Below are 45,791 nucleotides of genomic sequence, written 5' to 3'. Positions count from 1 at the left end.
TTCGGCCTATGAGCAACAGGTGATCATGGCACGCAAGGCGCTGAGCGATGCGGTGGTTGTAGCGCCGATCGATGGCGTGATTGCCGACCGTATGGTGAATCCCGGCGAACGCGCGCCGGTGGATGGCCGGCTGTTTGCCATTGCCGATCTCGGCATCATGGAAATGGAAGCCCTGGTGCCGGCCCGCGATGTGCCGCGTCTGAAACTGGGCCAGAAAGTGTCGCTGCGCGTGGAAGGCTTCGGCGAGCGCGAATTCCAGGGGCGGATCGAACGCATCAATCCCACGGTGCAAAGCGGCTCGCGCTCCATCCCGGTCTATATCCGCCTGGCCAATCCCGATTTCAGCCTGCGCGGCGGCATGTTCGGCAGCGGTGAGGCGATCCTGGCCGAGGCCCGCCATGCCGTGGCCGTGCCTTACGAAGCCTTGCGGACAGACGCCAAGGGCCCGCATGTTTTCGTGCTGGTCCAGAATGGCGGCACGCTTGAAAAGATTGAGCGCCGCGCCGTTACTCCGGGCTTGACCGAAACCATCCAGGGCAAGGTGGAAATCCTGCAAGGCCTGCGCGATGGCGAAACCGTGGTGGCCACGCCCGGCCTGCGCTTGAGCGACGGCACGCCGGCCCGCGTGGCCGGCCGCTGATCGGCCCGGGAGGCACGCGCCATGTGGCTTACCCGCGTTTCCATCAATAATCCGGTTTTCGCCAGCATGATGATGCTGTCGCTGCTGGTTGTCGGCCTGTTTTCCTACGCCAAGCTGAGCGTGGACCAGTTTCCCGATGTGGAATTCCCTATCGTGCTGGTGAATACCAGCTATCCCGGCGCCACACCCGAATCGGTGGAAAGCGAAGTTACCCGCCCGATCGAAGAAGCCGTCAACACCATCTCCGGCCTGCGCGCGCTCACTTCACGCTCGCTGGAAGGCCGCTCAAGCGTGATCATCGAATTCGAATTGACCGTGGACCCGGTGCGCGCCGTGCAGGATGTGCGCGAGAAGATCGCCCAGGTTACCCCGCGTTTCCGCCGCGAGATCGAAGACCCTGAAATCAGCCGCTTCAGCCCCGACAACCAGCCGATCGCCTCGCTGGCGGTGCGGTCCGACATACGCAATCTGCGCGACCTCAGCACGCTGACCGACCAGGTGATCCTCAAGCGCCTGCAGATCGCCCGTGGCGTGGGCCAAGCCTATATCGTGGGCGGCGTGAAGCGCCGCATCAATGTGTATCCAGATCCGGAAAAGATGCTGGCGCAAGGCATCGGCATGGATCAGCTGATGAACGCCTTGAAGGCCGAGAACCAGCAGATTCCGGTGGGTACCCTCACCCGCTCGGCACAGGAATTCGTGGTGCAGATCGAGGGCCGGGTGCAGGATCCGCGCAAATTCGCCGAATTGATCGTGGCGCGCCGTGGCGGCGCCTCGGTTACCCTGGGCGATATCGCCCGGGTGGAGGATGGCGAGGAGGAAGACAGCTCGATAGCCATGCTGGATGGCGAACGCATGCTGGCCATCGACTTCCTGAAGGTTCAGGGCGCCAACACCATCGAGGTGATCAACAACCTGAAGGTTCTGGTGAAGGAAGTGCAGGCCAGCCTGCCGCCGGATATCAAGCTGGAATTCGTGAAGGATACCTCGCGCGGCATCCAGGTTTCGGTGGATGGCGTGCGCCGCACCCTGATCGAGGGCGGCATCCTCACCGTGGTGATCGTGTTCCTGTTCCTGAATTCGTGGCGCAGCACGGTGATTACCGGCCTTACCCTGCCGATTGCCGTGATCGGCACATTGGCCGCCGTCTATGCCGCCGGCTTCACGCTCAACAAACTTACGCTGATGGCGCTGTCGCTGGCCATCGGCATCCTGATCGACGACGCCATCGTGGTGCGCGAAAATATCACCCGCCATGTCGGCATGGGCAAAAGCCATCGCCGCGCCGCGATGGAAGGCACTCAGGAAATCGGCCTGGCCGTGCTGGCCACCACGTTTTCCATCGTGGCGGTATTTCTGCCGGTGGCCTTCATGGGCGGGATCATCGGGCGATTCTTCCTGCAATTCGGCATCACCGTTGTAGTGGCGGTGCTGATCTCGCTATTCGTCAGCTTCAGTCTCGATCCGATGCTATCCAGCGTATGGCACGATCCGGATTCCCAGCCCAATGCCAAGCGCGGGCCGATCGGCCGCCTGGTCGGCCTGGTGGATATCGGCATGGAAAAACTCGGTCGGGTCTATAGCCGCCTGCTGGGCTGGAGCCTGCGCTGGCGCTGGTTGGTGATCGTGGTGGCGCTGGCCAGCTTCGGCGGTTCCTGCACATTGGCCACCCGCATCGGCACCGAGTTCGTGCCCGATGCCGATCTATCGGAAATCCTGGTGGAAGTCACCACCCAGCCGGGCTCGTCGCTGGATTATACCGAAGCCAAGCTGCGTCAGGTGCAGGATGCCCTGAAAGAGTTTCCGGAGGTGCGCTACACCTATGCCACCGCCAATGCCGGCCTGATGGCCCGGCGCAATGTGGGCACGCTGTATGTGCGCTTCGTGGACCTGAAGGACCGCACCCGCACGCCGATGGAACTGGCTCAGCCGATCCGCGAGCGACTGAGCCATATCGCAGGCATCGACAATGTGAATATCGGCTTGCCCAATATCGGCGGCGGCCTGAACAAGACCATCCAAATCAGCCTGCAAGGCCGCGAAATCGAAGAACTGGACCGCATCTCGCAGGAAGCCCTCAAACTGATCCGCACCGTGCCTGGCGTGGTGGACCTGGAATCCAGCCTGAAGGCCAACAAACCCACCGTGGCCCTCACGCTCGACCGCCAATTGGCCGCCGATCTCGGCGTGGGCATCAACCAGTTGGCCAGCACGTTGCGCCCGTTATTGGCCGGCGACGAGGCCGGCACCTGGAAGGCGCCGGATGGCGAGGATTACGATGTGTTCGTGCGTCTGCCGCGCACCGACCGTTCCGGCCTGCCCGATCTCGACCGCGTCTATGTCGCCTCCACCCAGGCCAACAGCGATGGCTCGCCGCGCATGGTGGCGCTCTCCCAGGTAGCCGATATCGCGCCCGCCACCGGATCCAACCAGATCAATCGCCGCGACCTGAGCCGCGAGGTGCTGCTTTCAGCCTCCGCCTTCGGCCGTCCGGTGGGCGAGGTAAGCCGCGAGATCGAAACCAAGCTGAAAACCCTGCAATTGCCACCGGGCTACCGTTTCTGGTTCGGCGGTTCCTCAAAGGACATGAACGAGAGCGCGGTTTATGCAGCCGGCGCGCTGCTGCTGGCGATCATTTTCATCTATCTGATCCTGGCCTCGCAATTCGCCAGCTTCCTGCAGCCTTTCGCCATCATGAGTTCGCTGCCGCTGTCGCTGATCGGTGTGGTGGTGGGCCTGTATTTCTGGGGCTCCACCTTCAACATCTTTTCCACCATCGGCTTCATCATGCTGATGGGTCTGGTGACCAAGAACGCCATCCTGCTGATCGATTTCGCCAACCAGGCGCGCGCCCATGGCGCCGACCGCACCGCCGCGCTGAAGGAAGCCGGCGAAATCCGCCTGCGCCCCATCGTGATGACCACCTTAGCGATGATCTTCGGCATGGTGCCGCTGGCCCTGGCGCTTGGCGAGGGTGCCAAACAAAGCTCGGCGATGGCGCATGCCGTAATCGGCGGCTTGATCAGTTCCACGCTGCTCACCTTGCTGGTGGTGCCGGTGATCTACACCTATCTGGATGATTTCGGCAGCTTCGTGAAACGTTTTCTGCCGCGCGCGCCGGATGAGCATGATGAGCCGCACGCAACGCCGGCCAAGCATCAGCCGGCGGAATAGGAAAGCTTAAAAGCTTTTGTCCAGGGCGCGTTCGCGCGACTGACGCTCTTTCATATCCAGATATTTCTGGTAAGCGGCATTGGCGCGTTCGGCCAGATCGGCCTGGCCGTTATTCGCCGCGTCCTGCGTCACACCAGCCTGGGTACCGGCCTGGGAATACGTGACGCCACGTGCAGTGCCGGATTTCGTGGCCGCATTCTGCGGACCCACCGGCTGGGCGCCAACGCTGCGCACAGCAACGCCGCCCTGTTGCGGGAAGGCCGGAAACCACTGGCGGCCGTCATTGCTTGCGGCGGGCTCGGCCGCCTGAGAAGACGCCTGAGCAGACGCCTGAACTTGTGCCGCCGCCGGTGCAGGTGTTGCCAGTGCAGGTGTTACTGGTGCAGGTGTTACCGGTGCAGGCGTGGCATTGGCTTGCGGCAGATCCAGGCGCGTGGCGCGGATCGGCGGGGTGGCGGCCGGATTATGATTGGAGGCGACCGGATTGGCCCAGGCGCGCTGAGCCAGATCGGACAAGGCACCGATGGGAATTTCGCGCGCCCGCAGCAATTCGGTCTGCTGTGCGTTCTGCGACAGCGGCTGCTGAGCGGCTTCAGCAAGCATCTGTTTCTCAGATGCCACGAAACGCGGCGCATTCCAGACGATATCGTCCAATCCGCCGCGGCCGGAGGCCAGTATTGCTTCAAGGGAGGAGCCGTTTTGGCTTTGAGGCGCATTCTGCGCGTTGGTGTTTGTTGGCGCATTCTGCGCAGGATTAGCTTCTGCTAAGCCGGTCTTTGCCGGAGACGTGGCCTTCTGGCCACCGAAATCGATACCGGCCATGGCGAGCACATGATCGCCCACATCCTTGCCGGTGCTTTCCTCGATCATGCCGTTGATGGCCGAGACGATGAAGCCGATCGGCCCACCGAACAGGGCGCCGCCAAGCATGCGCGATCCATTCTCGATCGTGTCTCCGGTCACCGCACGATAGATCGTGCCAACCACCGGGATATGCTGCAGCGGGTTGATGATGTCGAGGAAGGCGGAAAAACTGAAACCCTCCGGCCCGAACAGGCCCCGGCGCGGCTTCTCCGCTGCCGGCTGATCAGCCGCAGCCTGCCGATCCGTGGGCTTCACGGTTATCGTCGGCATCTGCAGGGGCGTATCGATCAGGCTGGTGACCATGGGTTCCTCTTTCGCCCATGGTTAAAGCAAGCGTGATGCCAACTCGATTTATCGCCATAAATCGCTATATTTCAACAAGTTACAATATTCCGACGGCAATTCCGGCAGCCCCCTGGCCCGGCATTTTTTGCCTCAATCGATAAGCTTTGTCGTTATCGCCGGGCCCATATTGCCGAGCTTCAATATGTTATATTATAACATATCAAATACAGATTTCCGTCAGCCGAGGCCCCATGCAAACCCAATCGATGCCGGTATCCCCAAACCGCCTGCCAGTCACCGTTCTGTCCGGCTTTCTCGGCGCCGGCAAAACCAGCTTGCTGAACCACCTGCTGCATAACCGCGAGGGCATGCGGGTGGCAGTGATCGTGAACGATATGAGCGAGGTGAATATCGATGCCCAGCTGGTGCGCGATGGCGGCGCCGATCTGAGCCGCACCGATGAGAAGCTGGTGGAGATGAGCAATGGCTGCATCTGCTGCACCTTGCGCGATGATCTGCTGGCCGAGGTGCGCCGCCTGGCCGAGGCCGGGCGGTTCGACTATCTGCTGATCGAAAGCACAGGTATTGCCGAGCCAATGCCTGTGGCCGCTACTTTCGAGTTCCGCGACGAAGCCGGCGCAAGCCTGGCGGACATCGCGCAGCTAGACACCATGGTGACGGTGGTGGATGCCTATAATTTCGTGCGCGATTACGCGTCCAGCGATTTTCTGAAACAACGTGGCTCGGCGGCCGGGCCGGAGGATGACCGCACCGTAGTGGACCTGCTGCTGGAACAGATCGAATTCGCCGATGTGATCCTGCTGAACAAAACCGATCTGGTGCAGGAAAGCGACCTCGGCTTTCTGGAAGGTCTGATCCATCGCTTCAATCCCGATGCCCGCATCATCCGCAGCATTTTCGGCAAGGTGGCGCCGCGCCAGGTGTTGGGCACGGGATTGTTCGATGCAAGCAACGCCCAACGCCTGCCGGGATGGCAGCAAGCCCTACTCGGCATCCACAATCCGGAAACCGAGGAATACGGCATCCGCAGCTTTGTCTATCGCTCGCGCCGGCCGTTCCATCCGCAACGCCTGTTTCGCTGGCTGGGTAGCGAATGGCCCAATGTATGGCGGTCGAAAGGGTTCTTCTGGCTGGCCAGCCGCATGGCTTATGTGGGTTCCTGGTCGCAGGCCGGCGCGGTATCGCGCCATGAAAAAGGCGGCCTGTGGTGGGCGGCGGTGCCGAAAGAGCATTGGCCAGACCATCCCGAATGGCGCCAGGGCATGGAACAGGTCTGGCATCCGGATTTCGGCGATCGCCGGCAGGAAATCGTGCTGATCGGCGCCGCAATGGATGAAGCGGCGCTGCGGCGCGGTTTCGATGCCTGCCTGCTCACCGATGCCGAAATGGCCATGGGTCGCAAAGCGTGGCAGCGGTTCAACGATCCCTTCCCGCTCTGGCATGATCCCAATGTGGGGCATGACCCGACACAGGACGCGGCATGAGCGCGCAGCAGCCGCAGCATGCGGCAATCGGCGATGATATCGCCGCATTGGCATTGATCGCCCGGCCCGCCTTGAATATCGCTGTCTGGCGCCGCCTTCTGCCGCTTTGCCTGCGCCATTTTGCCCAGGCAATGGCGGAACAGGCCGAACAGGATGTGTGTTTCTGGCTGGATGCGAAACAGGATGCCGGGCCAGCCGCGCGGCATGCCTTCGCGGCGGCGGGTTGGCCCGCCGGTATCGGCAGCCAGGCCATGGCCGCCGATATCGCGCAATTGACCAAGGCCATGCGCAAGGCCGGCAGCGGCAAGCACCTGCATGTGGATTTGCGCTGCGTGCAAACCAATGCCTGCCGGTATTACCATACCGACCGCCTGCATCTGCGCCTGTTATGCAGCTATGTCGGCCCAGGCACGGAATGGATTCCCGACGATGCCGCCGACCGCAGCATGCTGGGCAAGGGCATGAATGCCGCCGTGCTGCGTGATCCGGCGCGGTTACAGCATCTGCAAACCGGCTGGGCGGCGCTGTTGAAAGGCGATGGCGATCATGGCCGGCGGGGCATCGTGCATCGCTCGCCGCCGTTGCAGCCGGGCCAACGCCGCCTGGTGCTCACCATCGACGAACCGGGGCCGCATCTGCCGGATTGAACCAGCCTACAGGTAATGCCCCGAACGCTTCTTCTTGGTGGCGAGATAGGCTTCGTTATGGCTGTTGGCCGGGAATTTATGCGGCACGCGTTCGGCCACGCGGATGCCGGCGGCTTCCAGGCCGGTCACCTTCTCGGGATTGTTGGTCAATAGCCGCACCGCATCGAAGCCCAGCAGCTTCAGCATGCGCGCCGCCGGCAGGAACCAGCGTTCATCGGCGCCGAAACCGATGCGCTGATTGGCCTCGATGGTATCGAAACCCTGATCCTGCAATTGATAGGCGCGCAGCTTGTTGACCAGGCCGATGCCGCGGCCTTCCTGCGCCATATAAAGCAACACGCCGCCGCCGGCCTCGTTGATCGCCCGCACCGCGCCGCGCAATTGTTCGCCGCAATCGCAGCGCATGCTGCCCAGCAGGTCGCCGGTGAAACATTCCGAATGCAGCCGCGCCAGCACCGGCTGTGCCGGATCTGGCCGGCCGATCACCAGGGCGAAATGCTCCGGCCCGCCATCGGCTGGGCGAAAGGCATAAAGCCGCGCATCTTCGGCATCGGCCACCGGCAACCGCGCCTGGCTGATCGGCACCAGACTTTCGGCGGCCGCACGGTCATAATCCATCGCCATGCCGGTGGGCAGCGTCACCAGCAATTCCGGCAGCAGGGCATCGGCACGCACCGGCACATGCAGGGCAGCCGGCAGCAGATAGGCAATCTTGGCCAGCTTGATGGCCGCCGCTGCCGTGGCCGGCGGCGCGGCGCGCTTCACCGCCTCGAACGGCCCCCGCAAAGGCTTGCCGAGATCGCGGCTGGCATCGGCCAGATCGCGGATGAAGGCGGCCTGTTCGGCCTCCGCCACCGGCAACCGGGCCAGTGGCAGCAAAATCGTGTCATGCCCGGCAGAGGGGATATGCAGCACGGCGCCACGCCCCGCCGTGATCGCCAGCGCCGCATTTTCATCGCCCAGGGCACGCAATTGCGCCAGCAAAGGCTCGGTCAAGGTTTCCGCCGAGGCCACCAGAACGCCTCGATCCACCAGTTGGCCCTGATCGGCGGCGCGCAGCAGCACGGCCCGGCCCCGGCGCAATTCATGCGCGGCACGGTCCACCAGCAGCGAGACGGTCTCGGCTTCGTTTGCCATGGCAAGGGTTTACGCCGCCAGCCAAACGACCGCAAGCCGCCCCCAGACATGGCCCTGTAACTTACCGGTGCGATACTATGGCAGCATGAAACCTGTCTCACCCGCCCCGGCATTGCCCAGCCTGCAGGCCCGGCTGATTGCACGCGGCCTGCGCCGCCTGATCAAGCCGCGCCGCCTGCAACCGGCCGACATTCCGATGCTGCGCAGCCTCACCCTGGCGCTCACCCGCGCCGGCATTCCGCGTAATCTGCGCCTGGAGCGCATCAACAGCCCCCGTGGCGAATGGCTGTGGCCGGAAAATCCGCGCCAGCCTGCCAGACGAGGCCGGGCGCTGCTTTATCTGCATGGCGGCGGCTATATCTGCGGCGCGCCACGCAGCCATCGTGCCCTCACCACCCGGCTGGCCCAAACCCTCAATATCCCGGTTTTTGCATTGGATTACCGGCTGGCGCCCGAACATCCGTTTCCGGCGGCGCTGGACGATGCCGAGGCAGCCTGGCAATGGCTGCTGCATCGGCATGCCCTGCGGGCCGACCGCATCTATCTGGCCGGCGATTCCGCCGGTGGCGGATTGGCGCTGGCGCTGCTGTTGCGGCTGAAACAGAAGGCCCTGCCGATGCCTGCGGCGGCTGCGTTGTTTTCGCCCTGGGCCGATCTTGCCATGAGCGGCGCCAGCTATCGGGAGAATATTCAGCATTGCGCCTGGTTCATGCCGGCGCAGGTGCGGCTGGCTGCCCGGCTTTATGCCGGCGCAATGGCCATGAGCGATCCCTTCCTGTCGCCTCTGCATGGCGACCTGCATGGCCTGCCGCCGTTGATCCTGCATGTGAGCGACAGCGAATTGCTGCGCGACGATACCCTGGCGCTGGCCGACAAGGCGCGTCAGGCCGGCGTGATGGTGCAGTGCAAGGAATGGCATGGCCTGCCCCATGCCTGGCCGAATTTCGTAGGCCTGATGCCCGAGGCCGATCTCTGCCTGGCGGAAACCTGCAAGGCACTGGCCACAATCTAGCCGGACTCCCTTGAGTGACGCGGCCATTGGGCGCAAAGTTGCCCGTGATTCGCCAGCAGAATGCTCGAATAAGCATTCAGGAGAGGAAAACCGTGCGGGAAAAGGAATTGCGCCTGGCACTGGTCTGCTTCGGCGGCGTGTCGCTGGCCATCTACATGCACGGCGTGTCGAAGGAGATCCTCAAGCTGGTGCGGGCCTCCAAGGCCTTCCATGCACAGCCCAAGGGCCCGCAACGCGATACCGCCAGCTTTGCCGATACACCGGAAGGCAAGGCGCATGAGCATGATTCGGAAGCGGTGTATTTCGAATTGCTGCGCAGCATGGCGCATGATGTGGAATTGCGGGTGATCGTGGATGTAATCGCCGGCGCTTCGGCCGGCGGCATGAACGGCATCATGCTGGCGCGCGCGCTGGCGCATGATCTGCGGCTGGGGCATTTCCGCGATCTCTGGCTGGGCGAGGCCGACGTGACCCGCCTGCTCGACCGCGAGAAACGCGCCGGGCGCTGGAGCAAATGGTTCATGCGGCCGCTGCTATGGCTGTTTTCGCGTTCGAAGCTGGGCCGCCTGCTGGCCGATCCCGAAATCCGCCAGAAGGTTTCGCTGTTCACCCGCTCGCGCTGGTTCGAACCGCCTTTCGACGGGCTGCATCTGGCGCGCGAATTGCTGAATGGCCTGGAAAGCATGGGCGAACCGCCCGAGCCCGGCGCCTCGCTGATGCCGGCCGGATTGCCGCTCGACCTGTTCGTGACGGTGACCGACTTCTACGGGTATCTGCAACATATTCCGATCCACGATCCGCCTTTTGTGCGCGACCGCGAACACCGCCATGTGCTGCGTTATCATTACCGCCGCTGGCAGAATGGCGAAGAGCATTCGGATTTCGAATTGAAGGATGCACCGGCCCTGGCCTTCGCCGGGCGCGCCACCTCGGCTTTTCCCGGCGCGTTTCCGCCGGCGCAGATCGGCGATATCGACAAGCTGCTGGCCGAAAGCGGGCGCGACTGGGATCGCAAACAGGATTTCATCAAGCAGAATTTCGGCGACTACCTCGCCGCCGGGCTAGACCCCACGCTCACCTCGTTTGTCGATGGCGGCGTGCTGAACAACAAGCCCTTCAACGCCGCCGTGAAGGCGATACGCGGCCGCCCGGCCTATCGCCAGGTGGATCGCCGGCTGGTCTATATCGATCCCGCGCCGATGCGCCCGCCGCCGCCGCCCACCGGCCGCGTGCCGGGCTTTTTCCGCACGTTGAAAGGCGCGCTGTCGGATATTCCGCGCAACGAGCCGATTTCCGATGAACTGGTCTGGGTCAGCCAGTTCAACGAACGGGTGCGTTACCTGCGCGAAATCATCGATGCCACCCAGCCGCAGATTGCCCGCCTGCTGAATGAACAGGCGCCGGAAGAGGTGCGCGAATCCAGCAGCAACCATATGCTGCGCGAAGAGCAGATTCGTGCCTGGCGACTGGCCGCGTCGTCGCGCGCCGCCCATGATGCCGGTTTCGCCTATGAAGGCTATATCCGCCTCAAGCTGGGTGCGGTGCAGGAATTCATCGCCAAGCAATTCATCGCCGTGTGCGAACATCGGCCGCGTTCGGTGGAGGCTACCTGGATCGGCCATGTAGTGGCGCGCTGGGCCAAGGTGCGCCAGGTCTGCCACACGGCGGCCAGCTTCACCCGCCCCACCCTGGAGCCGAGCCGCGACGGCCTGCCGCCCTGGGTGCGGTTCCTGCTGGATTTCGATGTCGCCTTCCGCCAGCGCCGCCTGCGCTTTTTGCTGCAACGGCTGAATCTGCTGTATGGCAAGGTTGGCGAACCCGACCATGCCGGCCTGCTGCCCAATGCGCTGGATGGCATGAAACGCGCGCTTTACAATGAATTGGAGCAATTGCGCCGCCATGATGGCTCCAGCAATCTCAGCCCGGAAACCGCCCGCGCGGTGGCTTCGCTGTTCTATCGCCGCATCGCGCCGCAGGATCCCGAACAATTGATCCGCGATGCCGCCGATTTCGCCGATGCCAATCTCGACCGTATCGATGCAGCGGTGGAAAGCCTGGGCAACGACCTGGCGTTGAACGCCGCCACCAACCGGCTGGATGCGCTGTTTGCCAGGATGAATCCAGCGCAATGGAGCCCGACAGGACGGCGCGAATTGCTGGATGCCTATATCGGTTTCGCCTTCTGGGATGTGTTGACCTTCACCATCACCAATTGGCGCGATCTGGGCGAATTCAACGAAATCCGCATCGACCGCATCAGCCCGGAAGATGCCGTGGCGATCCGCAGCGGCAACACCCTGAAAGGCATCAATTTCGGCCGCTTTGGCGCCTTTTTCAGCCGCCAGCATCGGGAAAACGATTATCTCTGGGGCCGGCTGCATGCCATCGACCGGCTGATCGACATCGTGTGCGATGCCGGCCTGGGCCCGGACGACGCTGCCAGGCATGAGCGTCCGAAATTGGATCGGCAGGGATTGAAATGCCGCGCCTTTGAAATCGTGCTGGAAGCGGAAAGCCGCAATCTGGCTGCATCGGGCGACCTGGTGGCCGAATTGCGCGGCGAAATCGCCCGGTTGCGGGCCCAGGCAGCCAACCATTCGGCAGGCCGGACGGCAACGAAAAGCTAACGCTGCCGGCTTGCTGCCAATAAGAAAAAGTCTATGCTGGCCGCCGTTTTCCCTCCCGCATGAAGAGACATCCCGTGTCCAACCGCTTCCGCCTTGCTGCCCTCGTCCTGGCCTCGCTGACCCTGCCGGCCGCTGCCCAGACCGTGTTTGCGCAACCCGCGCAGAAGGCGCCGGCTGCCAAGGCCGCGCCTGCCGCCAGCAACAGCCCCGTGGTGGCCCGCGTGAACGGTCAGCCGATCACCCGCGCCGATGTGGAAGCGGTGTATGCCACCCTGCCGCCGCAGATGCAGCAGATGCCGCTGGATGCGATCTTTCCGGCCCTGGTGAACGAGATGATCTCGCGCAAGCTGATCGGCGAAGCTGCCGAGAAGGCCAAGCTGGGCGACGACCCCAAGGTGCAGGCGCAATTGCGCATGGCCCGCGAGCAGGTGCTGCAGCAGGCTTTCCTGGAGCAGACCCTGGACAAGCAGATCACCGAAGCCCGCATCAAGGCGCGCTATGAAGAACTGCTGAAGAGCCAGCCGCCGCGCGACGAAGTGCATGCCCGCCATATCCTCACCGCCACCGAGGCCGATGCCCAGGCGGCGCTGGAGGAAGTGCGCAAAGGCGCCGATTTCGCCGAAGTATCGAAGAAGCGCTCCACCGGGCCCACGGCTGCCACCGGCGGCGATCTCGGCTTTTTCACCAAGGAACAGATGGTACCGGAATTCGCCGAAGCTGCCTTCGCGCTGCAGGCCGGCCAGGTCAGCCCCAAGCCGGTGAAGTCGCAATTCGGCTGGCATGTGATCAAGGTGGAAGCCCGCCGCGTGGCGCCGCCGCCGGCATTGGCCGAAGTGATCGACGACATCCGCGAGTTGCTGACCCGCGAGATCGTTGAAACGACCCTGGCAGATCTGCGCAAGACCGCCAAGATCGAACAGATCGAGCAGCCCAAGCCGGCCGGCCAGCTGCCCACCATCGCCCCGAAGAAATAACCATCACGGAGTAGCCGCCATGGCCGCTCATGCCATCTCGCCGCTTGCACCCAAGGAAACCCCGAAGCTGCCCGCCATTGCCGGCGCGCGGCTGGCCACCGGCCATTCCGGCATGCGCTATAAGAACCGCGACGATCTGCTGCTGATCGAATTCGCGCCCGGCACCCGGGTGGCCGGCCTGTTCACCCGATCCTCGATGCCCGGTGCGCCGGTGGATTGGTGCCGCAAGCAGCTTGCCGGCGGCGCGGCGCGTGGGCTTGTGGTGAATGCCGGCATCGCCAATGTGTTCACCGGCAAGGCCGGATCGGATGCCACCAAGGCCACGGCTGCCGGCGCCGCCAAGGCGCTGGGCGCCAAGCCGGGCGAAATCTTCCTGGCCTCCACCGGAGTGATCGGCCAGATTTTGCCGGCGGAAAAAATCGTGGCGCAATTGCCGGCGATGCAGAAGGCGCTGGCCGGCGATGCCAAGCCCAGCGACTCCCGGGCCAGCGATTCCTGGGCTGCTGCCGCCCGCGCCATCATGACCACCGACACGTTCCCCAAGCTGGCCAGTGCGCAATGCCGCATCGATGGCAAGCTTGTCACCATCAACGGCATCGCCAAGGGCTCGGGCATGATCGCGCCCGACATGGCAACGATGCTGGCCTTCCTGGCCACCGATGCCAAACTGCCGGCGGAAACCCTGCAGGCGATCCTGAAGGCCGCCAACAACCAGAGCTTCAACTGCCTCACGGTGGATGGCGATACCTCCACATCCGACACCGTGTTGCTGTTTGCCACCGGCAAGGCCGGCAACACGCCGCATGTGAAGGCCGCCGACAAACGGCTCGCGGATTTCCGCAAGGCGCTCACCGCCGTGATGGCCGATCTGGCGCAGCAGGTGGCCAGGGATGGCGAAGGCGCTCAGAAGTTCGTCACCGTCTCGGTCAGCGGCGCGCGCAGCGATGCCTCTGCCCGGGTAATCGCGCGGGCGATTGCCAATTCGCCGTTGGTGAAAACCGCGATTGCCGGCGCCGATGCCAATTGGGGCCGCATCGTGATGGCGGTGGGAAAATCCGGCGAGCCTGCCGACCGCGACAAGCTGGTGGTGAAACTAGGCGACCGCGCCGTCACCGCACGCGGCATGGTGCGCCCCGATCACGACGAAGCCGCCGCCACCGCGCATTTCAAATCCAACGATGTGCGCATCGGCGTGGATGTGGGCGTTGGCAAGGGCAAGGCCGTGGTTTGGACCTGCGATCTGACGCACGGCTATATCGACATCAATGCCGACTACCGCAGCTGACAGCGACCCACTCTGCCCCGGCGATGCCTCGGCCCTGCTGCAGCCCAAGCCGGTGTTGCTGGTGGTGGCTGTAGCGCTGGTGGATAACGATGGCCGCGTGCTGCTGACCCAGCGGCCCGAGGGCAAGGCGCTGGCCGGCATGTGGGAATTTCCCGGTGGCAAGGTCGAGCCGAACGAAACCCCGGAAGCCGCCCTCCTGCGCGAATTGCGCGAGGAACTCGACCTGGATATCAGCGCCGCCTGCCTGGCGCCCTATACGTTTGCCAGCCATTCCTACGAGCGCTTCCACCTGCTGATGCCGCTCTATGTCTGCCGGCGCTGGAACGGCCAGCCGCGCCCGCGCGAAGGCCAGGCGATGAAATGGGTGCGCCCGGTGAAAATGACCGAGTTGCCCATGCCACCCGCCGATATCCCGCTGGTGGCGATGCTGCGGGATCTGCTCTAAACGATCTTGTTCAGCGCCTCAGGCGCATACTGCGCGGCGAATTCCGCAGAGGGCGGGATCGGCTTGATCATATCCACCAGCACGCCACCGGGATCGGCAACGATGAAATGCCGCTGTCCGAACGCCTCGTCGCGCAGAGCTAGGCGGATATCCAGCCTGCAGGCCTGCGCCTGTTCATAGGCGGCATCCACATTTTCCACCTCGAAATTCAGCAACACACCCTGGGCCGGCTTGCGGAAGCCCTGGGGGATGGTTTCATGCCGGTGATCCAGGATCGCCAGATGCACGCGATCATCGTGGCGCGAGGTGAGATGCACATACCAATCCGACTCGAAGGCCGGCTCGAAATCGAAATACTGCTGATAAAACGCGCTGCTGGCGGCGAGATCGGCGGTGCAGATGACCGGATAATAGCTGTTGAGCTTCATGACGGTTTTCCTTCGCAAGACGGTTTTCTATGCTGCTGTTGGTGGCCATAGTCGAAGCATGGTCGCCATTGGGATTTCATTTAACATACAGGCTGTATGTATGCAAGAGAAAAAGCGCAGCAAAGCCGATCAGCATGCCGCCACCCGCACCGCCCTGTTGGCCACCTCGCGGCGGCTGTTTGCCGCCCAAGGCTATGCCGGTGCCGGCACCGAGGATGTGGTGCGCGAGGCCGGGGTGACGCGCGGGGCGCTGTATTACCATTTCAAGGACAAGCAGGCGCTGTTCGACGCCGTAGTGCAGGCGGAAGCCGCGCTGGTGCTGGATGCCATCGGTCAGGCTTCGGCCAAGGCGAAAACGCCGCTGGAGGCTTTGCTGCTGGGCATCGGCGGTTATCTCGATGCCTGCCAGCAGCCGGAAATCCGCCGCATCTATCTGCTGGATGCGCCCTCGGCACTGGGCTGGGCGCGCTGGCGTGCCATCGACAGCGAGAATGCCATGGGCGCCCTGCGCCAGGGCGTGACGGCCGCTACCGCCGCGCTGCCCGCCAAACGCCGGCTCTCCGCCGAGGCCCTGACCTATCTGCTTTCCGGCGCCCTCAACGAAGCCGCGCTGTGGCTTGCCGAAGCCGAGGACGAAGCCGCCGCCCGCAAGGCCTGCGACAAGGCGCTGAACCGCATGCTGGCCGATCTGTTCAGCGACGAATGATCATCCCTTGCCGACCTTATGCTCCACCGCGCCCAACGCATCGGCGAGCCGCAACTTGGCCTCGCCGGGGCGCAGCGGTTGTTGCTGGCTGGCATCGGGGCTCCAGCCGGTGAGCATCACCACTTCGAATGTTGCCGGGATGCGGCCATCGGGCAAACCGAAACGTTCGGCATAGATTTCTGCCATGCGCAGCAGGCTGGCGCGACGGGTGAAACCTTTGCGACGGCCCAGCACCGCATTGGCCTCGCCCATGCCGCGCAGATCGCGCATCAGCGCAAACGGGTCGCGGAAAGTGACGGTGATGCGTTCAGCATCGGCCACCGGCAGCGCAAAACCGGTGCGTTGCAACAAAGCCGCGCCATCATATGTGGCCACCATGGGCGAAACATGCGGCCCCGCGCCGCCTTCCAATTCGCTTTCCGCCGCCAGCCAGGATTGCCGCAGCTCGGTAAGCGTGTCGCCGCCAAACAACGCCGCCAGCAACAGCCCATCGGGCTTGAGCGCGCGCCGCAATTGCACCAGCGCACCCGGCAAATCGTTCACCCAATGCAGATTCAGCAGGCAGAGCGCCAGATCGAAGCGGCCTTCGGCCAGCGGCAGCAGATCTTCATCCGCCACCAATTGCTGGCCGGTTGGCGCCATATCCATGCCCACCAGGCGCTGGATACCGAACCGGCCCGCCAGCAGGGGCTGCAACCAATCCGGGCTTGCACCTTGCAACAGGGCGAGCGGGAATTCTCGGCGGATATCGGCCAGGCGATCCAGCAGCCGTTCGGCGATTTCGCGGTGCAGAAAATCATGCGCGGCAAAGCCATGGGCGGCACGGGCGCGATGAAGCCGCTTGGCGGCACGGTCAAAAATCAGCATAGTCTCGGTCATGCGCCCATTTATGCCATGGGCGGCGGGGGGAGTGCCATGGCGAAGCAGACCGCATCCAAAGAGAAAACACCGAAACAGAAAGCATCGAACCGCAAGCCGATCAATCTGGCCTTGCAGGGCGGCGGCAGCCATGGCGCTTTTGCCTGGGGCGTGCTGGACCGCCTGCTGGAAGCCGATTGCTTCGACATCGAGGGCATTGTGGGCACCTCGGCCGGCGCGATGAATGCAGCCGTGCTGGCCCATGGCCTGGCCGTGGGTGGCCCGGCCACTGCACGCGCCGAATTGCGCCGCTTCTGGGAAGGCGTTTCCGAAACCACCCGCTATTCGATGCTGAAACCAAGCTGGCTGGATCGCATGATCAAACCCGGCAGCATGGAATTCTCGCCCGGCTATCAGATGATGGATGCGCTCACCCGCATGCTGTCGCCTTACCAGCTCAACCCCAGCAACATAAATCCACTGCGCGATGTGCTGGCCTCGGTGGTGAAATGCGAGGATCTGCGCGGCTGCACCAGCGTGAAGCTGCATATCTGCGCCACCAACGTGATGAGCGGTAAGATCCGCGTGTTCCAGAACCAGGATGTCAGCATCGACGCCGTGCTGGCCTCGGCCTGCCTGCCCTTCCTGTTTCAGGCCGTGGAGGTGGATGGCGAGCATTACTGGGATGGCGGCTATATGGGCAATCCGCCGATCTATCCGCTGATTTACGATTGTGCGGCGCGCGATGTGCTGATCGTGCAGATCAATCCGATCCGGATCGAGGAATTGCCCACCACGGCGCATGCCATCCTCGATCGCATCAATACCCTCAGTTTCAATTCCAGCCTGATGCGCGAGATGCGCGCCATCCATTTCGTTACCAAGCTGATCGATAACGGCTTCAATGACGAAGGCCGGCTCAAGCGCATGCTGATCCACACCATCGACGCGGAAGAGCAATTGCGCGGCTTCGGCGCCTCATCCAAGCTGAATGCCGAGATGGAATTCCTGGAGCGGCTTTATACGCTGGGCCGCGAGCGCGCCGATGCATTCCTCACCGATCATTTCGACAAGGTGGGCGTGGAAAGCAGCACCGATATTACCGAAAAATTTCTGTAGCTGCGGCTACATCACCGCGGCACCAGGCTCTTGCGCGGTGACTACATCACCGCGCCAATGGACACCCCGCGCGGTGACTACATCACCGCGCCAATGGACCACGGCGCGAATTCCTCTTCGCCGAAGCCCAGCTTTTCGCTCTTGCTGGGCTGGCCGGATGCCGTGGCGAGGATGAGATCGAAAATCCGCCGGCCCAGTTGCTCCAGATTATCCTGGCCATCCACCACGCCGCCGCAATCGATATCCATGTCTTCCGTCATGCGGGCATAAAGTTCGGAATTGGTGGCAAGCTTGAGGCTTGGCGCCGGCCGGCAACCGAAGACCGAGCCGCGCCCGGTGGTGAAGCAGACCAGATTTGCGCCGCTGGCCACCTGGCCGGTGGCGGAAACCGGATCGTAGCCCGGGCTGTCCATGAACACGAAGCCGCGCGCCGTGGCGGCTTCCGCATAGCGATACACCTCCACCAGATTGGTGGACCCGGCCTTGGCCGCAGCCCCGAGCGACTTCTCCAAAATCGTAGTGATGCCGCCGGCTTTGTTGCCGGGCGATGGATTGTTATCCATCTCGCCGCCATTGCGCGCGGTGTAATCCGCCCACCAGGCCATCAGGTCCACCAGCTTCTGCCCCACTTGCGGCGCAACTGCACGCCGCGTGAGCAGATGCTCGGCGCCATAGGTTTCCGGGGTTTCCGACAGGATCACCGTGCCGCCATGGCGCACGATCAAATCGGATGCCACACCCAGAGCTGGGTTAGCCGAAATGCCGGAATAACCATCCGAGCCGCCGCATTGCAGCCCGATAGTGAGATGCGAAACCGGCAGTTTCTGGCGCTGCACGGCATTGGCCTCGGGCAACAGCTTTTGCACCATCGCCATGGCGGCACGCACGGTTTTTTCGGTGCCGCCGGTTTCCTGGATGGTAAGCGTATGCAGATGCGGGCCGCGCTGCAGGCCTTCCGCCTCCAGCAGGGCGTCGATCTGATTGCCCTCGCAGCCCAGGCCGATCACGATCACCGAATGGAAATTCGGATGCCGTGCATAGCCGGCAATCGTGCGGCGCAACACTTCGATCCCCTCGCCCTGCGTATTCAGCCCACAGCCCAGCTTGTGAGTGAGCGCCACCACGCCATCCACATTCGGGTAATCGGCCAGCGGATTGCTGCCAGTGAAGGGATTGGCGCGGAAGGCATCGGCAACGTATTTCGCCGCCGTGGCCGAGCAATTCACCGTGGTGAGAATGCCGATATAGTTGCGCGTGGCCACCCGCCCATCGGGGCGCAAAATACCCATGAAACTTGCCTGCGGCTGGATGTAATCCGTGGGCTTCACCGCACTGCCGAAGGCGTAATCGCGCTGGAAATCGCCCATGCCGCAATTATGGGTGTGCAGATGACGGCCTGGCGCGACCGGCTGGGTGGCAAAGCCGATGATCTGGCCGTAGCGCAGAACCGGATCGCCCGGCGCCAGCGCCCGCACCGCCAGTTTGTGGCCGGCCGGAATCGGTTCGGCCGTTATAAGATTTTCGCCGGCTATCGAAAGCCCCGCCGGCAAAGCGGCGCGGGCAATCACCACGTTATCGTCCGGATGCAACCGGATCACTTTATCAACAGCCATGGCGGCCTCCCTGAAATCGAAAACTCAATGATTGTTGCGCGGCACTCCGAAGCTTTCATCCACACGCTGATACCGCGTGGCAAAATCCAGGCAACCGCCGCTGGCCAATTGCCCCACATGGCTGCGGTGCAATTCCTGCCAAGGCGTATGATTGGGCAGTTCCGGCGCCACCCAGGCGGCGCGGCGCACGGCCAGTTCGGCCTCTGAAATCAACATGTCGGCGCGGCGCTTGTTCAGATCGATGCGCAGGCGATCGCCGGTCCGCAACAATGCCAGCCCGCCGCCCAAGGCCGCTTCCGGCGAGGCATTGAGAATGGAGGGGCTGGCCGATGTGCCGCTCTGGCGGCCATCGCCGATGCAGGGCAGCAGCGTAACGCCGCGTTTCACCAGCCGGTCCGGCGGCAGCATGTTCACCACTTCGGCGGAACCGGGATAGCCGATCGGCCCACAATAGCGGATCACCAGGATGCTGTTTTCATCCACCGGCAAAGCGGGATCGTTGATGCGATGGTGATAATCCTCCGGCCCGTCGAACACGATGGCGACGCCTTCGAAAGCGCCTTCGTCGCCCGCGCGCCCAAGATACTGCTTGCGGAATTCCGGCGATATCACCGAGGTTTTCATCACTGCCGCATCGAACAGATTGCCGCTCAACACGGCAAAGCCGGCCTGCTGCACCATCGGGGCTTCATAGGCACGGATCACCGCGCGGTCGGGTTCGGGCAGGCCGACAAGGTTTTCCGCCAGCGTCTTGCCATTCACGCAAAGCGCATCACCATGCAGCTTGCCGGCCTGCAGCAATTCGCGCAGCACCGCCGGCACGCCGCCGGCGCGATGGAAAGCCTCGCCAAGATAGCGGCCAGCCGGCATCACATCGCAGAGCAGCGGGATATCATAGCCGATGCGATCCCAATCGCGCAGATCCAGTTCCACGCCGATATGGCGCGCGATGGCGTTGATATGCGGCGGGCAATTGGTGGAGGCGCCCAGCGCACTGGCCACCACGATGGCATTCTCGAAGGCCTTGCGCGTCATGATGCGCGAGGGCCGCAGATCCTCACGCGCAATCTCGGCGGCACGGCGGCCGGTTTCATAAGCCATCTGGCCGCGTTCACGATAGGGCGCGGGAATCGCTGCGCAGCCAGGCAGCGACATACCCAGCGCTTCGGCGAGGCCATTCATCGACAACGCGGTGCCCATGGAATTGCAATGGCCAACGCTGGGTGCGGAAGAGGCCACCATCTCAAGAAATTCATCATAGCCGATACGGCCGGCGGCAAGCTCTTGCCGCGCATGCCAGATCACTGTGCCCGAACCGGCCAGTTGCCCCTTGTAATGCCCATCCAGCATCGGTCCGCCCGACAGCACGATGGCAGGGATATCCACCGTGGCCGCCGCCATCAGCATGGCCGGGGTGGTCTTGTCGCAGCCGGTGGTGAGCACCACGGCATCGATGGGATAGCCGTGCAGCAATTCCACCAGGCCAAGATAGGCCAGATTGCGATCCAGGGCCGCCGTGGGCCGGCGGCCGGTTTCCTGAATCGGATGGGTGGGAAATTCCAGCGGCAGGCCGCCGGCATCGCGTATGCCATCGCGCACCCGCCTGGCCAGATCGAGATGATGCCGGTTGCAGGGCGAAAGGTCGCTGCCCGATTGCGCGATGCCGACGATCGGCTTGTCGCCGCGCAATTCGGCGAGCGTGAATCCGTAATTCAGATAGCGTTCGAGATACAATGCGGTCATCCCGGGATCTTCGGGATTATCGAACCATTGCCGGCTGCGCAGGCGCTTGGCGGGCATCAGGCGGCCTCCGATTGTTTCTTGTTCTGCCGGTGTAAAACGAACAGCCCGCTGGCCACGATGATGGCAGCCCCGATCAGCATGCTGGTGCTGGGGATATCGGCGAAGAATATCCAGCCCAGCAGCATGGCCCAGAGCAGCGAGGTATATTGATACGGCACCACCAACGGCGCAGGCGCCAGTTTCAGCGCATGGTTGATGCAGATATGCGCAAGCGTTGCCACAACGCCGATCAGGCCCAGCAACGCCAGGGTGGTGGCATCTATCGCCGCCCAGCCCCATGGCAAGGTAAGCAAGCCGAACAGGCCGACGCCCAGGGTGTGCCAGGTGATCAGCACCAGATTACCGGCGCCATGGCGGATGCATTGCCGGGTAAGGATCACCAGCAGGGCATAGGCAACGGTGCCGCTCAGCGCGATCAGGCCCGGCACCAGGCTGGATGCCTCGCTGCCGAAAATATCTCCTGACGGTTTCAGCACCAGCAACACGCCGACGAAGCCGACCGCCACCGCCAGGCCGCGCCGCCACCCCACCCGCTCGCCCAGCATGGGAATCGCCAACAGGGTGACGATCAGCGGCGCCGCCTGATAGGCGCTCATCACATCGGCCAGGGGCAGATGCCGCACCGCCAGGTAAAAGCCAGCCACCTCGCCCATGATCAGCAAAACCCGCAGCACATGCAGACGCGGCCGCGTTACCAGCAAGGCGCTCCGCCAGCCGCTGCGCAGGATGAAAGGCAGCAGCATCAGCATCGCCGCCGCCGAGCGCACGAACAGCAATTGCCCCACCGCTACTTCAGTGATCAACCACTTGCCCAATGCATCGTTGAAGGTGAACAAGGCCACCCCCAGCAGCATGAAGCTGATGCCGCGGGTGAGCGTGGCCTGATCGATCAGGTCGGCATCGATACGCGCGGCTTCAGCCATGGCCGCTTTCCGAAAGCGCGCGGTAATCCCGCGAAGCAGCCCGGATATGGCCAGCCAGCAGCGCCAGCGCCTTCGCCTTCTCCTTGGCCTTCAGCAGCTTCACGATGTCCAGATGCTCGTCCAGCGAGGCTTCCAGGGTGCGGTCGCGCTGGATCACATGGGCGCGCAGGGCCTGGATCTTCATTTCCATCTGGGCATGGGCCAGGCTGAGAAAACGATTATCCGCACGCTGCAGGATTTCGCGGTGATAATCCGTATCGATACGGCGATAACCGGCCAGGTCGCCGTCTTCCAGCGCCTTCACCATCTTTTTCGCCCGTTGCTCCAGCGCCGCGATCAAACCAGCCTCGTCATTGGCCAGCGCGCTGCGCAAGGCAGAGGTTTCCAGGATGATGCGATAGTCGCAGAATTCCTCCATCTCGCGCGGATTCATGGTGAACACGAAGCTGCCGCGCTGCGGCTGAATATCCACCAGGCCTTCCAGCTTGAGCTGCAAAAGCGCCTCGCGCACCGGGGTTTTCGACAGGCCCAGCTGCGCCGCCAGCACATTTTCCGACAACGCCTCGCCCAGCCGCAATTCACCATCCACGATGCGGTCGCGGATTTGTTCCTTCACAAGTTCGGTCAACGATTTGGGGCGTTCGATAACGCTGCTGCGCGGCGCTTTGGCCCTGGCCATTGCGGCCTCCGATAACGACTGGATATGGGGCCGGACCCTAACAGCGGCCCTGCTCACCCACAAGTCATATCTGATATCTAAGAAACCATTGCCCGGTCTGTGGCGCTGCGCTAAAGCAAGGGCTGCGGGAGGCTGCGCATGGCGTTCGATCCAGTATGCCGACTTGATCTGCTTTGTTTGGGCGAAGCCATGGTCGAGTTCAACCAGACCGGTGGCCAGGGCAGCGACCAGTATCTGCGTGGCTTCGGCGGCGACACATCGAATTGCGCCATGGCCGCCGCACGCCAGGGCGCCAGGGTGGGTTATATCACCCAGGTGGGCAGCGATCCTTTCGGCGACCTGCTGTTGGCCTTATGGGCCGAGGAAGGCGTGGATACCGCCGGCGTTGGCCGCAGCCGCGAGGCCGCCACCGGCATCTATTTCGTCACCCACACCGCCGCAGGCCATGCCTTCACGTATTATCGCAAGAATTCGGCCGCCAGCCAGATGCGGCCCGGCGATCTGCCACGGCAATTGATCGAAAGCACGAGCATGCTGCAGCTTTCCGGCATCAGCCTGGCGGTATCGCAAAGCCTGCGCGACAGTTGCTTCGCCGCCATCGACATGGCGCGCAATGCCGGCCGACGCGTGGCTTTCGACACCAATCTGCGCCTCAAGTTGTGGGATCTGAACGAGGCCCGCACGCATATCCACCGCGCCGCCAGCCTCAGCCATATTCTGCTGCCAGGCCTGGAAGATGCACGCGCCTTAAGCGGCCTGAGGGAGCCGGAGGCGATTCTGGATTTCTACGCTGCGATGGATATTCCGCTGGTGGTTCTGAAATGCGGTGCCGAGGGCGTGTTGCTGGCCGAGGGCGGCAGGCGCTGGCGGGTGCCGGGCCATAGCGTGCCCAGCGTGGATGCCACGGGCGCGGGCGATTGCTTCGACGGCGCTTTCCTGGCCGAACTGGCGCGCGGCGTGGTGCCGCCGATTGCAGCGGCTTACGCTAATACCGCGGCGGCGCTGTCCACCATCGGCTATGGTGCGGTGGCGCCAATCCCGCGCCGCGCCGCAGTGGAAGCCTATTTCCGCTCGGTGGGCAGTCCGCAACCCGTAGAGTTCTAGGGCACCAGGAACTGGATGCCGAACCAGCGGAAGCGGCCGGCCTCGTCGGTGGGCAGCGTGCAACTGATGCGGCTGCGGCCCTTGGGAAACGCCGATGGCGGCTTGATCTCGAAGCGCCTGTCGTAGAGCCGCTTCGGCGGTATCGTGCCGCCCTGCGAGGGATAACAGGTCATGCGGTCGAGATACTTCACGCCCTCGGCGATAGTGAAGCGCAAGGCTGGCGGATTCTGCGCCGCATTGCGCAGCAGCACCTCAGCAGGCTCGATATCGCTCACCGGAAACGGCAGGGCATTCAGCGCCTGGCGCACGCGCTTGATGTCGCCATAGCTTTCGTTCATCGGAAAGCGCGGCAGCCAGAAGAAATCATGCTGGCCATGCACCACGCCGGAATGCTGGCCAAATGCCGCCTGATAGCCGGCATTGCCGATTTCCTTCAGGCTGGCGGCATTCCATTCGCCGAACGGATAGGCGAATAACGGCGGCACGCCGCCAAGCTCGGCCTTGAAACGCTCATGAGACTGCGCCAGATCGGCGCGCATCTTATCTAGCGGCAGCAGGCCGTAGCTTTCATGGCTATGGCCATGGGCGCCGATATCCAGCCCCTCGCTGCGCATCTGCCGTATCTGATCCCAACTCAGATAACCGCGCACCCGGCTATCCACCGGTTCGCTGGCGACAAACAGCGTGGCCGGCAGCCCGGCTTTCTTGAGGCGCGGCCAGCCCTCGGTGAAGGTCGAGAGATAGGCATCGTCGATGGTGATCGCCACCGCGCGGTCGGGCAGCGCCTCGCCCTTGCGCAGCTTGGCCACGATCTCGGCCAGCGGCAGCACGCGATAGGCACCCGAGGTCAGCTCCGCCAGATGGGCCTCGAACTGCTCCAGCCGGATATTGGTGGAGGGAATCCGGTCCTCGCCGAAGCGATGGTACATCAGGACCGAGGCATGATCGGCAGCCAGTGCCGGACCAGCCGAGAACAGGCCGAAAACGGCCATAAATGTGGATTTCAGGAGGAGTTTGCGCATGCCGGGGATGTAGCACCTTGTCGCCGGCCGCGCCATAAAGACTTGACGTAAAGATTATGTACATACAAATTAGTACGTACAGAAAGACGCTGCGTGAAATTCGCCTGGGATCCTGCGAAAGCCGCGAGCAACCGCCGGAAACACGGCGTTAGTTTCGAGTTGGCTTGCGAGGTGTTTGCCGATCCGCTGCATGCCTCGCGGCTGGATCGTGTGGTGGAAGGAGAGCAGCGATGGCAAACCCTCGGCATGGTGCGCGGCGTGGCGATCCTGCTAGTGGCGCATTTATGGAGTAACGATCATGGCGAAGAAACAATCCGCATCATCTCGGCCCGCCGCGCCTCCGCAGGCGAGCGCAGGGCCTATGAAACCGGGGATTTCTGATGCCTTACAGGAAGAAGCCGAAGCCTTGGCGGCGCTGGGCGATGCCACAATAGATTTTTCCGATCTGCCGGAAGTCGATTTCAACCAGCCCGGTGCCGATGGGCGGGCGACATCCCGCGGACGGTTCTACCGGCCGGTGAAGCGGCCGGTCACGATGCGGTTGGATGCCGATGTGATGGCGTTCTTCCAGGCCCAGGGCGAAGGCTACCAAACCCGTATCAACACCGTGCTGCGCAAATACATGGTCGCCGCGCTTTCCGGGCAGAAAAAGCCGGTTTCCGGCCATCACTGAAGTGATATTCGCCCTACGTTAGGGGCAGACGCGCGCCCTGGCATCTTGTATAAGCGCCCCAGCCCTTTTAAAGACCCGGCCAACCCATAAGATTCTGGCATGACCCGCATCGCACCCGTCTTCTGCGCCATCGACACGTCCGAACTGGCCTTCGCCGCCCGCTGCGCCCGCGCTGCCTCTGCTGCCGGCTTCGGCGTGAAGCTGGGCAAGGAGTTCTTCACGGCTTTCGGCCCCACCGAGGTGCGCGCCATCCTGCCCACCGGGGCGCCGCTGTTTCTGGACCTGAAATTCCACGACATCCCCAACACCGTGGGCGGCGCCATCCATTCGGCCGCTGCCGGCATGGGGCCGATGTTCGTGACCGTGCATGCTGCCGGCGGCCCGGCGATGATCCGCGCCGCCGTGGATGCCGCGCGCAACAGCCGGCAGAAGCCGATGATCCTGGCCGTGACCGTGCTCACCTCGATGGACAAGACCGATCTTGAAGCCATCGGGCTGGGCGGCGATGTGAGCCAGCATGTGGTGCGGCTGGCCAAGCTGTCGCAGGATGCCGGCGCCGACGGCGTGATCTGCGCCGCCACCGAAATCGAATTGCTGCGCAAGGCCTGCGGCCCGGATTTCAAACTCGTGGTGCCCGGCATCCGCCCGAAAGGTTCGGCGGCCGGCGACCAGAAGCGCGTGATGACGCCAAGCCAGGCCATGAAGCTGGGTGCCGACCATCTGGTTATCGGCCGCCCGATCACCGATGCCGCCGATCCGGAAGCCGCCGCCCTGGCGATTGCCGCCGAGCTTGCCGAGTAGGCCATGGGCTTGTTCACCAAGATTTGCGGCCTGAGCGAACCGGTGGGATTGCAAACCGCGCTGGATCATGGCGCCGATATGGTCGGCTTCGTGTTTTTCCAGGCCTCGCCGCGCAATGTGGGCGCCGAGGCGGCCGCGCAATTGCTGCAGCAGGTGCCCAGCGGTGTGGATCGTGTGGGTGTGTTCGTGGACCCCGAGAACGATTATCTCGATACAGTGCTGGGCAAGGCGCGGCTGGATCTGCTGCAACTGCATGGCGATGAAACGCCCGAACGCTGCCGTGCCATTGCGATCTATTTCGGCCTGCCGCTGATCAAGGCGATCAAGGTGAGCAGCCCCGCCGATATCGAAAAGGCGCGCGAATACGAGGATATCGTGGATTGGCTGATGTTCGATGCCAGCCCGCCGAAAGATGCCACCCGCCCCGGTGGCCATGGCCTCAGCTTCGACTGGACCATGCTGAAGGGCCAGAGCTTCAAACGCCCCTGGCTGCTGTCGGGCGGCCTGCATGCCGGCAATCTGGCCGAAGCAGCAAACAAATCCGGTGCCAATGCCGTAGACGTATCATCGGGGGTGGAATCCGCTCCAGGCCGCAAGGATCCCGAAAAGATCCGCGCCTTCCTGGCCGCCGCCCGCGATATCTGATTCTGTGATGGGAGCAAGCATGACCGCGCTGAATTCCTACCGTTCCGGCCCCGACGAACGCGGCCATTTCGGCAAGTTCGGCGGCCGCTTCGTGGCCGAAACCCTGATGCCGCTGATCCTGGATCTGGAAAAGCATTATACCGCCGCCAAGGCCGATCCGTCCTTCAAGGCGGAGATGGATTATTTCTTCAAGGATTATGTCGGCCGGCCCAGCCCGCTTTATTACGCCGAGCCGCTGAGCAAGCATCTGGGCGGCGCGAAAATCTACTTCAAGCGCGAAGAGCTGAACCATACCGGCGCCCATAAGATCAACAATTGCATCGGCCAGATCCTGCTGGCCAAGCGCATGGGCAAAACGCGCATCATCGCCGAAACCGGCGCCGGCCAGCATGGCGTGGCCACCGCCACAGTGGCCGCGCGCTTCGGCCTGCCCTGCGTGGTGTATATGGGCGAGGTGGATATCGCCCGCCAGCAGCCCAACGTGTTCCGCATGAAGCTGCTGGGCGCGGAAGTGCGTTCGGTGGTTTCCGGCTCGCGCACGCTGAAGGATGCGATGAACGAAGCCATGCGCGATTGGGTGACCAACGTGCATGACACGTTTTATATCATCGGCACCGTGGCCGGCCCGCATCCCTATCCGCAATTGGTGCGCGATTTCCAATCGGTGATCGGCGAGGAAACCCGCGCCCAGATCATGGAAAAGGAAGGCCGCCTGCCCGACAGCCTGGTGGCCTGCATCGGCGGCGGCTCGAATGCCATGGGCCTGTTCCACCCCTTCCTCGACGACAAGGATGTGGCGATCCAGGCGGTGGAAGCCGCCGGCGACGGCATCGACACCGACAAGCATGCGGCCTCGCTGGCGCGCGGCGTGCCGGGTGTGCTGCATGGCAATCGCACGTTTCTGTTGCAGGATGCCGATGGCCAGATCACCGAGGCGCATTCGATCTCGGCCGGCCTGGATTATCCCGGCATCGGCCCCGAACATGCCTGGCTGCATGATGTGGGCCGGGTGCAATATGTGTCGGCCACCGATAAGGAAGCTTTGGAAGCCTTTCAGCTCTGTTCGCGCCTTGAAGGCATCATCCCGGCGCTGGAAAGCGCCCATGCGCTGGCCCATGTGATGCGCGTGGCGCCCAAGCTGCCGAAAGACCATATCATGGTGGTCTGCCTGTCGGGCCGTGGCGACAAGGATATATACACCGTGGCCAATGCCCTCGGAGTGCAGCTGTGAGCCGTATCGAAAAACGCTTTGCCGATCTGAAAGCCGAAGGCCGTGCCGGCCTGGTAACCTTCATCACCGCCGGCGATCCCGACCATGAAACCTGCGCCCGCATTCTCTCCGGCCTGCCGGCGGCCGGCGCCGATGTGATCGAACTGGGCGTGCCCTTCACCGATCCGATGGCCGATGGGCCTTCGATCCAGGCCGCCAACCTGCGTGCACTTGGCAATGGCGCAAGCCTGCGCCGTACGCTGGATCTGGTGCGCGACTTCCGCAAGAGCGATAACGCCACGCCGATCGTGCTGATGGGCTATTTCAATCCGATCTCGGCCTACGCTTCGGCCTCCGGAGGCGTGGATGGCTTTCTGGCCGATGCCAAAACTGCCGGCGTGGATGGCCTGATCGTGGTGGACCTGCCGCCCGAGGAAGACGATGAACTTTGCCTGCCTGCCATCAAGGCAGGGGTGAATTTCATTCGGCTGGCCACACCGACCACAGACGATGCCCGCCTGCCGGCCGTGCTCGCCAATACCTCCGGCTTCCTCTACTATGTGTCGATTGCCGGCATCACCGGCGCGGCCGCGCCCGACAGCAATGCCGTGGCCGCCGCTGTGGCGCGCATCAAGCGCCATACCGATCTGCCCGTCGGCGTGGGCTTCGGCATCCGCGACGGCAAGCGTGCCGCCGAGATCGCCCGGGTGGCCGATGCCGCCGTGGTGGGTTCGGCCCTGGTGGAGCGCGTGGCCGAGGCCCAGGCCAAGGGGCTAGACCCCGCCGCCCATCTGCTGGCTTTGGTGCGCGAACTGGGCGACGCCGTGCGCGCCGCCCGCCGCTGATTGAGTTGAGCTGAGAGTTCGAGGAGAGAGCGATGAACTGGCTTACCCGCACGGTGCTGCCGCGTATCCGCGAATTGGCGCGCAAGAAAGACACGCCCGACAATCTGTGGAGCAAATGCCCCAATTGCGGCCAGATGATCTTCGCCAAGGAGCTGGAAGCGAACCAGAATGTCTGCCCGAAATGCGACCACCATCTGCGCATCGGCGCCAAGCAGCGTTTTGCCGCCCTGTTCGATAACGGCGAATATCAGACCATCGAATTGCCCGATGTGATTCAGGATCCGCTGGGGTTCCGCGATTCCAAACGCTATCCCGACCGCCTGAAGGATGCCCGCGCAAAAACCGGCCTGCGCGATGCCATCACCGTGGCCCATGGCGCATTGACCGGCCGCGATGTTGTGGTGGCGGTGCAGAATTTCGCCTTCATGGGCGGCTCGATGGGCATGGCGGCCGGCGAAGCGTTGATTGCCGCCGCCACCCTGGCGGTAAGCCAGCGCGCCGCATTGATCGTTTTTGCCGCTGCCGGCGGTGCGCGCATGCAGGAAGGCATCCTCAGCCTGATGCAGATGCCGCGCACGGTGATTGCCGTGCAGCGCCTGCGCGAGGCGCATCTGCCTTTCATCGTGGTGTTGACCGACCCCACCACCGGCGGCGTGACCGCCTCTTACGCCATGTTGGGCGACATCCAGATCGCCGAGCCGGGCGCGCTGATCGGCTTTGCCGGCCCGCGCGTGATCGAGCAGACCATCCGCGAAACCCTGCCGCAGGGTTTCCAGCGCTCGGAATATCTGCTGGAGCACGGCATGCTGGACATGGTAGTGCATCGCCACAGCTTGCGTGAAACCCTGGGCCGCATCGTGGGCCTGCTGGTGGACCCCACCCCGCGCGCCGATGTGGTGCACCTGCCGCGCCCCGGCATCGATGTACCGCCGACCGGCGAAATCCCGCACGGCGCACGGCGCTGAGCCAGGCATGAAGCCCGCCGCTATTTCAGCGGCAGGTTTATGTCTCGCCGCTATTTCAGCGGCAGGTTTATGTCTCGCCGCTATTTCAGCGGCAGGCAAATATCCGTCAGCAATTCGCTGGGCGGCACTTCGCGCGGATTGTTGAGGTAATCCTCAAAGACCGGGGCATCGGCGGGTTCGCGGCCCGAAGCCGGCAGCCATTCCCCGAACAGCCAATCATAAGCCGCTTTCATATCGGAATACGGCCCCTTATAGCGCAGCACGGCATAATCGCCGCCGCGCAGGCTTGCCCGTTGCAGCGGCGCCTCCACCGGAAAATCGCCCTCCGGAATCAGGATACCGGCCGCCGATTGCAAATCCGCTTCCGGCACGCTGCTGGGATCGGAGAAATACAACCCCTTCATGCACAGACCAGGACGCAGCAGATTGCGCGCCGCCAGCACGCCGAACAGCGTTTCGAAGGCACGGCCGATTTCCATATACGAACCGCGATGCGGAATCGTTGCCAACTCGGCCGGTGCGAGTTTGCGGATCGAAACGTCATGCATGATGGTCATTCCCTTTGGACTCTGTTGCGGAGTGAATTGCGTATGGCTGCCGCTTTTGCGGTATTCGGCCGGCGACAGACGGTAGGCATCCTTGAAGGCACGACTGAAGGCGGCCTGGCTGCCATAGCCGGCGCGCGGCCAGATTTCCTCCAGTGGGCGGGCGGTTTGCGCAAGATCGGCCGCTGCCCGCTGCAAACGCAGGCGACGCACCGTGCCCATCACGGTTTCGCCATACACCGCCTGCCAGATACGATGCCAATGCCAGGGCGAAAGCGCTGCCACTTCGGCCAGCCGGTCGAGATCGAGATCGGCATCCAGGTTGGCATAGATATATTCGGTCACCCGCGTGAAACGCCGCACATAGCTGGCTTGCGAAGCCGGATTGCCGGTTGAAAACGTCGTCATTCTTGCTAATCCACGCTGCTTGAGATGAAACAAAAGCTAGCATGGCCGGCTTTGATAAATCTTGCGGAGTTGCTATTGAAGCGGCCATGACTGCGCTAGATGCCATATTGCAGCGCCTGATGGCATTGCACCCGAAAGCGATCGACCTGTCGCTCGACCGCATCCGTCGGTTGCTGGCCGAATTGGGCGATCCGCATCTGGCGCTGCCGCCGGTCTTCCATGTGGCCGGCAGCAAGGGCAAGGGATCGACCACCGCCTTCCTGCGCGCGATGGCGGAAGCCGCCGGCTATCGCGTGCATGCCTATACCTCGCCGCATCTGGTGCGGTTCAACGAACGCATCCGGCTGGCCGGGCAGTTGATCGACGATGCGCGGCTGATTGCCCTGCTGGAACGCTGCGAGCGGGTGAATGCCGGCCGGCCGATCACGTTTTTCGAAATCACCACAGCGGCCGCCTATCTGGCCTTTGCCGAAACGCCGGCCGATCTGGTGCTGCTGGAAACCGGCCTGGGCGGCATCGCCGACACCACCAACGTTATTCCGCACCCCCGGCTGACCGCCCTCACCCCGATCGGCATCGATCATGTGGGCTTTCTCGGCGATACCGTGGCCAAGATCGCGGTATCCAAGGCCGGCATCATCAAGCCCGGCATACCTTGCATCGTGGGTCCGCAGCCAGACGACGCCATGGCGGTGATCATGGCCAAGGCTGCCGCATGCAGCGCCCCGCTGCTCTGCCAGGACCGCGACTGGAGCATCCAGCCCGGCAAGGATGGCGGCCTGCTCTGGCGCGAAGGCGAAAGCGTTTTGCACCTGCCGGCCCCGAGCCTGCTGGGCGCGCATCAGATCGTGAATGCCGGCATTGCGGTGACCTGCGCCAGGCATCTGGCCGGTTTCGAGATTCCGCCCGCCGCCATCGCCGCCGGCCTGCGCGGCATAGACTGGCCGGCCCGCATGCAGCGCCTCACCCAGGGGCCGATCGCTGCCGCCCTGCCGAAGCACACGGAAATCTGGCTGGATGGCGCCCATAACGCCATGGCGGGCGAAGCGCTGGCCGCCACGCTGGCCAGCCTGCCGCAAAAAAACACCTGGTTGCTGGCCGGGGTGCTGAACACCAAGGATGCCGCCGGCCTGTTGCGCCCGCTGGCCCCGCTGATCGCGGGCGGCTGCAGCATTGCCATACCCGGCGAGGCCAACAGCCTGAGCGCCGGGGATCTGGCCCAGGCCGCCGCCCAGGCCGGCATCGCCCTGGACCCGCAACCCGATATCGCCACCGCCATCGGGCATCTGGCAAAACAGCAGCCGGCCCGCCTGCTGATCACCGGTTCGCTCTATCTGGCCGGAAAAATCCTGACCGATAACAAATAGCCCGCACGCAACAAAAAAAGGCCGGGCACCCGTGGGCGACCGGCCTTGCTTGCAGTTATTTGGCTGAAACTCAGATTTCCGAGTTGATCCACTCGACCAGGCGGCTCTTGGGCATCGAGCCGACCTTGGTGGAAACCGGCTTGCCATCCTTGAACAGGATCAGGGTGGGGATGCCGCGCACACCCAGCCGCGAGGGCGTGGTGGGGTTCTCGTCGATATTCACCTTGGCGATGGTGAGCTTGCCTTCCATCTCGGTGGCGATCTCATCCAGGGCCGGGGCGATCTGACGGCAGGGGCCGCACCATTCGGCCCAGAAATCCACCAAAACCGGGCCCGAGGATTTCAGCACATCGGTTTCGAAGGAGGCGTCGGTAACTTTGGTGGTGTTGGACATGGCGGGTTTCCTACAACATGGCGCGGCTGAGTCGGGCCGGGCCTATCCGTGGGAATGAAGGTAGGGAGGCGCCCCGCCAGCGTCAAGCTCCCGGTATTCCGCCCCAAAGTTACCCACAAGTGCCTGAATGATTTCAGCAATCGGTTGGCTTAGGGAAATAAATAGGGTGACAAGCCCTCTCGGGTTTGTTACAAATAGTTACGCCGTGGCTGCGGAAGCTTGCCACGATCAGGGTAAACAAGGGCTTAACGGGGGAGTTAATGTTCGGGGGCAAGGCTGCGACGCTGCGACGCTACGGCCGCTTGACGGCTTTGGCTCTTGTCCTCGGTACCCTTCCGGTCTCGGTGCTTAGCCCTTGGGGCGCCGAGGCTCAACCTCGCACCAAGCAGCAGACCCAAAAGTCTGACAGCCAGGCGAGCAAATCCCAAAACGCCAAATCCCAGGCCGCCAAGCCGCGCGTGCAAAAGAACCCCGAGCCGGCCCGCCAGGCCGCCGAGGCGCGCGGCGACGGTTTCCGCATCGCCGACCGCTGGGTGCGGATGGATGTGGTGAAGGCCGACCCCAATCTGATGGGCAGCGATGGCAAGGCGCCTGCCGTGCTGATCCTGCATGGATCGCGCGGCCTGGGCGACGGCTCGCTATTCTACCCGCAGGCCCGCGCCCTGGCCGATCGCGGCATTTCCGCCTTCGTGGTGCATTATTTCGATGGCCTGAGCGAAGGCTCCAAAGCCGCGCCCGCCCTGCATGACCGCCGCGAGCGGATCATCTCGGAGGCGATCTCGCAGATTTCCAACCGCAAGGACGTGGATGCCGAGCGCATCGGCGTGTTCGGCCTGTCGCTGGGCGGCTTCCATGCACTCAGCCTGGGCAGCCGCGACGAGCGCGTGCAGGCGGTGGTGAATGTATTCGGCGCCATGCCGGCGGAAGTTGAACGCAAGGGCGTGGACCGCATGCCCCCCACCCTGGTGCTGCATGGCGACAAAGACCGCGTGGTGCCCGTGCGCAAGGCGCATGAGCTGGAAAGCCTGCTGAAGGAAGTGGGCGCCGAGCACGAGGTGAAGATCTATCAGGGCCAGGGCCATGTCTTCCGTGGCGATGCCAAGGAAGACAGCATCACCCGCACCACGGATTTCTTCGAACGCTATCTCGGCATCGATAAGATGCTGCTCGACAAGCCGATCCAGCTGGATTTCGTGCTGGCACCGGTGGTGCCGAAGAACGATCTGCTGCCGATCCGTCCGTATTATACCTTGGGCGACGAAGCATCTCTGACGGAACGGGCCGCACTGCCCGAACAGGCCTCGCCCGAACAGGTTGTCGAGCGTATGCCGGAAACCGTCAGCGAGCCGGAAGCTGCCGATCCGGCCAGTGCGCTTAACTAAAACACCATAACCGCCACAGCCCGCCCCTATCGGCAGGCGGCTGTTTCAATCCGATAAAACTGCATCAATCGATCAACGCCGGACACGCGATGTATCCGGCTTGACACCTGACTTGCCCGCCTGAGCGAAACAAAAAAGCCGATGGCGGGATCAACCCGCCACGGCCTCGTCGCGCTGTTCCGGCGTGGTCTCGAGCGCGGCTTCCAATTCCATTTCCAGGCTCGGCTGCGGCTCGTCTTCGCCATAAGGCTGATTCTGCGCCGCAGCGGCGGGCTGCGCCGGCTGAGGCTGGGTGCCGGGCTGGCCATTGCCGCCGTTATTGGCCTGCCGCTGGCCCGGCGTGATGCCCTGCGCCAGCATGATCCGATAGTAATGTTCGGCATGCTGGAGAAAATTCTCCGCGCCGACGCGGTCGCCCGAAGCATTGGCATCGCGGGCCAATTGGCAATACCGCTCGAAGATATGGCTGGCCGTGCCGCGGATTTTTACATCGGGGCCGTTGCTGTCGAAATTGCGATGGGCGTTGCCGCCACCACCGCCGCCGCCACCATTCATTCCGCCCCCGCTATGGGGGCGCCGGCCCTGCTGACGGCCGCCGCGTTGACGATTTTTATTCACGTGTCATCTCGCTCTGTAGAAAAAACTGCTCTGGGTAAAAAGAGCCTATTCGGCAAATGACGTGGCACCGCGCCGCGCAACCGGCGCGGACGCTATGAAACGGCCCCACGATGGATTCGGCATGCTCACGCATCCCGAGGATTCGATACCATGGCTGCAATGCGCCCGTTCGGTATGGTGTATCGATGAGGCGATGGCGCTGCCGAGCTTATGGCCCAGGCTCTTTCCCTGTTGCAGGTTATTCCCTGCCAGGGGCGTTGCGAGGGGCCGCGCCATCTCAAGCCAGGAAGATAAGCCCACAAACGGTCGCTGCCAATAGGCGATTTGGCTTTTTTTAGGCAGTGTTGCGCGCCTGCACCACGCGGGCCACGCCGCCCAGGTCGTGAATCCGGGCGATTCCGGCCGGGTTCACGCCGCCCAAAGAGGCAAGCAGACCAGCCACCGCATCGGCCTGGCCCTGCCCGACTTCCAACGCCAGAATGGCATTGCCGGCTACCAGCCGCGCCATATCCGGGATCAGGCGGCGATAGCAATCCAGGCCATCGGCGCCGCCATCCAACGCCGAAAGCGGCTCATGCTTGCGCACGTCATCGGCCAGGCCGGCAATCGCCGCGGTTTCTATATAAGGCGGATTGGAAATCAGGATATCGAACGGGCCGGCAAGCCCCGCGCCCCAATCGCCCAGCATAAAATTCGCGCGCTCGGCGAGGCCCAGCCGTGCCGCATTGTCGCGCGCCACATCCAGCGCAGCCTCCGACGCATCCACACCAAGCCCGGTTGCCTTGGGCAATTCATGCAGCAACGCCAGCAGCAGACAGCCGCTGCCGGTGCCGAAATCCACCAGCCGCAAGGCGGCCTTGCGATCCGGAACCGCGTCCAGCACGGCCTGCACCAGGGTTTCGCTATCCGGGCGCGGATCCAGCACGGCCGGCGAGACTTTGAAATCCAGGCCCCAGAATTCGCGCCGGCCCAGAATATGCGACACCGGCTCGCGGGCCGCACGCCGCACCAGCATGGCTGCAAAGCGCGCGGCAGCATCCGCATCCAGTTTCATATCCGGCGACAGCCGTACGCGGTCCGGTGTGATGCCCAGCGCCTGCGCCAGCAGCAACACGGCATCCAGGCGGGGCGTGTCGCAACCGGCCGCTTTCAGCCGCCCGGCAGCATCGCGCAGCGCAGCGGCAACATCAGTCATTCAAACTGGCCAGGCGCTCGGCCTGATCTTCCGAAATCAATGCGGCGATGATTTCATCCAGCGCCTGACCGGCCATCACCTCTTCGATCTTGTAGAGCGTGAGATTGATGCGGTGATCGGTGACGCGGCCTTGCGGAAAATTATAGGTGCGGATGCGTTCGGAGCGGTCGCCCGAACCCACCTGGCCCTTGCGCGAGGCTGCGCGTTCGCCATCCAACCGGTCGCGCTCCACCTCGAACAGCTTGGCGCGCAGCAGCTTCATGGCCTGGGCCTTGTTTTTATGCTGGCTGCGCTCGGTCTGCTGCGCCACCACGATGCCGGTGGGCATATGGGTGATACGCACCGCAGAATCCGTGGTGTTCACATGCTGGCCGCCAGCGCCCGACGACCGATAGACATCGATGCGCAGGTCGCTTTCGTTGATATGGATATCCACATCCTCGGCTTCCGGCAGCACGGCCACGGTGGCCGCCGAGGTATGGATACGGCCGGAGGCTTCAGTGGCCGGCACGCGCTGCACGCGATGCACGCCGGATTCAAACTTCAGCCGCGCGAACACGCCGCGCCCGTTGATCGCCGCCACGCCTTCGCGCAGGCCGCCCAATTCGGTTTCCGCCAGGCTCATCACCTCGAAACTCCAGCCATGCAAAGCCGCATAGGCGCGATACATGGCAAACAGCTCAGACGCGAACAAGGCCGCCTCGTCGCCGCCGGTGCCGGCGCGCACTTCCAGGATGGCGCTCTTTTCGTCCGCGGCATCTTTGGGCAGCAGCAACAGCTTCACCTGCCGCTCGGCTTCCGGCAAAGCCTCTTGCGCCGCTTTCCATTCTTCTTCCGCCAGTGCGCGCATTTCGGCATCAGCCGATGCGTCGTCCTTCATCGCAGCCAGATCGGCCAGCTCGGCACGTTTGCTGCGCCAATCGCGGATCGCGGCCACCACCGGCTCAAGCTCGGCATATTCCTTCGACAGCTTTACAAACGCTTCGCCCACGCTGCCCGAGGCCATCTGGGCCTGCAGCATGTCGAACCGCTCGATCACCTTGTCGAGCTTGACTTCGGGCAGTCCCGCAACATCCATCTCAGGCACGCGCCTTCAAATGCGCAACCAGGTCGCCACGCGCGATTTCGGCTTCCTGGCCGGAGGCGAAATCCTTCAGCTTAACCACGCCCTTGGCCATCTCATCGGCACCGAAGATCAGCGCGCCGAAACAGCCCAGCTTGTCGGCGCGCTTCATGCGCTTGCCTACATTGCCTTTATAGCCGAGTTCCACCGCGATATCGGCGCGGCGCAATTCGCCGGCCAGCGCGATTGCCTCGGCTTCCGCTGCCTCGCCCACCGGCACGATGGCCAGCATGGGTGCCGCCTGCGGCTTGGGATCGGAAAGCAACACCAGGCGTTCGATGCCGCCCGCCCAGCCGATGCCCGGCGTGGGATTGCCGCCCAATTGCTCGATCAAGCCATCGTAACGCCCGCCGGCAATCACCGCGCCCTGCGCGCCGAGATGCGTGGTTACGAACTCGAAAGCCGTGTGGGTGTAGTAATCCAGCCCGCGCACCAGGCGCGGATCGACCTGGAACGGCACGCCGGCCTGGGCAAGACCCGCCTTCACAGCGGCAAAGAAATCGCCTGCGGCCTGGGTCAGGTAATTGTCGATCAGCGGGGCGTCGGCCACCAGTTTGCGGTCGCCTTCATCCTTGGAATCGAGAATGCGCAGCGGATTCTTTTCCAGGCGCTTCAAGCTGTCTTCCGACAAGCTGGCCTTATGCGCCGAGAAATACTCCACCAAGGCCGCGCGATAGGCCACGCGGCTTTCGGGATCGCCCAACGTGTTCAGCAGCAACGTGCATTTATCCAGGATGCCCAGGCGGCGCAGGATATCGGCGGCCAGCGCGATCACTTCCACATCGGCCTGCGGCTCGGCGGCGCCGATCACTTCCACATCGATCTGATGGAATTGCCGCTGGCGGCCCTTCTGCGGCCGTTCGTAGCGGAACATCGGCCCCCAGGCAAACGCCTTGAACGGCACATGCTGCTGCAATCCGTTGGAAATGAAAGCACGGCAGATACCGGCGGTGTATTCCGGCCGCAAGGCCAGATGCTCGCCGCCCTTGTCGGTGAAGGCATACATCTCCTTCGACACCGCATCCGAGCTTTCGCCCATGGAGCGCGCGAATACATCCACCACTTCGAACATCGGCGTGGCCATCTCGCGATAGCCATGCAGCGAGGCGGCCAGGCGCGCGGTATCGATCACGCTGCGGAAGCGGGCGAAATCATCGGGTAGAATATCATGGGTGCCGCGCACGGGCTGGAACTGGGCCACGGGTCGCTCCTTTACAACGGATTGTTCAGCTAATCGGCGGCGTCAGCCGCGTGAGCGTGATGCTCGGCCTCGATCTGGCGGGCCTTGTCTTCCACCAGTTTCACCAGATGCGCCACGATGTCTTCGTTCTGCAGGCGATGCGCCGGTTGGCCTGCGATATAGACCTGATGCGAGCCCTTGCCGCCGCCGGTGAAACCGATATCGGTTTCGCGTGCCTCGCCGGGGCCGTTCACCACGCAGCCGATCACGCTCAAGGTCATCGGCGTGGTGATATGCGCCAGGCGCTGTTCCAGCACTTCCACGGTCTTGATCACATCGAATTGCTGGCGCGCACAGGACGGGCAGGAAATCACATTCACCCCGCGATGGCGCAGGTTGAGGGATTTCAGCAGGTCGAACCCCACCTTCACTTCCTCTTCCGGCGGCGCGGAAAGCGACACGCGGATGGTGTCGCCGATGCCGCCCCAGAGCAGCATGCCAAGCCCGACCGAGGATTTCACCGTGCCGATGCGTGTGCCGCCGGCTTCGGTGATGCCGATATGCAGCGGATAATCGCAGGCTTCCGCCAGGCCTTGATAGGCAGCCACGGCGAGGAAGACATCGGAGGCCTTCACGCTGATCTTGAAATCGCGGAAATCGTGGTCTTCCAGAATCCGGGCATGGTCCAGCGCGCTTTCCACCATCGCCTCGGGGCAGGGCTCGCCGTATTTTTCCAACAGATGCTTTTCCAGCGAGCCGGCATTCACGCCGATACGCATGGAGCAGCCATGATCCTTGGCGGCCTTCACCACCTCGCGCACGCGATCCGCGCTGCCGATATTGCCGGGATTGATCCGCAGGCAGGCAGCGCCGGCCTCGGCGGCCTCGATGGCGCGCTTGTAGTGAAAATGGATGTCGGCCACGATCGGCACCCGCACCTGGCGGATGATCTCCTTCAGCGCGGCGGTGGAAGCCTCATCCGGGCATGAGACGCGCACGATATCGGCGCCCACATCCTCGCAGCGCTTGATCTGCGCCACCGTGGCGGCCACATCGCTGGTCAGCGTGTTGGTCATGGTCTGCACGGTGATCGGCGCATCGCCGCCCACCGGCACCTTGCCGACATAGACTTGCCGCGACTTGCGCCGCTGGATATCGCGATAGGGCCGGATGCTCATGATGGGGCGTAACATGGAGCTTTTGCCCCATGCTGGCAAGTGGGGTCACTGAACCTTCAAGGCGGCCTGCAATTCGGCCGGATCGAGCGGCAGACCGCGCTTCACCTCGCCGGATTCACCGATCCGCGGCAAGGGCTTGCCCTGTAGGGAAAGCTGCAACCCGCCGGCATTGCCGGTGGCCAGGGTCAGGCCCGGGCGGTCTGGTACACGATAGCTTTCGCCGGGCGCCATCAGGCGGGTATAGAGCGGCTCGTTATTGGCCCCCCGCACCTGTATCCAGCTTTCGGTATCGGCGCGAATCTCCAGTTGCCCGGCAGCCAGGATCGGAGCCGGCAAAGCAGCGGGGGGAGATGGCTGGACTGGGGCCGGAACAGCGCTGGCCCCCGAGCTGGCCTGAACCGAGCTGGCCTGAGCCGGAGCGGCCTGCGCTGCGCTGGCCTGGGCCGGGGCCGGAACTGGCGCTGCGGCAACAACCGGTGCTGCCGCAGGTGCCGGCACGGTTGCCTGCATTAGCGAATTCTGGCCTGGCGAATTCTGGGCCGGCAAGTTCTGGGCTGGCTGCACAGCCTCGGCTTGCGCGGGCGCAGCCGCCTGCACCGGCGGTTCGATCACCGGCGGCGCAGCGGCACGGATCGGCGGCGGCGGCGGCGGCACCAGATCGGCCAGACGCGGCGGCAGCGGCTTCACCAGATCGGCACCGGAGCGGAAGGTTTCCTGATAGCGATACCAGATGAAATACGCGCCGCCGGCAATCAACAGGGCCAGCAGCACCAGCCAGATGCGCGGCGTGCGCTGTTCGGGCCGCGGCATCGGAAATACCAGCGCGCTGCGCTGACGCGCCACATCGCTTTCGGCCTGAAAGGCGGCCACCACCTTCTCGGGCTCCAGCCCCAGGAATTCGGCATAGCTGCGCAAAAAGCCGGTGACATAGACCGGCCCCGGCAACTCAATGAAGCGGCCATGTTCGATGGCTTCCAGATGCGGCTTGCGGATGCGGATACGCGACGACACATCGGCCAGCGAAAGGCCATGCCGCTCGCGCACCACTCTCAGACTATGACCGACGCCTTCGTAGTTTTCGGGCGTGGCGGGAGCCGCCGGCTTGTCGCCAGCCTCGGTAGCCATCAATCCTGCTTCCCCGTTAATGCGGCGCCGGCCCCAAAACATACCGGCCAAAAAACAAGCCCGCGACAAACATGCCGACCGAAAAAAATGCAGACCCTGTGATGATGCTGATCGGAAGATGTCTGCCGTGATCGCGGAGCGCCTTAAACAATCACCCCATTCTCGCGGGCATATTCTTCCAATCGTGCACGCAGGCTATGATCGGGCAAATGGTACAAGCCTTCCAAAAATTCCGCAAGCGAGAGAACATCCAGGCTACGCAGCATCTCCTTCACCGGGCCGATGGCATTGGCCGGCATCGACAGACGCTCGAAACCCAACCCCAGCAAAGCCATCGCTTCCAGCGGACGACCGCCCATCTCGCCGCACAGCGTGAGCGGCTTGTCATGCGCTTTGCACTGCTGCACCACCCAGCGCAGGAAAGCCAGCATGCTGGGCGCCAACGGATCGTAACGATCAACCATACGCGGGTTGCCGCGATCGGTGGCGAACAGGAATTGCATCAGGTCGTTGGATCCGACCGAAACGAAATCAACCAGCGGCAGTAAGGACGGCAATTGCCAGGCTAGTGCCGGCACTTCCAGCATGGTGCCCACCCGCACTTGGCGGGCCACCGGACGGCCCAGGCTTTTCAACCGTGCCACTTCGCGGTCCAGAACCTTGCGGGCGCGGATGAATTCATCCACCTCCGCCACCATGGGAAACATCACATGCAGCACGCGGCCCTCGGCTGCCTGCAACAGCGCGCGCAATTGCACCTTCAGCAAGGCCGGCCGATCCAGCGCGATGCGGATGGCGCGCCAGCCCATGGCGGGATTCTCCTCCGTCTGCTTTGCCAGATAAGGCAACACCTTGTCGCCGCCCACATCCAGGGTGCGGAACACCACCGGGCGGTCGCCGGCATGCTCCAGCACGCGCGCATAGATCGCGGTCTGCGCCTCTGCCTTGGGCATGGTGGGGCGCACCAGGAATTGCAGCTCGGTACGATACAGGCCGATGCCTTCGGCGCCGGTCTCGTCGAGATGCGCCAGATCGATCAGCAGGCCGGCATTGATCAGCAACGCCACGCGCTTGCCATCGCGGGTGATCGGCGGATCGTCGCGCTGGGCTGCGTATTTCGCCAGTCGTGCCTTGCGCAAACCCAAACTCTGCTGGAAGGCCGAAACCACATCGGCCACAGGGCGCACGAAAATCTGCGCATGATCGCCATCCACGATCACCTGATCGCCCGGCTCCACGCGCTCAATGGCGCGGCCCACCGAGCCCACCACGGGGATCGACAGCGCACGCGCCACAATGGCCACATGGCTGACGCTGGAACCTTCCTCCAGCACCAGGCCTTGCAGCTTACGGCGGTCGTAATCCAGCAATTCCGCCGGGCCCATGGCGCGGGCGAACAGGATGGCGTTTTCCGGCAAAGCTTCGGCCGCCGAGGTAACGCCCTTGCCGGTCAGATGCAGCAGCAGGCGATTGGCCAGATCGTCCAGATCCGCCAGGCGTTCGCGCAAATACGGATCGGTGATCGCCTGCATGCGATGGCGCGTATCGCCCTGCACGCGCAGCACGGCGGCCTCGGCGGTGAGGCCGGATTCCACCGCCTGATGCAGCTTATGCAGCCAGCCGCTGTCATGGGCGAACATCTTGTAGGTTTCCAGCACGTCCCGGCTCTCGCCGACGATCTCGTCGTCGGGCGCTTCCAGCATGCGGTTGACCTGGTCGCGCATCGAGGCGACGGCGGCATCCAGCCGGCGCTTCTCATGCGGGATATCGTCGGCAATCGTGCGTTCCACATGCACGCGCGGTTCGTGCAGCACCGCCTGACCGATGGCCAGGCCTTCCGACAGCGTGCGGCCATCGGCACGGAACGGCAGCGACGGTGCGCGGCTGACCGCCACATTGTCTTCCGGGCTGGTAAGCTGGCCGGATGCCACCATCTCGGCCAGCACCATGGCGATGGTTTCCAGCACCTCCACTTCGTCTTCGGCATATTGGCGGCGCGTCTTGTTCTGCACCACGAGCACGCCGATCACGCGATTGTCGCGCTGCAACGGCACGCCGAGCAGCGAGTGGAAGATTTCTTCGCCGGTTTCCGGCTTATAGGCGAATTGCGGATGGCCCTGCGCATCGGCCAGGGCCAGCGGCCGCGCATTGGCGGCGATATCGCCCACCAGGCCCTCGCCCACTTTCAGGCGGGTCTTGTGCACGGCTTCGGGATTAAGGCCTTCGGTGGCGTAGAGTTCCAGTTCGTCGTTGCGCAGCAGATAGACCGAGCAGACTTCCGAAACCATGTTGGCGGCGATGGAGCGCACCACCTGCGACAGCCGCTCCTCGACCGTGCCGGTCTCGGCCATCACCTCGCGCAGACGGCGCAACAGGGCGCGCGGGCCGGGCGCCATGGCGCGCCCGGTCACCATGACTTGCCCCCGGTCAGCCGGGCGGGCGGCAATCTCCTGCCGCGCCGTATCGCGCCCCAGACGGCCAACATTGGCCCTCCCGTTTCATGAGCCGCGCGCGCCTTATTCGGCGTCGAGGCCAAAGGCGGTGTGCAGGGTGCGCACCGCCAGTTCGTTATAATCGGCGGCGATCAGCACGCTCACCTTGATTTCAGAGGTCGTGATCGCCTGGATGTTGATGCCCTTGTCGGCCAGCGCCTTGAACATGGTATGCGCCACGCCGGCATGGCTGCGCATGCCCACGCCCACGACCGATACCTTGGTTACGTTGCGATCCGGCACCAGGCGCTTCCAGCCCAGGCTCTTCTCTTGCTTCTGCAACAGGGCCACGGCGCGATCCAGATCGGAGCGGCCCAGCGTGAAGGTCATGTCGGTCTGCTTGCCGTCTTCCGAAATATTCTGAACGATCATGTCCACATTGATGCCGGCATCCGACAGCGGACCGAAAATGCCCGCTGCGATGCCAGGCCGGTCGGCCACGCCCACCAGGGTGATCTTGGCCTCGTCGGCCGAATAGGTGACGCCGGAAACGATCTGCTTTTCCACGATCTCATCCTCATCCACAACGAGCGTGCCGGGCTGGTCGGCAAAGCTCGACAGAACCTGCGTGCGCACCCGGTGGTTCATCGCCATTTCCACCGAGCGGGTCTGCAGCACCTTGGCGCCCAACGAAGCCAGCTCCAGCATCTCCTCATAGGTGATGCGGTCCAGCTTGCGGGCCTTCTTCACGATGCGCGGATCGGCAGTATAAACGCCATCCACGTCGGTGTAGATATCGCAGCGATCCGCCTTCAGCGCGGCGGCCAGGGCCACAGCCGAGGTATCCGAACCGCCGCGGCCCAGAGTGGCGATACGGTCTTCCGGGCCCACGCCCTGGAAACCCGCCACCACCGAAACCTCGCCCTTCTCCATCGCGGCGATCAGCGCCGAACCGTCGATGCTGTCGATACGGGCCTTGCCATGCATGCCATCGGTGCGGATCGGCACCTGCCAGCCTTGCCACGAACGCGCCTTCACGCCAACGCTTTGCAGCGCCATCGACAACAGCCCGGTGGTCACCTGCTCGCCGGCCGCCACCACAACATCGTATTCGCGCTGGTCGTGCACCGGATCGATCTGCTTGCAGAGATCCACCAGGCGATTGGTCTCGCCCGACATGGCGGAGACCACCACGGCAACCTGGTTGCCGGCCTCCACCTCACGCTTCACCTTTTGCGCAACATTCTTGATCCGCTCGGGCGAGCCGACCGAAGTGCCGCCGAATTTCATCACCAAGCGCGCCATGCGGCTCGATCCCGTTTGCTGTTCCGTTGTAGACTGTTTCCCGGCCCGCCGCCCGCCGAACCGGCTGGGCCCGCCCGAAAAGGCGGGTACTTAATACTCTCGGCATGGCGCCGAAACAAGCCGAGCGGCGCGAGAAAGTTGCGGCCCCGAACAGGGCCCCGGAGTTGCCCATGAGCATCCAGTCTGAAAGCCTCGCAAACCACCCGGAAAACACCGGTTTACCGCAAGGAAACAGCGTCGATCCGGCGGAAATCGCCCGCTTCTCGGCGATGGCTGCGGATTGGTGGAACCCGCGCGGCAAATTCGCTCCATTGCACCGGTTCAATCCGGTGCGGCTGGGCTATATCCGCGAGGCGCTGCAGAGCCATTTCGGTCTGGCGGCGGAAGCCGGCCTGAACGGCCTGCGGCTGCTGGATATCGGCTGCGGCGGCGGCCTGGTCTCCGAACCGCTGGCGCGCATGGGGGCTCGCGTAACCGGCGCCGATGCCGGCGCGCGCAATATCGCCGTGGCCAGCCTGCATGCCGGGCAATCCGGCCTGGATATCGATTACCGTTGCACCTCTGCCGAAGCCTTGGCGGAATCCGGCGAGACCTTCGATGCCGTGCTGGCGCTGGAAATCGTCGAGCATGTGGCCGATCCGGCCGGTTTTTTCGCCGCATGCAGCCGCTTGCTGCGGCCCGGGGGGCTGTTGATCGCCTCTACGCTGAACCGCAGCCCGAAAGCCTATGCCCTGGCCATCGTGGGTGCGGAATACATCCTGCGCTGGCTACCGCCCGGCACCCATGATTGGAAAAAATTCCTAAAACCCCATGAGCTGGCCAAGCTGCTGCGCGATGCCGGCCTGATCGTGAACGATGTGCGCGGCGCCAATTACAATCCCATCAGCGAACGCTGGAGCCTGGGCCGCGATACCGGGGTGAATTATTTCATGACGGCAAGCAAACCCGGCTGACCACCGTTCCATCCTAGGCTTCCATCCCAGGCTTCCATCGCAGCCTCTCATCATTCAACAGCCGTGCTGCGTCTGGCATGGGCCTGCGGCAAGCCCGAGAGGGACGGCTCTTGGTACTGTGAGGGCCTCTCTCTATTCGTCATGCCCGGATTCATTCCGGGCATCCATCCCTCAACAGCGGCGTTGCATCCGGCCTGATCCTCCCCCACCTCCGGGGCAAGCCTCCCATCCGAGCGCCTTATCCTGAAGGAAAAAAGAACATTTAAAGAATATTATTGTTGACATTTCGTTCCTATATGCTCTCATAGGGGGAATTATAACACAAGGATATATGAAATGTCTCCCTACGCCTCCCTGTTCGGCCCCCGCCGCATGAAAGCCAATCCGTCTGAGTCCGAAGCCATCCGCGATCCTCTGGGCCGGGATAGCTATCTCTGGGACCAGGAGGAGGAAGAACCCGACCTCAATGGCCAGTTGGAAGCTGCCCGCGCCGATTGGCGCAATGATGCCTCGCTGAATTCGCTCTTCGGCGCGAACGGTGCTTTCAAGCTGGAAAATACAGTCGGCAAGAACGGGAAAAACCGCCCCGGCGATGTG

At 63.5% G+C, this 45,791-nt stretch carries 42 protein-coding genes; 23 read left to right on the top strand and 19 right to left on the bottom strand.

Annotation, left to right across the window (positions count from 1 at the left end; genetic code table 11):
* Together KF827_RS14615 and KF827_RS14610 are read left to right on the top strand one after the other, a co-directional pair.
* A partial coding sequence (locus KF827_RS14615; protein WP_291006970.1) for an efflux RND transporter periplasmic adaptor subunit occupies positions 1–640 on the top strand: 640 nt, incomplete at its 5' end.
* A 21-nt stretch (positions 641–661) separates the two neighbouring features.
* Positions 662–3,814 (top strand): efflux RND transporter permease subunit, encoded by a 3,153-nt coding sequence (locus tag KF827_RS14610; protein WP_291006969.1) that lies wholly within the window; start codon positions 662–664, stop codon positions 3,812–3,814.
* Between the two features lie 6 nt (positions 3,815–3,820).
* Here KF827_RS14610 and KF827_RS14605 read toward each other — a convergent pair whose 3' ends face one another.
* A complete protein-coding gene (locus KF827_RS14605; RefSeq protein WP_291006967.1) occupies positions 3,821–4,981 on the bottom strand; it encodes a hypothetical protein in 1,161 nt (386 codons plus the stop codon).
* Between the two features lie 233 nt (positions 4,982–5,214).
* Here KF827_RS14605 and zigA point away from each other — a divergent pair, with 233 nt between their 5' ends.
* Both zigA and KF827_RS14595 read left to right on the top strand, forming a co-directional pair.
* Positions 5,215–6,468 (top strand): zinc metallochaperone GTPase ZigA, encoded by a 1,254-nt coding sequence (gene zigA / locus KF827_RS14600; protein WP_291006965.1) that lies wholly within the window; start codon positions 5,215–5,217, stop codon positions 6,466–6,468.
* Positions 6,465–7,115 carry a DUF1826 domain-containing protein gene (locus KF827_RS14595; protein ID WP_291006963.1) on the top strand — a complete coding sequence of 217 codons (651 nt, stop codon included), beginning with the start codon at positions 6,465–6,467 and terminating at the stop codon, positions 7,113–7,115. The genes zigA and KF827_RS14595 overlap by 4 nt, the downstream gene beginning before the upstream one ends.
* A gap of 6 nt (positions 7,116–7,121) precedes the next feature.
* Here the strand turns inward: KF827_RS14595 and ribA are convergent, their stop codons facing one another.
* On the bottom strand, positions 7,122–8,252 hold the full coding sequence (ribA, locus tag KF827_RS14590; protein WP_291006962.1) for a GTP cyclohydrolase II: 1,131 nt from the start codon (positions 8,250–8,252) through the stop codon (positions 7,122–7,124).
* An 85-nt stretch (positions 8,253–8,337) separates the two neighbouring features.
* Here ribA and KF827_RS14585 point away from each other — a divergent pair, with 85 nt between their 5' ends.
* The 5 genes from KF827_RS14585 to KF827_RS14565 all read left to right on the top strand — a co-directional run bounded on the left by KF827_RS14585 (position 8,338) and on the right by KF827_RS14565 (position 14,595).
* Entirely contained in the window at positions 8,338–9,264 is a 927-nt protein-coding gene (locus tag KF827_RS14585) for an alpha/beta hydrolase (RefSeq protein WP_291006961.1), read from the top strand.
* A gap of 92 nt (positions 9,265–9,356) precedes the next feature.
* The gene (locus KF827_RS14580; protein ID WP_291006959.1) at positions 9,357–11,891 is read left to right on the top strand and encodes a patatin-like protein; all 2,535 of its coding nucleotides are present in this window, start codon (positions 9,357–9,359) and stop codon (positions 11,889–11,891) included.
* A gap of 74 nt (positions 11,892–11,965) precedes the next feature.
* A complete protein-coding gene (locus KF827_RS14575; protein WP_291006958.1) occupies positions 11,966–12,865 on the top strand; it encodes a peptidylprolyl isomerase in 900 nt (299 codons plus the stop codon).
* A gap of 19 nt (positions 12,866–12,884) precedes the next feature.
* Entirely contained in the window at positions 12,885–14,150 is a 1,266-nt protein-coding gene (argJ, locus tag KF827_RS14570; protein ID WP_291006956.1) for a bifunctional glutamate N-acetyltransferase/amino-acid acetyltransferase ArgJ, read from the top strand.
* On the top strand, positions 14,131–14,595 hold the full coding sequence (locus tag KF827_RS14565; protein WP_291006954.1) for a (deoxy)nucleoside triphosphate pyrophosphohydrolase: 465 nt from the start codon (positions 14,131–14,133) through the stop codon (positions 14,593–14,595). Before argJ ends, KF827_RS14565 begins: the two co-directional genes overlap by 20 nt.
* Here the strand turns inward: KF827_RS14565 and KF827_RS14560 are convergent.
* The gene (locus KF827_RS14560) at positions 14,592–15,023 is read right to left on the bottom strand and encodes a VOC family protein (protein WP_291006952.1); all 432 of its coding nucleotides are present in this window, start codon (positions 15,021–15,023) and stop codon (positions 14,592–14,594) included. The two genes, KF827_RS14565 and KF827_RS14560, sit on opposite strands and share 4 nt — an antisense overlap.
* 100 nt (positions 15,024–15,123) lie before the next feature.
* Here KF827_RS14560 and KF827_RS14555 point away from each other — a divergent pair, with 100 nt between their 5' ends.
* Positions 15,124–15,729: a TetR/AcrR family transcriptional regulator gene (locus tag KF827_RS14555; protein WP_291006950.1), complete on the top strand. Its 606-nt coding sequence runs from the start codon at positions 15,124–15,126 to the stop codon at positions 15,727–15,729.
* Here the strand turns inward: KF827_RS14555 and KF827_RS14550 are convergent, their stop codons facing one another.
* Positions 15,730–16,608, bottom strand: a complete 879-nt coding sequence (locus tag KF827_RS14550) for a methyltransferase domain-containing protein (RefSeq protein ID WP_291006948.1) — start codon at positions 16,606–16,608, stop codon at positions 15,730–15,732.
* A 36-nt stretch (positions 16,609–16,644) separates the two neighbouring features.
* On the opposite strand from KF827_RS14550, the gene KF827_RS14545 reads away from it, so the two are divergent.
* Positions 16,645–17,706, top strand: coding sequence for a patatin-like phospholipase family protein (locus KF827_RS14545; RefSeq protein ID WP_291006946.1), 1,062 nt, complete (start codon positions 16,645–16,647; stop codon positions 17,704–17,706).
* 77 nt (positions 17,707–17,783) lie between these two features.
* Here the strand turns inward: KF827_RS14545 and KF827_RS14540 are convergent, their stop codons facing one another.
* Genes KF827_RS14540 through KF827_RS14525 form a run of 4 tightly spaced genes read right to left on the bottom strand, consistent with a single transcriptional unit; the run spans position 17,784 to position 22,724 of the window.
* Positions 17,784–19,319 (bottom strand): altronate dehydratase family protein, encoded by a 1,536-nt coding sequence (locus KF827_RS14540; protein WP_291006944.1) that lies wholly within the window; start codon positions 19,317–19,319, stop codon positions 17,784–17,786.
* 24 nt (positions 19,320–19,343) lie between these two features.
* A complete protein-coding gene (locus tag KF827_RS14535; RefSeq protein ID WP_291006942.1) occupies positions 19,344–21,119 on the bottom strand; it encodes an IlvD/Edd family dehydratase in 1,776 nt (591 codons plus the stop codon).
* The gene (locus KF827_RS14530; RefSeq protein WP_291006940.1) at positions 21,119–22,045 is read right to left on the bottom strand and encodes a DMT family transporter; all 927 of its coding nucleotides are present in this window, start codon (positions 22,043–22,045) and stop codon (positions 21,119–21,121) included. Before KF827_RS14530 ends, KF827_RS14535 begins: the two co-directional genes overlap by 1 nt.
* Positions 22,038–22,724, bottom strand: a complete 687-nt coding sequence (locus KF827_RS14525) for a GntR family transcriptional regulator (protein ID WP_291006937.1) — start codon at positions 22,722–22,724, stop codon at positions 22,038–22,040. Before KF827_RS14525 ends, KF827_RS14530 begins: the two co-directional genes overlap by 8 nt.
* A 138-nt stretch (positions 22,725–22,862) precedes the next feature.
* On the opposite strand from KF827_RS14525, the gene KF827_RS14520 reads away from it, so the two are divergent.
* Positions 22,863–23,828, top strand: a complete 966-nt coding sequence (locus KF827_RS14520) for a sugar kinase (RefSeq protein ID WP_291006935.1) — start codon at positions 22,863–22,865, stop codon at positions 23,826–23,828.
* On the opposite strand, the gene KF827_RS14515 is transcribed toward KF827_RS14520, so the two are convergent.
* The gene (locus tag KF827_RS14515) at positions 23,825–24,850 is read right to left on the bottom strand and encodes a polysaccharide deacetylase family protein (RefSeq protein ID WP_291006933.1); all 1,026 of its coding nucleotides are present in this window, start codon (positions 24,848–24,850) and stop codon (positions 23,825–23,827) included. The two genes, KF827_RS14520 and KF827_RS14515, sit on opposite strands and share 4 nt — an antisense overlap.
* A gap of 93 nt (positions 24,851–24,943) precedes the next feature.
* Here KF827_RS14515 and KF827_RS14510 point away from each other — a divergent pair, with 93 nt between their 5' ends.
* The 7 genes from KF827_RS14510 to accD all read left to right on the top strand — a co-directional run bounded on the left by KF827_RS14510 (position 24,944) and on the right by accD (position 29,989).
* Positions 24,944–25,231, top strand: coding sequence for a BrnT family toxin (locus KF827_RS14510; RefSeq protein WP_291006931.1), 288 nt, complete (start codon positions 24,944–24,946; stop codon positions 25,229–25,231).
* Positions 25,212–25,523, top strand: coding sequence for a BrnA antitoxin family protein (locus tag KF827_RS14505; RefSeq protein WP_291006929.1), 312 nt, complete (start codon positions 25,212–25,214; stop codon positions 25,521–25,523). Before KF827_RS14510 ends, KF827_RS14505 begins: the two co-directional genes overlap by 20 nt.
* Positions 25,524–25,622: 99 nt before the next feature.
* On the top strand, positions 25,623–26,324 hold the full coding sequence (gene pyrF, locus KF827_RS14500) for an orotidine-5'-phosphate decarboxylase (protein ID WP_291006927.1): 702 nt from the start codon (positions 25,623–25,625) through the stop codon (positions 26,322–26,324).
* Positions 26,325–26,327: 3 nt separating this feature from the next.
* On the top strand, positions 26,328–26,969 hold the full coding sequence (locus KF827_RS14495; RefSeq protein ID WP_291006925.1) for a phosphoribosylanthranilate isomerase: 642 nt from the start codon (positions 26,328–26,330) through the stop codon (positions 26,967–26,969).
* Between the two features lie 19 nt (positions 26,970–26,988).
* Positions 26,989–28,200, top strand: a complete 1,212-nt coding sequence (trpB, locus tag KF827_RS14490; protein ID WP_291006924.1) for a tryptophan synthase subunit beta — start codon at positions 26,989–26,991, stop codon at positions 28,198–28,200.
* Positions 28,197–29,024, top strand: coding sequence for a tryptophan synthase subunit alpha (gene trpA, locus KF827_RS14485; RefSeq protein ID WP_291006922.1), 828 nt, complete (start codon positions 28,197–28,199; stop codon positions 29,022–29,024). The genes trpB and trpA overlap by 4 nt, the downstream gene beginning before the upstream one ends.
* Positions 29,025–29,056: 32 nt before the next feature.
* Positions 29,057–29,989, top strand: a complete 933-nt coding sequence (gene accD / locus KF827_RS14480; RefSeq protein WP_291006920.1) for an acetyl-CoA carboxylase, carboxyltransferase subunit beta — start codon at positions 29,057–29,059, stop codon at positions 29,987–29,989.
* 80 nt (positions 29,990–30,069) lie between these two features.
* Here accD and KF827_RS14475 read toward each other — a convergent pair whose 3' ends face one another.
* The gene (locus tag KF827_RS14475) at positions 30,070–30,942 is read right to left on the bottom strand and encodes a GyrI-like domain-containing protein (RefSeq protein ID WP_291006918.1); all 873 of its coding nucleotides are present in this window, start codon (positions 30,940–30,942) and stop codon (positions 30,070–30,072) included.
* 86 nt (positions 30,943–31,028) lie between these two features.
* Here KF827_RS14475 and KF827_RS14470 point away from each other — a divergent pair, with 86 nt between their 5' ends.
* Positions 31,029–32,309 (top strand): folylpolyglutamate synthase/dihydrofolate synthase family protein, encoded by a 1,281-nt coding sequence (locus KF827_RS14470; protein ID WP_291006916.1) that lies wholly within the window; start codon positions 31,029–31,031, stop codon positions 32,307–32,309.
* Between the two features lie 70 nt (positions 32,310–32,379).
* Here KF827_RS14470 and trxA read toward each other — a convergent pair whose 3' ends face one another.
* Entirely contained in the window at positions 32,380–32,703 is a 324-nt protein-coding gene (gene trxA / locus KF827_RS14465; protein WP_291006914.1) for a thioredoxin TrxA, read from the bottom strand.
* Between the two features lie 458 nt (positions 32,704–33,161).
* Between trxA and KF827_RS14460 the strand changes: the two genes are divergently transcribed.
* On the top strand, positions 33,162–34,085 hold the full coding sequence (locus KF827_RS14460) for a dienelactone hydrolase family protein (protein ID WP_291006912.1): 924 nt from the start codon (positions 33,162–33,164) through the stop codon (positions 34,083–34,085).
* 150 nt (positions 34,086–34,235) lie between these two features.
* Here KF827_RS14460 and KF827_RS14455 read toward each other — a convergent pair whose 3' ends face one another.
* From KF827_RS14455 to KF827_RS14420, 8 genes are all read right to left on the bottom strand, one after another.
* Complete coding sequence (locus tag KF827_RS14455) at positions 34,236–34,640, bottom strand: DUF4167 domain-containing protein (protein ID WP_291006910.1); 405 nt, start codon at positions 34,638–34,640, stop codon at positions 34,236–34,238.
* Positions 34,641–35,037: 397 nt separating this feature from the next.
* Positions 35,038–35,898 carry a peptide chain release factor N(5)-glutamine methyltransferase gene (gene prmC / locus KF827_RS14450; RefSeq protein ID WP_291006908.1) on the bottom strand — a complete coding sequence of 287 codons (861 nt, stop codon included), beginning with the start codon at positions 35,896–35,898 and terminating at the stop codon, positions 35,038–35,040.
* Positions 35,891–36,976 (bottom strand): peptide chain release factor 1, encoded by a 1,086-nt coding sequence (gene prfA / locus KF827_RS14445; protein WP_291006906.1) that lies wholly within the window; start codon positions 36,974–36,976, stop codon positions 35,891–35,893. The genes prmC and prfA overlap by 8 nt, the downstream gene beginning before the upstream one ends.
* A 1-nt stretch (position 36,977) precedes the next feature.
* On the bottom strand, positions 36,978–38,222 hold the full coding sequence (hisS, locus tag KF827_RS14440; protein WP_291006904.1) for a histidine--tRNA ligase: 1,245 nt from the start codon (positions 38,220–38,222) through the stop codon (positions 36,978–36,980).
* 29 nt (positions 38,223–38,251) lie between these two features.
* Positions 38,252–39,379: a flavodoxin-dependent (E)-4-hydroxy-3-methylbut-2-enyl-diphosphate synthase gene (gene ispG, locus KF827_RS14435; RefSeq protein WP_291006971.1), complete on the bottom strand. Its 1,128-nt coding sequence runs from the start codon at positions 39,377–39,379 to the stop codon at positions 38,252–38,254.
* Positions 39,380–39,424: 45 nt separating this feature from the next.
* Entirely contained in the window at positions 39,425–40,504 is a 1,080-nt protein-coding gene (locus KF827_RS14430; protein WP_291006902.1) for a helix-turn-helix domain-containing protein, read from the bottom strand.
* A 143-nt stretch (positions 40,505–40,647) separates the two neighbouring features.
* Positions 40,648–42,918: a phosphoenolpyruvate--protein phosphotransferase gene (gene ptsP, locus KF827_RS14425; RefSeq protein ID WP_291006900.1), complete on the bottom strand. Its 2,271-nt coding sequence runs from the start codon at positions 42,916–42,918 to the stop codon at positions 40,648–40,650.
* 102 nt (positions 42,919–43,020) lie between these two features.
* On the bottom strand, positions 43,021–44,241 hold the full coding sequence (locus KF827_RS14420; RefSeq protein WP_291006898.1) for an aspartate kinase: 1,221 nt from the start codon (positions 44,239–44,241) through the stop codon (positions 43,021–43,023).
* A 170-nt stretch (positions 44,242–44,411) separates the two neighbouring features.
* On the opposite strand from KF827_RS14420, the gene ubiG reads away from it, so the two are divergent.
* Complete coding sequence (gene ubiG / locus KF827_RS14415) at positions 44,412–45,194, top strand: bifunctional 2-polyprenyl-6-hydroxyphenol methylase/3-demethylubiquinol 3-O-methyltransferase UbiG (RefSeq protein WP_291006896.1); 783 nt, start codon at positions 44,412–44,414, stop codon at positions 45,192–45,194.
* A 336-nt stretch (positions 45,195–45,530) separates the two neighbouring features.
* Positions 45,531–45,791 (top strand): hypothetical protein (locus tag KF827_RS14410; RefSeq protein ID WP_291006894.1); only part of this gene is annotated, 261 nt, incomplete at its 3' end.

The organism is Ferrovibrio sp., from assembly GCF_019636075.1.
GTDB lineage: Bacteria > Pseudomonadota > Alphaproteobacteria > Ferrovibrionales > Ferrovibrionaceae > Ferrovibrio.
The sequence above is the reverse complement of the archived record's forward strand: the minus strand, read 5'-3'. Positions and strand labels throughout refer to the sequence as shown.

What these genes read in the sequence shown, in the direction of transcription:
- KF827_RS14610 (WP_291006969.1), top strand. Translation starts at nt 662, where the DNA reads ATGTGGCTTACCCGCGTTTCCATCAATAATCCGGTTTTCGCCAGCATG.
- KF827_RS14605 (WP_291006967.1), bottom strand. Translation starts at nt 4,981, where the DNA reads ATGGTCACCAGCCTGATCGATACGCCCCTGCAGATGCCGACGATAACC.
- zigA (WP_291006965.1), top strand. Translation starts at nt 5,215, where the DNA reads ATGCAAACCCAATCGATGCCGGTATCCCCAAACCGCCTGCCAGTCACC.
- KF827_RS14595 (WP_291006963.1), top strand. Translation starts at nt 6,465, where the DNA reads ATGAGCGCGCAGCAGCCGCAGCATGCGGCAATCGGCGATGATATCGCC.
- ribA (WP_291006962.1), bottom strand. Translation starts at nt 8,252, where the DNA reads ATGGCAAACGAAGCCGAGACCGTCTCGCTGCTGGTGGACCGTGCCGCG.
- KF827_RS14585 (WP_291006961.1), top strand. Translation starts at nt 8,338, where the DNA reads ATGAAACCTGTCTCACCCGCCCCGGCATTGCCCAGCCTGCAGGCCCGG.
- argJ (WP_291006956.1), top strand. Translation starts at nt 12,885, where the DNA reads ATGGCCGCTCATGCCATCTCGCCGCTTGCACCCAAGGAAACCCCGAAG.
- KF827_RS14565 (WP_291006954.1), top strand. Translation starts at nt 14,131, where the DNA reads ATGCCGACTACCGCAGCTGACAGCGACCCACTCTGCCCCGGCGATGCC.
- KF827_RS14560 (WP_291006952.1), bottom strand. Translation starts at nt 15,023, where the DNA reads ATGAAGCTCAACAGCTATTATCCGGTCATCTGCACCGCCGATCTCGCC.
- KF827_RS14555 (WP_291006950.1), top strand. Translation starts at nt 15,124, where the DNA reads ATGCAAGAGAAAAAGCGCAGCAAAGCCGATCAGCATGCCGCCACCCGC.
- KF827_RS14550 (WP_291006948.1), bottom strand. Translation starts at nt 16,608, where the DNA reads ATGACCGAGACTATGCTGATTTTTGACCGTGCCGCCAAGCGGCTTCAT.
- KF827_RS14545 (WP_291006946.1), top strand. Translation starts at nt 16,645, where the DNA reads ATGGCGAAGCAGACCGCATCCAAAGAGAAAACACCGAAACAGAAAGCA.
- KF827_RS14540 (WP_291006944.1), bottom strand. Translation starts at nt 19,319, where the DNA reads ATGGCTGTTGATAAAGTGATCCGGTTGCATCCGGACGATAACGTGGTG.
- KF827_RS14535 (WP_291006942.1), bottom strand. Translation starts at nt 21,119, where the DNA reads ATGCCCGCCAAGCGCCTGCGCAGCCGGCAATGGTTCGATAATCCCGAA.
- KF827_RS14530 (WP_291006940.1), bottom strand. Translation starts at nt 22,045, where the DNA reads ATGGCTGAAGCCGCGCGTATCGATGCCGACCTGATCGATCAGGCCACG.
- KF827_RS14525 (WP_291006937.1), bottom strand. Translation starts at nt 22,724, where the DNA reads ATGGCCAGGGCCAAAGCGCCGCGCAGCAGCGTTATCGAACGCCCCAAA.
- KF827_RS14520 (WP_291006935.1), top strand. Translation starts at nt 22,863, where the DNA reads ATGGCGTTCGATCCAGTATGCCGACTTGATCTGCTTTGTTTGGGCGAA.
- KF827_RS14515 (WP_291006933.1), bottom strand. Translation starts at nt 24,850, where the DNA reads ATGCGCAAACTCCTCCTGAAATCCACATTTATGGCCGTTTTCGGCCTG.
- KF827_RS14505 (WP_291006929.1), top strand. Translation starts at nt 25,212, where the DNA reads ATGAAACCGGGGATTTCTGATGCCTTACAGGAAGAAGCCGAAGCCTTG.
- pyrF (WP_291006927.1), top strand. Translation starts at nt 25,623, where the DNA reads ATGACCCGCATCGCACCCGTCTTCTGCGCCATCGACACGTCCGAACTG.
- KF827_RS14495 (WP_291006925.1), top strand. Translation starts at nt 26,328, where the DNA reads ATGGGCTTGTTCACCAAGATTTGCGGCCTGAGCGAACCGGTGGGATTG.
- trpB (WP_291006924.1), top strand. Translation starts at nt 26,989, where the DNA reads ATGACCGCGCTGAATTCCTACCGTTCCGGCCCCGACGAACGCGGCCAT.
- accD (WP_291006920.1), top strand. Translation starts at nt 29,057, where the DNA reads ATGAACTGGCTTACCCGCACGGTGCTGCCGCGTATCCGCGAATTGGCG.
- KF827_RS14475 (WP_291006918.1), bottom strand. Translation starts at nt 30,942, where the DNA reads ATGACGACGTTTTCAACCGGCAATCCGGCTTCGCAAGCCAGCTATGTG.
- KF827_RS14470 (WP_291006916.1), top strand. Translation starts at nt 31,029, where the DNA reads ATGACTGCGCTAGATGCCATATTGCAGCGCCTGATGGCATTGCACCCG.
- trxA (WP_291006914.1), bottom strand. Translation starts at nt 32,703, where the DNA reads ATGTCCAACACCACCAAAGTTACCGACGCCTCCTTCGAAACCGATGTG.
- KF827_RS14455 (WP_291006910.1), bottom strand. Translation starts at nt 34,640, where the DNA reads ATGAATGGTGGCGGCGGCGGTGGTGGCGGCAACGCCCATCGCAATTTC.
- prmC (WP_291006908.1), bottom strand. Translation starts at nt 35,898, where the DNA reads ATGACTGATGTTGCCGCTGCGCTGCGCGATGCTGCCGGGCGGCTGAAA.
- prfA (WP_291006906.1), bottom strand. Translation starts at nt 36,976, where the DNA reads ATGGATGTTGCGGGACTGCCCGAAGTCAAGCTCGACAAGGTGATCGAG.
- ispG (WP_291006971.1), bottom strand. Translation starts at nt 39,379, where the DNA reads ATGAGCATCCGGCCCTATCGCGATATCCAGCGGCGCAAGTCGCGGCAA.
- KF827_RS14430 (WP_291006902.1), bottom strand. Translation starts at nt 40,504, where the DNA reads ATGGCTACCGAGGCTGGCGACAAGCCGGCGGCTCCCGCCACGCCCGAA.
- ptsP (WP_291006900.1), bottom strand. Translation starts at nt 42,918, where the DNA reads ATGGTGACCGGGCGCGCCATGGCGCCCGGCCCGCGCGCCCTGTTGCGC.
- KF827_RS14420 (WP_291006898.1), bottom strand. Translation starts at nt 44,241, where the DNA reads ATGGCGCGCTTGGTGATGAAATTCGGCGGCACTTCGGTCGGCTCGCCC.
- ubiG (WP_291006896.1), top strand. Translation starts at nt 44,412, where the DNA reads ATGAGCATCCAGTCTGAAAGCCTCGCAAACCACCCGGAAAACACCGGT.